This window comes from Arthrobacter sp. B0427-1-12 (genome assembly GCF_059092905.1).
Genome location: NZ_JBNHIC010000026.1, coordinates 1 through 57,671 on the forward strand (window position 1 = coordinate 1; position 57,671 = coordinate 57,671).

Below are 57,671 nucleotides of genomic sequence, written 5' to 3' on the forward strand. Positions count from 1 at the left end.
CCCCCCCCCCCCCCCCCCCCCCCCCCCCCCCCCCCCCCCCCCCCCCCCCCCCCCCCCCCCCCCCCCCCCCCCCCCCCCCCCCCCCCCCCCCCCCCCCTCCCTCTCCTCCCCCCCCCCCCCCCCCGCCGCCGTTGGCTGGAGCTTTCGAAGCCGCCTGCTGTTTCCGGTTCCTGCCAGCCGGGCTGGACACCACCGGGCTGGACACCACCGGGGTGCTGCCCGGCGCGGCGGTTTGCCGCCGGGCGGTCTGGTCGCCGGGGCGCTGGGGGACCCCACGGATCGGTCATCGTCGCTGTCCTTCCAACAGTGCGCAGGTTGCAGGCACGGTGCACGCAGTCCGCGCGGGTCCGGGCTGCATCAGAAGCTTTCCAGGAGCTGGGCGAAGATGCCGAACATCCCCAGCACCAGCGGGACCGACGCCAGGATGGCCAGGCCTTCCAGCCGGTTCGCGAGCAGGCGGAACCGTGCGGCGGTATGGTCGGGCAGTTCGACCGTCAGGGAGACGGCAAAGCATACGGCGACCGCCAGCACGAGCACCCCGGTCAGCCAGGTCAACTCCGGAGCAAAGCGCATGGCAGCCAGTGCGAGGCTGACCAGTCCGACGGCGGCCGCCGCGTAGAGTGCCATCCGCTGGACCGCGAGGGGAAAGGAGCGGGCGCGCAGCGCCGCCGCCAGGATGAGCACGAGCAGCAGCGGAACGCTCCAGACCTGGGTTGCGGTGTCCCCGCCGATGAGCCAGAGCCCCAAGGCGACCGACGCGGCGGTCAGCACGGTGCCCAGGGTCAGGCTGCGGTGCGCGGCGCTGATGGCGTGCAGCGCGTCGGTGCGGCGAATCGTTCCACCTTGGGCGCGCTGGTCATCCAAGGTGGCAAGTCCGGAGGCCGACAGCGCAGTCTGGGGCATCAGGCCGAGGACCAGGACACTGATGAGGGCGGCCACGGCAGCGGTCCGTACCGCATCGCCGGTCAGCAGCCCGGCGGCCAGCCACACTGCGGTCAGCAGGGCAAGTGTTCCGGCGGCGCTGAACAGGGAACGGGGCCGGCGGGACACCAGTCCGACGGCGGCCAGCGCCACCACCGTCAGCACGGCGGCGTAGAGTGCCCGGTACCCGGCTGAAGCCGGGAGATGCAGGACCCCGCCGATGCCTGCCAGCCACCCCGCGGCGAGCAGCGCCGGACCGATGGCAGTAGTGCGCGGCGGCCTGCCGAGGGCTGCCCCGGAGGCGAGCAGAACGGCGGCAGCGGCCAGCAGGATCCACCAGGCATGGTCCGGCGCGAACCGCGTCAGCAGGATTTCCGCGCCGCCCCAGATGCCGGCGGCAGCGAAAGCAGCGGCAGTGATGTCCCGGAAGCGCCGGTTCCAGCGGCCGGGGACGTCCTCGGATTCCTCCACGACGATGTCGGTCACGTCATAGACAACGGCGGCCGGCGGCGCCTCAGACGCGTTGCACAGCCGCAGCGCAGTGCCGTCGAGGATTCCCGCCGCCTCCAGGGATGCCCTGGCATCCAGCTGGCCGCCGTCGGGAGTCACCACCACCTTGGCTGCTACATCGTCCTGCGGCTGGTCCTCCAGCAGGTTGAGGATCTGCGGAACCAGCCCTCCGACAGGCTGGTCGGAGGGGAGCAGCAGGTCCAGGTGCCGGCTTGAGCCGATCAGGGTCACCCGGGTGAAAGCTTGGGCCATAGGGAGATCAGGCTCCTGTCCTGGACGGAAGGTCGAACCCCGCTCCGGCGAGCGGAACGGAATGCCGGTAATCGGCGGAATGCTCATAGGCTGCAGAAGCGGAGCGGTTCCGTTCTTCCTGTTCCCGGCGCTGGTCCTCGAGCAGATTGCTGACAAAGGAGTAGCCGACGCAGATCGCCGCAATGAGCGCAGCCACCGCAACGCTGAACAAAAACATTTTTACACTGTCCATCCAGCGCCGCTCATTCGGGTTCTCCCCGTACAGCAGGGCAGTGGTGAGCCGGTTCCGGCGGACCGACACGGACTCAATGAGCTGATTGTCATAGTCGCTCGCCACGAGGGTCCTCTACTCCTGTCCGCCAATTGGGCCAGTCAATCCGGCCAGTCAATTCAGCTAATCGCTTTACTTATACTTACATCATCCAGCGGACGTTTGAGCTTCGGCGCAACCAAGGATGGGGAGTTCTCCCCATGCCGCTCGGTTGACCGGCTTCCCGGGCCTGGGCTTGGATTGAATTACCCGGGAACCGTTCAGCCGGGATTCCGATCAGGTTTCGAGGCCAAATGTTCTCACAGCTGGCCCAATGAGGGCACCGCGAGGTGCCAAGAGGTGGATACACATGAAGTTCGATATGGGTTCGCAAACACTGTCCAACCTGACGCAGCAGACCGGGACGGCCAATGAAGATCTTGGCCAGCTGGTCCGCAGTCTCGTGGATGCCGTCACCCCGCTTGAAGGCAAGTTCAACGGCCAGGGCCGCGTGAAGTTCGACGAGTTCAAGCACCGGGCCGACGAAATCGCCAACGAGCTCAACGGCTCCCTGGCCGCCATCCTGCAGGGCCAGAGCGAAATGGACACGGCCTTCCACACCGGGGACCAGGAGTCCGCCGACAACGCCGCCCAGCAGCAGGGCTCCGCAAACTTCGACGCCGCCCGCTTCAGCTCCTCGCGCTGACATTTCCTGCTCCGCAGCTTTTTTCTTCCCCCAATCTCCGTAACTACCGCTGCTTTTTTGCGTCCGCAGCGCTGAAAGGATTTTTCCCATGTCCCAGGACCGTATTTCCTACGACACCGATACCTCCGGCTCCGTCCAGGGCGAGATCCAGTCGATCGTCGGCCGGCTCGAATCGCTCATCGGCCAGCGCGAGAAGGACGTCAATGCCGCGATGGCCGACTTCCAGGCCGACGGTGTTTCCGAGGACTACCAGGCCGTCGAAATGCGCTTCAAGAACGCCGCCAATGAGACCCGCAACATCATCCGGCTGGTCAAGGAGACGCTCAACCTCAACGACCAGACCGCGTCCAGCGCCGGTGCCCGGGCCAGGAGCGCCGTCCAGAACATCGGTTAGCGGGAACGGCCGACCATGTCGTTCGATATTTCGACAGGCGCCGTGATCGGTGTCCTCAACGAGGTCAATCCCAAGCTGGAGGGCTACGAGAAGCTCTTCACGACGTTCTCCACCGAGCTGGAAGCACTCGCCACGGCCTGCAAGGCCGAACCCATCGGTGCGGAACTCGCGTCCCTGGCCGTCGAGACCCTGCAGCCCGCCATGACCAACATAGCGGGACGGACCGGTAATGCGGTCAGCGCTGTCAACAACGTGGTGACCATCCTGACCTCGGCGGACCAGGCGATGTCCGATACCGCACGGGAATCGGCCGCCAAAGCAGCCCAGGAGAAGGCGGACGACGCGCCGGCCCTGCCGCCGGCGTCGGACCCGAACAAACCCCAGCCGATGTAGCCGTCCCCACCGACACCCACCAGCAGCTCCCGCAGCCACCCGCCCCAGCATCCTGAAGGTTCTGAAGCATGAGCATCGACATTGCCAAGTTCGAGGAAGTCCTTCCCGACCCCGAGGCCATCCGCGGCGCGATGGGCAAGCTGAAGGGAACGGCGGAGTCAGTGGAGACCGCCGCGTCCGATTCGGCGGCCTCCTGGGCCAAGCTCAACAATCCGGCCGTCTACAAGGCGCCGGGGCAGGAAATCGTCTTTGGCGCCTTCCAGCCGGTGACCACCGCAGCCGATGACCTGGAGACGGACATCGGAACCGTGGGCACCGCCGTCGGAAACTATGCGGATGCCGTCCAGGGGCTGAAGGACCGGCTGGTCCAGGTGAAGGCCGACTACGCGGCCTTCCAGAGTGCCATTGCCGGCCGGTCCCGTGACGACTGGGACGACGACGAAGGCCTGGTCGGGCAGGAGCAGGGCATCATCGGGGCCCTGGACCAGCTCTACGCGGACCTGCAGAGCGCCCAGCGGGACTGTGCCAACAGCATCAGCGGCATCTACGGCGGACCGAAGTATGTGCTGACGACGGAGGAAGGCCCGAAGGCCGGCGAGATCGCCTACGGGTACACGAAGGAGCAGCTGGACGCGGCCGCAGTCGAAGGCCATGTGCCGTGGGGACAGCCCACCGAATGGGATAAGCCCTGGTACAAGGACGTTGTGGACGGCGTCGTGTCCTTCGGCAAGGGGTTCTGGAGCGGCATCACCGGCACTGTGACCGGACTGGGCAACATGCTCGGCTTCGGCGGCTGGGAGACCTTCAAGGCCACCTGGACCGGACTCGGCAAGCTCGCCGTCAACGTCGCCATCGTGACCAGCCCGGCCGCGCAGGTGGTGCTGCGCGCCACCGGCAACGGCCACATTGCGGACAAGGCGGGGGAGGAGCTGCTGGCGGTCGGCAAGGCCGCGATCCACTGGGACGACTGGCAGCGGGACCCGGCCTACGCCGCCGGCGCCACGACGTTCGACCTGGCCAGCATCCTGCTGACCGCTGGCGGCGGTGCGGTGGCCAAGACCGGCTCGGTGGCGGGCAAGATCACCACCGTCGCCAATGCCGGCGGCAAGGCCGCGACGGTGCTCAATGCCACCGGAATTGCCAAGGCGGCCAGTTTCTCCGGCAAGATCATCGACCTGGGACAGGCCCTGAAGATCAATACGGTCAACATCGCGGCCAATACCGGCCGGACCGTCATCGGCAAGGTCGGGAACGTCGTCGACAATGCCAACAACTACCTCATTAACGCTGGCCGGAATGCCGCCGACAATCTGGCGGCGCTGGGGGACAACCTGTTCCCGCAGCCGGCCATGGCCGGCGTGCCGGGCGGCGGCTCTTCGGCCGGCGGGAACCGTATGGCGGCCATGGCCTTCACACCGGAGGGGCCGTCGTCGCGCCCGGGCGGAACGGCATCCGGCACGCCGGCTGCCAGCGCTCCGGACACCAGCGTGCCGGACACCAGCGTGCCGGCGGCACGGCCCGGTACAGGTACGACGGCGGATGCACCGGTGGGGCGAACAGCCCCGGCAGGCACGACGCCGGCCCAGGCTCCCGCGGGACGTCCGGCTGCCGCAGCTCCCGACGCAGAGGCGACGCCTCGAGGCTGGCAGGCCAACCATCCCGGCGAAGCCCCGGACGACTACGCCCACCGCGGCGATAACAGCGGTGACCCGCTCAAGGATCCCAACGACATTCCGGGCTCCGGAGCGGAACCGGACCCGGACTACGGCAGGCCGCGTGAGGACGCAGGCGCCTTCGAACCAAAGCATGATCTCCCCGATTCGCGGAACGAAGCAACGGACAACCTGCGCCTGGACCAGGATCCGGAGCACCGTTTCGGCCGGGATGAGAACGGCAACTGGCTCGACGAGGAGGGCTACGCCAGCCGTTACGTCCAGGAGGACGGCTCGTTCCGGTACCCGTCGAACGCCGGCGGTGTCGAGGGGTCGTTCGTGAGCTACGACGACCCGCAGAGGTTCATCGAGGACCACGGCGCGCAGTTGGACCGGATCGGTCACGATTACGGTGACTACCTGGCCCGCGAAGGTACCCCGTGGGAAATGCGTGCCCTGCCGCTGGACACCCTGGGCAGTGACAAGAACCTTCGGCACTTCGAGATCAATCCCAATGGCACACTGCCTGAGGGATACCGGATCGAGGTCTCCGAGATCGACTCCGGTTTCGGCCAGCCGGGTGGCGGAACGCAGGTGCGCATCCTGGACGCCAACGGTGAGGCCGTCAGCCCGCATAGGCTGCTCAACGAGATGGACGAATCCGGCCGTCCGTTGCATGGAGATTTCTTCCGGGAAGCCCCGCGGACAATTGGCAAGTCGGACCCTCTCTACCCTCGGGATCCGAAGGCGCCGTTTGCCAGCATGGAGGTAGACGGCAAGATCGTTCCCCGGGCCCTGGAACCGAACAGCAGGTACTTCATCGAGGGCCGCGGGACCTTCCACACCCACGATCACGGTGAGATCTACCAGGTAGAGGCCGAATCCGGGCGCAAGCGCATGCCTGCATCAGCCGAGGCGCCGGCCCAGAAAGCCACCTGGAATCCGGAGCTGAACAACCCGTCACCCAACATGACGTACCTTGTGGACGGGAACCTGACTTTCCGGACCGACCATCTGGGGCGCACGACGTCTCTCCGGGCAGAGGATATCCAGTTCCATGAGAAGTCAGAGGCTGATGCCCGGCGTCACGGTTCGAACCAATCGGCGTCCGGCAAGCTGGGCGGATCGAACTTCGACGGCGGCCACCTCCTGGCCGCGATGTTCGGCGGACCGGGGGAGAAACTCAACCTGGTTCCCCAGCTGAACATCCAGAACCGCAACTTTGGGCTTGGCGATCTGACTCCCGGCCAGCGGGCGAGGCAGACCGGCAACGACAAGACGTGGTACGACCTCGAGACAGAGGTGAGAAGCATTCTTAATGGATCCGGCGGAACTCCCCCTAAAGTAACGTGGGAGGCGCGCCCGGTGTACTCGTCGGTCGGACCAGTGCCGGACCTGATCGACCTCCGGATACAGATCGGCAACAGGAAGTTGGAGTATTCCTTCGACAACTAGGAAGCCGTGCCAACGCGCGGCAGGTAGCGAGCGAGCGGATAAATGGATTTAGAGACACACGTCAAGGACTGGAATACCCAGGCATTCGGCCCCTCCGGTACATGCCTGGACTGCGAGGAAGTGCGCATTGACGTCAGCCGGTACTCCGCGGCGCAGAAGATCGTGGCGGAATACCTGAAGAACGGCGAATGGACCTCGTTCTTCACTGATGAGAAATTCGAAATACCAAGGGGCATTTTCAAAGAGGCGAAGCTGGCGGCTTACGTCAAGGGTCGCGGTACGTGGATCTTCCTGCGCGTTGTCCTTCGGCCCGATGCAGCCCCCACAGTCGAGGAACTGTTCGACCGGGAGATCGTCGGCAGCGGTCCACTGGAGCATCCTGCTTCCGCGGCGCAGCTGGTCGGGGAGCTCGCGGTGTTTCCCCGGACCCGGGAGAACATTCCGGACTGGATGATCCAGACGATTGAAGCCGCTGGCGAGCCGGTGCCGGTCCTGGACCCTGAGACGGACATGGTGGTCATGGGGGATGAGTCCTGGCCGTACGAGGAACCCTTTCTCTAGGCCGGGCGTGAAACAGATCGGCAACGACAGGACCTGGACGCCTATAGCTGAATCTGAGCTGTCCGCGGAAGTCGAGGACTGGCAGAACCAATTGTTCGGCTCCGATGGAAGCTGCCGGCGTTGTCCCGAAGTGCGGGTCATCACTTTGTTCGGCACTTCGCAGAAGCTTGCGGCCTATTGGTTCGATGGTGCCGACTGGAAGTCATTGTCCATCTTCGAAGCATTCGACTTCGATCCGGATGTTCTGGAGTCTGCAAAGCTCGCTTCCTATGCCCAGGGCAGAGGGGCATGCGTGTTCGTACAGGTGACGCTGCGGAAGGACAACAAGCCGGTGATTGCTTTCAGGTTTGACGAGGAAATCGTCAGTTCGCATGCTTTGGCTGCGAAAGCCACTGCTGCTCAGCTCATGGCCGAACTTGCCCGGTTCCCCCGGACCAGTGACAACATTCCGGACTGGATGGTCCAGACCATCGAAGCAGCCGGCGAGCCCGTTCCGGTCCTGGACCTTGAAACCGACACCGTAGTCATGGGCTGGGAAAGCCGGCCGTATGAGGAACCCTATCTCTAGGCTCACAAGTGCCGAACCGCCCACGATGACCCCAACCTCCGGAGGAACGCCTTGACCGACCAGCCGACCATCCTTCGCCAGCAGGAACTGACGGGGTCCCTGGCCCAGTGGCTTATGGACACCGTCAATACGCAGCCCGGATGGGACCAGCTCAGGCTGGACCTGAAGCCTGTCGGTCCCCGGTGGTTCCTGCGGGTCACGGAACACCGCAGCGGGCTGCAGGCCGGCAACGCCGGCGAACTGGACCCACGCGCTTCGGCGTTTAACGACGCCCAGGAGCTGCGGCAGGCCTCCTACAGCTATCCGGGCGGAACCTGGTTCGACGCCTCGGTCATTGTGTCCGCCTCCGGCTGGCCGCAGCCCCGGTATTCACTGGATGCCCGGTTCAATTTCGATGACGAACCGCAGCCCTGGAGCGAGACCGAACCGGAGCTGACTGATGAGCTGCTTACGGCGGATCTGGAGCGCTTCCCGCGTTCGGCGGAGGCCACACCGGGCTGGATCGCGGCGCGCATCGGGCTCCCGGTGGGCGGCCCGACCGGGGCGTCCGCCGCCGTAGCGCAGGAGGCCGCCGCAGCGTCGGCCGGCCCGGCCGAGCCTCCGGTGCTGCACAGCGGTGTCCTGACCGTCCGCGTCGACCGTGACGCCGTCAGCGTGCCCGGCAGTCCCCGGCACCAGCGCCGGCAGTTCGAACTGGACCGGAACGCCTCGCTGCAGGATGTCCTCGAGTATGTCGGCCTGCCGCTGATGTTCACCGAAGGCCAGGGCCGGTGGACCGTGGTCGCGGAAGGTGACGGCGGCACGGAGCGGATTGCCGCCGTCGTCAGCCAGGGAACGCCGGAACCGCGACAGCAGCCGCCCGCCCGCATCGAGTGGGTCACCGATGCGGCGCCCGCCGACCTCCTCAAAGCTGACGGCGCGCTCTACCTGACGTACCGCAGCACGCCGGGACCGGCGGACGAGGTCACGGCCGCCGCGCAGCGCGGCCAGCTGTGGGAGCCGGCAAAGAGTCATGGTCCCGTGGACAACGCGGCGCTGCGGGCTGCGATCGGCATATTCGCCGCCGCGCCCGGACAGGAAGCTTTCCTCAACGTGCTGCGCCAGGCCATGGCGGGCGAGCTCCTGCTGGACGTCACCGGATCGGGACCGGATGCGGCAGCAGGCAGACTCGCCGTCACCACGGCGGCCACGCCCGACGGCGGCACCGCCCTGGTTGCCTTCACCCGCCAGGAGGAACTGGGCAGATTCCGCGCGAATGCCGGCACCCCCGGCGAGAACGTCCAGTCCCTGGCGCAGCCTGCGGTCGGCGTCCTGGACTTTTTCCTGCGCGACGAACGCTACGGCGCCTTGTACCTCGATCCCGCGGGTCCGGTCTGTGCGCTGGCCCGCCGCGATGTCCAGTTCGCCCTCGCCTCGCCCCACCACGACCGGCTGAAGAACCTGCTGGCGGAGCAGCCGTCCCAGCAGCAGCTGTTCATGGCGCTGTGCGGCGAAGGCCAGCAGCAACTGCTGCTGGCCGAACGGACGGTGAATGGCCGGCCGCAGCCGGTGGTGGTCCCCGGCGAGGGCGAGCGTCCGGCGCCGGTCCTGCTGGCCTTCACCTCGGCGGCCGAGGTGGCCGCCTACGATTCCTCGCTGGGCTTCCGCCCGTTCGACGCCGGCTGGATCCTGAAGTTCGTCGTGGACCAGGGCATCGGCGGCCTGCGGATCAATCCGGCCGGCCCGTCGGCGACGATGAGCGGTTATCAGCTCTGGCACATCCTGGGCAATCCTGAGCGTCAGGAGGCTCCGGCTCCGGAGGAGGAACTGGAACGGGTCTTTGGCCGCGAGAGCGAGTTCGCGCGGATCATCGGGGAGCTGGGCGGCAGCCGACCGGTCCGCAAGGAGAACCGGGTGGAATTCTCCGCGGTCGACATGCGTTTTGGGATCCAGCTCACCGACGGCGGCTACGAGCTCCGGTCCGGGGAACGTGCCGTCGGATACAACTTCCCGCCCTCTGCTGTCTTCAGCCATGCCGAGGACGCCGCCCGCCAGCTGCTGGCCGATGTCGGAGAGATTGCACGGCACATCCGCGGGGGGAGCCGGCTCTTCGGCGATGTCCGTCCGGCTGCAGACTTCGCGGCGGGGCGGGATCAGGGCCGGGAGACGCTGACCTGGCAGGTAGCCGGCGGCAGCCGCCGAGCGTCCTTCCGGTCGGTCAACGGGGCAGGGCTGTTCTCGCGGTTTGCGACGGCGACCCTGGGACAGATCCGGGATGCCATCCTCTCCGGGCACGGAGTGCTGGACTTCACAACGGACGTGTCCGGGAGGCCCGCCCCGGAAGCGGTCGCGGAGGAACCGGCAGTGCGGGAACGCGCCGTGCAGGAACCGGCCGCCGCACGGCAGCCTGCGGCCGGCGCCGTGGCGGTGCCCGGGGAAGGCGCAACTATCGGCGAACTGGTCCGGTCCTTCGTGGCCGGCTGTGAGTCAATCCTCGGCGCCGACACGGTACGGCTGAACCCGCCCGCCGCTGCCGACGCATTGGAGGCGTGGGTCGCGGAACTGGGGGAAAGCTTCTCCCGTCAGCTGCGCGAACTCTACGAAACGGCCGACGGACAGGCCGAGTGGCCGTCGTCGTTCCTGTTCGGCGAGGCCCGGTTCCTGCCGCTCGCCGAAGTCACGGGACTGAACCGCGTGCTGGAACGCAACTTCCGGCTAAGCCGCTACGGCAACGTGCGCGATCCGCTGGATCCGGAGGATCCCGCGCTGCAGCCGGTGCAGTTTGATGTGAAGTGGATTCCGTTCGCGCGCACCGGCGGCGGAGAGGTGCTGGCCGTTGACACCAACCCCGGTCCGGCAGGGCAGTACGGGCAGATTATCCGGGCCAACGGTCCGGCCGGTTCTTATCCCGAGGTGGTGGCATCCAGCCTGGTGGACCTGCTGCGCGGGAACCTGATGATGCTGGCGGACGGCGAGTTCATCGTTACCTCCGCCGGAGCCGGCGATCTGGAGTCACCGGAGGAGCTCGACGGCCCGGTCATCGACGACGCCGGCGAACCCCGGTTCGTCATCATGGTCGAGGAAGGGGCCGACGGCACGGACTTCCTGCCCCGCCGGTAGCGCGCATCACGCCTGCCGGCTGACCGAAAACGCTGGCGTGCTAAGGCAAGATAGGACTGTGGCAACCAAGGACCAGATCAGCGACCAGTTAAGCAGCGAAAAAGTCGAACTTCCCGAAGACCAGCTCCCGGGCGAGGCCCTGAAGGCGGAGTACGAGCAGCTGGTGGATGAGGTCCGCCGGCACCGCTTCGCCTACTACAGCGAAGACGCGCCGCTGATCTCCGATGCCGAGTACGACCAGCTGTACCGGCAGCTCGAGAAGATCGAGGCGCTGCATCCGGAACTGGTGGCCAACGATTCGCCCACCCAGGACGTCGGCGGCGAAGTGTCCGCAGCCTTCACGCCCGTGCAGCATCTGCAGCGGATGTACAGCCTGGAGGATGTGTTCTCCATCGAGGAGCTGGACGCGTGGGTGGCGCGGGCGACGGCGTCTGCCGCACAGGTCGCGCCGCAGGCCCCGCTGCGCTGGCTGACGGAACTGAAGATCGACGGCCTGGCCGTCAACCTGCTCTACCGCGACGGCGCCCTGGTCCGCGCCGCTACCCGCGGCGACGGCCACACGGGGGAGGACATCACGCACAACGCCCTCACTATCGCGGACATTCCGCGCCGGCTGTCCGGGGACAATGTTCCGGCGGAGGTGGAAATCCGCGGCGAGGTGTTCATCCCGTCCAAGGCGTTCGCGGCCCTGAACGAGTCGCTGGTGGAGGCCGGCAAAGCGCCGTTCGCCAATCCCCGGAACGCGGCGGCCGGTTCGCTGCGCCAGAAGGACCCCAAACTGACGGCGCAGCGGCCGCTGAGCATGTATGTGCACGGCATCGGGGCCCGGGAGGGCCTGCAGGCCGCGAGCCAATCCGAAACGTACGAACTGCTCAAGGACTGGGGACTGCCCACTTCGCCGTACTTCAAGGTGTTGGCCACCTATGAGGAGGTGCTGGAGTTCATTGCGCACTACGGGGACCACCGGCACGACCTGCTGCATGAGATCGACGGCATTGTGGTCAAGGTGGATGATTTTGCCCTGCAGCGGGCGCTGGGCCACACCTCCCGGGTGCCGCGCTGGGCCGTGGCCTACAAGTACCCGCCGGAGGAAGTGAACACCAAGCTGCTGGACATCCAGGTCAACGTCGGGCGCACCGGCCGGGTGACCCCCTTCGGCGTTATGACGCCGGTGAAGGTGGCCGGCTCCACCGTGGAGATGGCCACCCTGCACAACCAGGACGTCGTCAAGGCCAAGGGCGTGCTGATCGGGGACACCGTGGTGCTGCGCAAGGCCGGGGACGTGATCCCGGAAATAGTGGGCCCCGTCGTTGCACTCCGCGACGGCACGGAACGGGAATTCATGATGCCCACCCATTGCCCGTCCTGCGGCATGGAACTGGCGCCGGCCAAGGAAGGGGACGTGGACATCCGTTGCCCCAATGGCAGGTCCTGCCCCTCCCAGCTGCGCGAGCGGGTGTTCCACCTGGCCGGGCGCGGCGCGTTCGACATCGAGGCCCTCGGCTGGGAGGCGGCGATTGCGCTGACCCAGCCGGCCGAACCGGAGGTGCCGCCGCTGACCACCGAGGCGGACGTCTTTAACCTCACCAAGGAGCAGCTGGCGGACGTCCGGATTGCCCGGGAGAAGAAGGTCAAGGGTGTTGCCACCGGCGAGACGGAGCTGGTCCCGTACTTCTACACCAAGGGCACGCCCAAGAAGCCCTCGGTCCCCACCGCGAACACCAACAAGCTCTTCGAGGAACTGGAGAAGGCCAAGTCCCAGCCGCTGTGGCGGGTCCTGGTGGCGCTGTCCATCCGGCATGTCGGTCCGACGGCATCGCGTGCCCTGGCCACCGCCTTCGGTTCCATGGACGCCATCCGGGCCGCTTCGGAAGAGCAGCTGGCGGAGGTTGACGGCGTCGGCCCCACCATCGCCGCCGCCCTCATCGAATGGTTCGCGGTGGACTGGCACCGCGAGATCGTGGACCGGTGGGCCGCCGCCGGCGTGCGGATGGCCGACGAGGTGGACCATGGCACCCCGCGTACCCTGGAGGGGCTGACGGTCGTGGTTACCGGAACGCTGCCGAATTTCAGCCGGGACGAGGCCAAGGAAGCCATTATCACCCGCGGCGGCAAAGCGTCCGGATCGGTCTCGAAGAAAACCGACTACGTGGTGGCCGGAGAAAATGCCGGCTCCAAACTCGACAAGGCAGAGCAGCTGGGCCTGCGGATCCTGGATGAAGACGGATTCCGGAAGCTCCTGGCGGAAGGAAGCGCATGAGCGACGAACCCACTGAACCCCAGGCGGACACCGGGCTGGCCGCCGAACTGCTGCATGTCGCGAAGCAGGCCGCCGAGGCTGGTGCCGAGGTCCTGATCAAGCGCGATGCCGCCATCCTGGAGGCCTCCAACAAGAGCGCCGACGGCGACTGGGTCACCGCGTTCGACATTGCCGCCGAACAGGCGATCCGCCGCGTCATCAGCCAGTCCCGGCCGCACGACGCCATCACCGGGGAGGAATTCGGCACTACGGTACCGGCGGGTGCCTCCGGTATCCGCTGGGCCATTGATCCGCTGGACGGCACCACCAACTTCATCCGCAACATCGTCTACTACGCCACCTCGGTGGCCGTGGTGGACAGCGGCGGCGAATGGCTGGCCGGCGTCGTCAACGCACCCGCGCTGGGGCGGGTCTACTGGGCGCACCGCGGCGGCGGAGCCTGGCTCGAAGAGCACGCCCGGGACGGGCACACGACACTGCGCCGGCTCTCCGGACCGGTCCCCGGACGGAAGGGCCGGCTGCTGGGCACCGGATTCTCCTATGACCGGCTGACCCGCCGGCAGCAGGTCGGCGCACTGCTGCCGCTGATGAAGGGCTTCGCGGATGTGCGGCGGATCGGTTCCGCAGCCCTGGACCTTTGCATGGTGGCGGACGGGACACTGGACGTCTATGCCGAACGCGGCCTGAACGAACACGACTGGGCGGCCGGGGCGCTCATCGCCGAAGAAGCCGGGGCCTGGGTGCACCGGCCGAACCTGACATCGGCGCTGGAGGGCGGGCCGACGGAACCCGAACGTTTGGCGGCCGTCACGGCCGCGGGATTGGCGGCGGAGACGCAGACTTTCGGGCTCGTCCCGCCGTGGACCTGAACCGGTGGATCTGAACCCGGGGGACAGCATGAACGGTGTGGAACAGCAGCTGGCAGGCAGGTTTTGGGCGGCGGTCGGCGGCGATCCCGCCCGCGTGGAGGCCATGGAGGCACGCGGAACGGGCGTCCTGCCCTCGGCCTTCGCCGTGTCGGAGCTGGCCTGCGCGGCGATCGGTACCGCCGGCCTGGCTGTCAGTGAATTGCTCCGCCCGGGCAGCCGGGTGACAGTGGACCGGGGGCTTTCGTCGCTGTGGTTCGGTGCGTCCTTCCGGCCGGTGGGCTGGGAGCTGCCGCCGGTCTGGGATTCGATCGCGGGCGATTATCCCTGCGCCGACGGCTGGATCCGGCTGCACACGAACGCCCGGCACCACAAGGCGGCGGCGCTGCGAGTCCTGGGCGCGCCGGAGGAGCGGGAAGCGGTGGCGGCCGCGGTAGCCGGCTGGGCGGGCGAGGACCTGGAGCAGGCGATCGTGGATGCCGGCGGATGCGCCGCCCGGATGCGCACCGCTGATGAATGGCGGGAGCATCCCCAGGGCAAGGCCGTCCTGCAGGAGCCGCTGATCCACTGGGACCTCCGGGACGCCAAACACCCGGAGCAGCGCCCGGCCCTTCCGGCCAGCGCCGCCCGACCGCTGGCCGGGCTGAAGGTGCTTGACCTCACCCGGGTGATCGCAGGCCCCGCGGCGACCAGGTTCCTCGCCGGACTGGGTGCCGCCGTGCTGAGGATCGATCCGTCCTCCTGGCAGGAACCGGGGCTGGAGCAGGAGATGACCCTGGGCAAGCGCTGTGCCTTCCTTGACCTGAAATCCCCACGCGGGGCGGCCACTGTGCGCGGACTGCTGGCCAAGGCCGATGTGCTGGTGCACGGCTACCGGCCGGGAGCGCTGACCGGACTCGGACTCGGGGGCGCTGACCTGAGGACGATGAAGCCGGACCTGATCGTTGCGGGCCTCGATGCCTACGGTTTTTCCGGGCCGTGGGCGGGCCGCCGCGGCTTCGACTCCCTGGTGCAGATGAGCAGCGGGATTGCCCACGCCGGCATGGGTCATTTCGGCTCCGGCCGGCCGCGTCCGCTCCCGGTCCAGGCACTCGACCATGCCGCCGGCTACCTGCTGGCCGCCGCCGTCGTTCGGGCCGTGGACCTCAGGCGCCAGGGAACCATTGCGGCAGCGCGGGTCTCCCTGGCGCGCACCGCCGTCGAACTGCTGGCCACCGGACCGTCGGGGAACGGTCCGGAGCCGTCCGCCCAGGCCTACGCCGGTGTGCCGGAGGATACCGCGTGGGGAAGCGGCAGGCGGCTTCCGGCGCCGCTGGACATCGCGGGCGTTAGGATTTCCTGGGACCGGCCGGCGTCACCGCTCGGCTCTTCCGGCCCCGAATGGGCTGTCCCGGACTGGCCCGCTCCGTAGCCCGCCTCCCCGCCCCGACGATCGACAGGATTTCCACCCCCATGAGCATCACCATCCGTGCGGCCACCGAGGCAGATTACGACGACGTCCGGCGGATCACCCGCGACGCGTACCTGCACGGCGGGCACGCAGCGGAAGGCGATGCCTACCTGGCCATGCTGGAGAATGTGGAGCACCGCGCCGCGCATGCGCTGGTGTGGGTGGCCGAGGTCGACGGTAGGGTGGCCGGTTCGGCGGCACTGACCTTTCCCGGGCAGAAATATTCGGACATCGCTGTCGACGGCGAGCTCGAGTTCCGGATGCTGGCCGTCGATCCGGCGGTCCAGCGGGGCGGGATCGGCCGGGCGATCGTCGAGGCGATCGTGGACTACGCCCGCTCCCTGGACGGGGTCGACGCGGTGAGCCTGACCAGCGGGGCGGACATGACCCGTGCGCATCGGCTGTATGAGTCGCTGGGCTTCCGCAGGGTGCCCGAACGGGACTGGCTCGTCCCCGGCACGGACATTCGGCTGTGGGTTTTCCGACTGGCATTATAGCTGCTTGTCAAGGTTTTCCTAGCCCAATTTGAGGTATTGGATACCCCCAAAATTGGGGGTTTTCGCGGCCTTGATTCAGGGGGGCGCTTTTGGTGAACGCCGTCGCGGGGAAGTAAAACGTCATGCTAGCCGGTGGGGGGCTTTCCGGGCAGGGGCCGGCCGCGGAGGGTTCAGGTCCAGGATTGATCAGGGGCGCTGCAGCGGCGGCACCTACATGGCCATCCACGACATGCGCATGTCCATCCCTGGGGTATCCCGGATGAACTGCTGAGCGTGCACGCCGGGGAGGGCGGTCAGCCATGACAAGTTTTTTGGTGCGATGGAGCCTGCAGTTCCGCCTGCTGGTGCTGGCCATAGCCGCCGGAATCATCGCCATGGGAATTGTGCTTCTGCCGGATTCCCCGGTGGATGCCCTTCCGGAGTTTGCGCCCGCACACGTCGAGATCCAGACCGAGGCTCTGGGCCTGTCCGCCGTCGAAGTCGAACAGCTGATCACCTCCCCGATGGAAGTCGACCTGCTCAACGGCGTGGCCTTCGTGGATGAGATCAGGTCCGAATCCGTCCCCGGACTGTCCTCCGTTGAACTGGTCTTCGAGCCCGGCACCGACCTGCTGCGGGCCCGCCAGCTCGTGGCCGAGCGGCTGACCATGGCGCACGCGCTGCCCAATGTGTCGACGCCGCCCATCCTGATGCAGCCGCTGTCCTCAACCAGCCGGATCATGATGGTCCGGCTGTCCTCCACCGAAATCCCGCTGATCGACATGTCCGTCCTGGCCCGCTGGAACATCAAGCCGCGGCTGATGGGCGTTCCGGGAGTGGCGAACGTTTCCATCTGGGGCCAGCGGGAACAGCAGATGCAGGTCCAGATCGATCCGGGGGTGCTGCAGGAGCGGGGCGTCACGCTCAGCCAGGTTATCCAGACCACGGGCAACGCCGTCTGGGTGTCTCCGCTGACCTTCCTCAAAGCGTCGACACCGGGCACCGGCGGCTTCCTTGAGACAGGGAACCAGCGGATCGGCATTCAGCATGTCCTGCCGATTACCTCCCCGACCGACCTGGCCCAGGTCAGCGTCGAAGGAGTGACCGGTGACCCGCTGGTCCTGGGTGACGTCGCGACTGTCGTGGAGGATCACCAGCCCCTGATCGGCGATGCCGTGGGTCAGGAGGATCCGGCCTTGCTGCTGGTCATCGAGAAGTTCCCCGAAGCCAACACGCTGGAGGTGACGGAGGAGCTGGAGGAGGCCCTGGCCGACCTGCGGCCGGGCCTGACTGGTATCGAGATCGACCATACGGTCTATCTGCCGGCGGCGGCGATCGGGGATTCGGTGCGCAGCCTGGGGATCGGCCTGCTGGTCAGCCTGCTGCTGGCCGCCGGGCTGCTGGGCCTGGTCTTCCGGTCCTGGCGGATCGCGTTCATCGGCCTGCTGGTCATTGCGGTTTCCGCCATCGGGGCCGTGCTGGTGCTGTACGCGCTGGGGGTCGTGCTGAACACCATGGTCTTCGCCGGCCTGGTGCTGGCGCTCGCGGTCATCGTCGGAGACGTTGTGGCGGATCTGCACGGTCTTCAGCGCCTTCAGGGCCGCCGGGCGGCACACGCCGATGCGGAGGCACCGCCGTCGAAGGCCGAACTCATCGGCCGGACACTCCAGGACACCCGGTATTCCATCCTGTTCGCGGCGCTGATCATGGCGCTGGCAGTCATGCCGGTCTTGTTCCTGGCCGGGGTGGACGGCGCGCTGTTCCGTCCGCTGGTCCTGTCCTACCTGCTGGCCCTGGCGGTGGCGATGCTGGCCGCCTGGACCCTCACGCCCGCGCTGGCCGCAACGCTGCTCACCGCCGGGACCGTCGGGGCTGCACCGAGGTTCGCGGGCAAGCTGCGCCGCCGCCACCGGCGGATTCTGGATACGGCTGCCGCGCGGAGCAAATGGACCATCGCGGCGGCCGCGGTGGTGGCAGTGGCCGGTGCGGCGGCGATCCCGATGCTGGCTGCGGGACAGCCGGCGGTGCCCGCAACGCAGGGACGGACGCTGCTGATCCAGTGGGACTCCATGCCGGGCACGGCCAACGAGGAGATGGGCCGGATCAGCGACAACGCGAGCCGCGAGCTTCGCGCCCTGCCTGGTGTCGTCAATGTCGGCGGGCATGTCGGACGTGCCATCACCTCGGATGAAATCACCGGCGACGTGAGTTCGGCCGAGCTGTGGGTGACCATGGCCGAGGATGCCGATTATGACGCCGTCACGGCAGCCGTGACTGAGATCGTCAGCGGCTATCCCGGTGTGGACGGCAGCGTCCTGACCTACGGACAGGACCGGCTCCTCGAGGAACGGAGCCGGACCCAGCACGACTTCCTGGTCCGCATCTACGGTATTGACCTGGACGTCCTGCGCGAGCAGGCCGAGCAAGTGCGCCAGGTGATGGCGCGGACCCAGGGCGTGGCCACCCCGCGCCTGGACCTGCCGCCCGAGCAGCCGATCGCCGAAATCGAAGTGGATCTGGCGGCCGCAGAAGCAGCCGGAATCAAGCCGGGCGATGTCAGGCGTTCGGCCGCGGCGCTGCTGCAGGGCATTGAAGTCGGCTTCCTCTTTGAGCAGCAGAAGGTCTTCCAAGTGGTCGTCAAGGGCGTTCCGGCAACCCGGAACAGCCTCACCAGTGTGGCGGAACTGCTGATTGACACTCCGGATGGCGGACATGTGCGGCTCGGCGAGGTTGCCGACGTCAGGATCGCGCCCAGCCAGACCGTCATCAGGCACGACGACACCTCCCGCTACATCGATGTCGTGGCGGATCTTGACGGGCGGTCCGTGGGAGCTGTCGCCGCCGATGTACGGGCGGAACTGGCGCAGCTGGACTTCCCGCTCGAATACCACGCGCAGGTCCCCGAACGGTTCGAGGCGGAGCAGGATGCTGTGCGGCTGGTCTGGGCCCTTGCCGCGGCTGCCGTCATCGGCATCGTGATCCTGCTCCAGACTGCACTGGGCACCTGGCGGTTGGCCGCAGCGGTGACCCTGGCGCTGCCGCTGGCGCTGGCCGGCGGCGTACTGGGGGCACTGCTCAGCAGCGGGATCGGCTCGCAGTTGACCCTGATCGGGTTCGGGGCCGTGCTGGGCATCGCGGCACGCGACAGCATCCTGCTGGTGCGGCGCGCCCAGGGCAGGGATGCCCAGGGCAGGGATGCCCAGGGCAGGGATGCCCAGGTTCCGGGCGGCGGGTCCGATGCCGGCCGGTCGCCGTCGTCGTCCATCCTGCAGGCAGCGTGTGAACGGCTGCTGCCCACCGCTTCCACCACGCTGATGACCGCTGCGCTGCTGCTGCCGCTGGTGCTGTTCGGCGGGGCGCTCGGCAGGGACGTCATCCTCCCGCTGGCCGCCGTTGTCTGGGGTGGCCTGGTGGCGTCGGCGGTGCTGACGCTGATCGTCCTGCCCGTCGTCCTGCTCCTGATCGGCGTGGAGGTCCGGGATGACGAGATGAAACCGGAACGGGTGACGGCCGCGACGGGCCGCCAGGAGGGGTGGAAGCCATGAGCACAGCACATCGCACGGGCCGCAGGCCGCATCCCTTTGCGGCGGCGGTGCTGGCCGCCCTCGTGCTCGCCGGTGCCGCCGCGTGCGGCGGGGCGCCGGCGGACGCCACCCGCACCAATTTTCCGGCAACCCTTGAGGAAATCGAGGGCCAGGAAGTCAGCCGTATTACCGTCACGGAACGGGGCGCCGAACGGCTCGGACTGATGACCGCAACCATCGAGCCGGCCGGCGGAGGCCTGCGGATACCGTACGCGGCGCTGTTGTACGACGCCGGCGGCCGGACCTGGGTGTACACCAATCCGGAGCCGCTGGTCTTCGTCCGCGCACCGGTGACCGTGGAACGCATCGATGGTGATGCCGTGATGCTGTCGGCAGGCCCGGCGGCCGGCACGGTCATCGTCACGCAGGGCGCAGCCGAACTGTTCGGAGCGGAACTGGATACGGCGAACTAGGCCAATGCAGGAACCGGGGCAATCGCGATGCGCAGGATAATCGGCTTCAGCCTGAAATTCCGGGCGATGGTCGTCGCCCTGGCCTGCGGCCTCATGGTCCTGGGAACCGTCCAGGTCAGCAGCGCCTCGGTCGACGTCTTTCCGGAGTTCGCGCCGCCGCGCGTCGAAATCCAGACCCAGTGCGTGGGCCTGACGGCATCGGAGGTGGAGCAGCTGGTGACCGTTCCGCTGGAGGAGGCGCTGAACGGCGTCGAGGGTCTGGATGAGATGCGTTCAAAGTCCGTCTCCCAGCTGTCGTCGATCCAGCTGATCTTTGAACCCGGCACGGATCTGCTGACGGCCCGCCAGCTGGTCTCGGAACGGGTTGCCGCTGTCACCCCCACGCTGCCGAGCTGGGCCGCGCCGCCGCTGATGCTGCAGCCGCTGTCCTCGACCAGCCGGGTCATGAAGATCGGCCTGTCCTCGGACGAACACTCGCTGATCGACCTGTCGATGCTTGCCTACTACAAAATCCGGGCGCACATTCTGGCCGTGCCGGGCGTGGCCAATGTTGCCGTGTGGGGACAGCGGAAGGAGACGCTGCAGCTCCAGGTCGATCCCGAACGGATGCAGGCCCGCAATGTCTCCCTCGACGAGGTCCTGGCAGTCACCAACGACGCGCTCGACGTCGGCCTGTTGGCCTATTCGCCGGGAACAATGGTTGGCACCGGCGGCTTCATCGAGACCCCGAACCAGCGGATGGGCATCCAGCATGTCCTGCCCATTGCCACGCCGGAGGACCTGGCCCAGGTCACCATCGGGGAGCGGGACGGCGCGCCGCTGAGGCTCGGCGACATCGGCGATGTCGTGATCGACCACGTGCCGCTGATCGGCGATGCCGTGATCAACGACGGCGAAGGCCTGATGCTGATCGTGGAGAAGCTTCCCTGGGGCAACACGCTGGAAGTGACGCACGGCGTGGAGGAAGCCATGCAGCAGATCGCAACGGCGCTGGACGGCGTCGAAGTTGACACTGCGATCTTCCGTCCGGCCACCTTCATTGAACAGTCCATCGACAACCTCAGCCTGGCCCTGCTGCTGGGCGTCGTACTGGTGATCATGGTGCTGGGTGCCTTCCTGTTCCAGTGGCGGACGGCCCTGATCAGCATGATCGCCATCCCGCTGTCCTTGATCGCCGCCGGCGTGGTCATCATCATGTCCGGCAGCACCGTGAACACCATGATCCTCGCGGGGCTGGTGATCGCAGTCGGGGTGGTGGTTGATGACGCGATCATCGATATCGAGAACATCGTCCGCAGGCTGCGTCAGAACCGCGCCCAGGGCAGTACCCGGTCCACCGCCTCCGTGGTGCTGGAAGCCTCGGTGGAAGTCCGCGGTCCCATCGTCTACGCCACACTGATCATTGTGGCCGCGGCAGTTCCCATCTTCTTCCTCGAAGGACTCACCGGCGCGTTTTTCCGGCCGCTGGCCACCTCCTACACGCTGGCGGTGTTCGCATCGATGCTCGTGGCTCTGACGGTTACCCCCGCGCTGGCGCTCATCCTGCTGCGCAAGGCGCCGCTGGACCCGAAGGAACCCCCGCTGGTCCGCTTCCTCAAGCGGAGCTACCACACGGCACTGTCCCGGATCATCCGCCGGCCGGCACCGGGCTACCTGACCTTCGCCGTCGTGACGCTGGCCGGCGTCCTGGTGCTGCCCGTGCTCGGCCAGGCGCTGCTGCCGTCCTTCAAGGAACGGGACTTCCTGATGCACTGGGTCACCCAGCCGGGCACGTCGGTGGTGGAGGAGGTCCGGATCAGCAAACGTGCCTGCCGGGAGCTGCTGGCGGTGCCCGGAGTGCTGAACTGCGGCTCGCACATCGGCCAGGCGGTGGCCTCGGACGAAGTCGTCGGTGTCAATTTCGGTGAGAACTGGGTCAGCGTGGATCCGGCGGTTGATTACGACCAGACCCTGGCCGCCATCCAGGCGGTGGTCGACGGCTATCCCGGCATCCACCGCGATGTGCAGACGTACCTGAAGGAACGGATCCGGGAGGTGCTCACCGGTACAGGCGACGCCATCGTCGTCCGGCTCTACGGGCCCGACCTGGAGGTCCTGCGCGACCTGGCTGACGACGTGGAGGAAGTCTTTGCCGGAATCGAAGACGCTGCCGAGGAGCATATCTCCCTGTCGGTGGACGTCCCCCAGATCAATGTGGAAGTGGACCTGACGGCAGCCCAGCAGTACGGGCTGAAACCCGGCGATGTGCGCCGGGCCGCCGCCGCGATGATGGCCGGTATCGAAGTGGGCGATCTGTGGCGCGAGGGCAAGGTCTACGACGTGATTGTCTGGAGCCCGAAGGAAACCCGTTCCAATGTGACGAGTGTCGAAAACATGCCGCTCGACACGCCCTCTGGCCAGCGGATCCGGATGGCGGATGTCGCCTCCATTGCGGTCCAGCCGACGCCGAACGAAATCGACCGGAACGACAATTCGCGCCGCATCGATGTCAGCGCCAATACCGACGAGGACGGGGACCTGGGCGCGGTCGTAGCGGAACTGGAGGAGGGGCTCGAGGCGATCGACTTCCCCACTGGATACCGCGCGGAAATCCTGGGCGAGTACGCGGAGCGCCAGGAAGCAGCGCAGCGGCTGCTGATCGCCGCCGGCGCCGCGGTCGTGGTGATCTTCCTGCTGCTGCAGGCCTCATTCGGCAGTTGGCGGCTGGCGACGCTGATTCTCCTGACGCTGCCGGTAGCCCTGGTCGGCGGCGTGCTTGCCGCGTACTTCACCGGCGGTGTGCTGTCGCTGGGGTCCATCGTTGGGTTCCTGACCGTCATGGGCATTGCCGCGCGCAACGGCATCCTGCTGATCAACCACTGCCAGCACCTGGAGAAGTATGAGAGCGAAACGTTCGGTCCGGCGCTGGTGCTGCGCGGGGCAGGGGAGCGGCTCTCGCCGATCCTCATGACCACCCTGGCCACCGGTCTGGCACTGGTGCCGCTGGTCATCATGGGCAACATTCCGGGGCATGAGATCGAACATCCGATGGCGGTGGTCATCCTCGGCGGCCTGGCCACCTCCACGCTGCTGAACCTGTTCGTGGTGCCGTCCCTGTACCTGCGTTTCGCCAAGCCGAAGGACCGGTCCCAGGATCCTCTGGCGCGGTGGCGCCGCGGCGGGCAGGCCGCGGTGCTGCCACCGCATTAGAATGGCAGGGAAACCTTATCCATTTGCAGGGGAGATTCATGACTGTCATCAGTCGTGAGCAAGTCGCGCACCTGGCGCGGCTGGCTCACATTGAGATGAGTGCGGAAGAGCTGGACAAACTGGCCGGCGAACTGGATGTCATCGTCGATTCGATCAAATCCGTCAGCGAAGTGGCCGGAGACGATGTGCCCGCCACCTCGCATCCGATCCCGTTGACCAATGTGTTCCGCGAGGACGTGGTGGGGGAGACGCTGACGGCCGAACAGTCGCTGTCCAACGCCCCCGACTCGGCGGACTCCCGCTTCAAGGTCCCTGCAATCCTGGATGAGGAGTAAACGCCGGACATGTCCCATTCTGAACTGATTACCAATACCGCCGCCCAGCTGGCCGAGAAACTGGCCGCCAAGGAAGTGTCCGCCGTCGAGGTCACCCGCGCGCACCTGGACCGGATCGCGGAAGTGGACGGGCAGATCAATGCCTTCCTGCACGTGAACACCGGGGAGGCGCTCGCCGTCGCCGCGGAGGTGGACAAGGCCCGCGCCGCCGGCGGAACGGAAGCCGGGGAACTGCACCCGCTGGCGGGCGTGCCGATCGCGATCAAGGACCTGATCGTTACCATCGGCCAGCCGACCACCGCGGGCTCGAAGATGCTCGAGGGCTGGATGAGCCCCTACGACGCGACCGTGATCAAGAAGATCCGCGCGGCGAAGATGCCCATGCTGGGCAAGACCAACCTGGACGAGTTCGCAATGGGCTCCTCCACCGAGCATTCCGCCTACGGCCCCACCCGCAACCCCTGGGACCTGGACCGCATTCCCGGCGGTTCGGGCGGCGGCTCCGCGGCCGCCGTCGCCGCTTTTGAAGCGCCGCTGGCGCTGGGCACGGATACCGGCGGTTCCATCCGCCAGCCCGCCGCCGTCACCGGTTCGGTGGGGGTCAAGCCGACCTACGGCGGCGTCTCCCGCTACGGCGCCATCGCGATGGCGTCCTCGCTGGACCAGATCGGCCCGGTATCCCGCACCGTGCTGGATTCCGCGCTGCTGCACGAGGTGATCGGCGGCCACGATCCGGCCGATTCCACCTCGCTGCCCGACCCGGTCGGCGGGCTGGTGGAGGCCGCGAAATCGGGCAGCGTCAAGGGCATGCGCATCGGCGTCATCAAGGAACTGCAGGGCGAAGGCTACCAGGCCGGTGTCCTGGCCCGCTTCCATGAATCACTGGACCTGCTGCGGGATGCGGGCGCTGAGATCGTGGAGGTCTCCTGCCCCAACTTCAAGTACGCGCTGGGTGCGTACTACCTGATCATGCCGTCGGAGGCCTCGTCCAACCTGGCCAAGTTCGACGGCGTCCGGTACGGTCACCGGGTCATGCCGGCTGACGGTCCAGTCACCATTGAACGCGTCATGGGTGCCACCCGCGCCGCCGGTTTCGGCGACGAGGTCAAGCGCCGCATTATCCTGGGCACCTACGCGCTGTCCGCCGGCTACTACGACGCCTACTACGGCTCGGCCCAGAAGGTGCGCACGCTGATCCAGCGTGACTTCGATGCTGCCTTCGCCCGGACTGATGTGCTGATTTCGCCGACCTCGCCGGTGACGGCATTCCGGCTCGGTGAAAAGCTGGACGATCCGCTGGCGATGTACCTGAACGACGTCGCCACCATCCCCGCGAACATGGCCGGCGTGCCGGGCCTGTCCCTGCCCGGCGGCCTGGCCGAGGAGGACGGGCTGCCGGTCGGCATCCAGCTGCTGGCCCCGGCCCGGGAGGATGCACGGCTGTACCGTGCCGGCGCCGTCCTGGAACGGCTGCTGGAAGAAAAGTGGGGCGGGCCGCTGCTCGCCCAGGCGCCCGCCCTCGCAGGCGCCGGCCTGAATGCACACGAAGGAGCGAAGTAATGTCTGTCCAGACTCAGGACGAGATCCTGTCCTTCGAAGAGGCCATGGAGAAGTACGATCCGGTACTTGGCTTCGAGGTCCATGTCGAGCTGAACACCAAGACGAAGATGTTCTCCGCCGCGCCGAATGTCTTCGGCGACGAGCCGAACACCAACGTCACCCCGGTGGACCTGGGCCTGCCGGGCGTGCTGCCGGTGGTCAACAAGACCGCGGTGGAATCGTCCATCAAGATCGGCCTGGCCCTGAACTGCCAGATCGCCGAGTACTGCCGCTTCGCCCGGAAGAACTACTTCTACCCGGATACGCCCAAGAACTTCCAGACCTCGCAGTACGACGAGCCGATCGCCCACGACGGCTGGATCGACATCGAGCTGGAGGACGGCACGGTGTTCCGCGTGGAGATCGAGCGCGCCCACATGGAAGAGGACGCCGGCAAGCTGACCCACATGGGCGGGGCCACCGGCCGCATCCAGGGCGCGGACTTCTCCCTGGTGGACTACAACCGCGCCGGCATCCCGCTGGTGGAGATCGTGACCAAGCCGATCGAGGGCGCCGGTGCGCGCGCTCCCGAATTGGCCAAGGCCTATGTTGCCGCCATCCGCGAGATCGTGAAGAACCTGGGCGTCTCCGATGCACGCATGGAACGCGGCAATGTCCGCTGCGATGCCAACGTCTCCCTGCGCCCGCACGGCCAGGAAAAGTTCGGCATCCGGTCCGAAACCAAGAACGTGAACTCGCTGCGCGCCGTCGAACATGCCGTACGGTACGAGATCCAGCGCCACGCCGCGGTGCTGGACTCCGGCCAGGCCGTAACGCAGGAAACCCGGCACTGGCACGAGGACACCCGCACCACCACCGCGGGCCGGCCCAAGTCCGATGCGGACGACTACCGGTACTTCCCGGAGCCGGACCTGGTACCCGTGGTCACCACCCCGGAGTGGATCGAGGAACTGCGCGCCCAGCTGCCCGAGCCGCCCGCGGAGCGCCGCAAGCGCCTGAAGGAAGCCTGGGGCTACTCCGACGCCGAGTTCCGCGACGTGGTCAACGCCGGGGTGATGGACGCGATCGAGGAGACCATCGCCGCCGGTGCCACGCCCGCCGTCGCCCGGAAGTGGTGGATGGGTGAGATTTCCCGCCTGGCCAAGCAGTCCGACGTCGATCCCGTGGATCTGGGTGCCACGCCGGCGATGATCATCGAGCTCAACTCGCTGATCGAGTCCGGGAAGATTAATGACAAGCTGGCCCGCAAGGTGCTCGAGTACGTCCTGGCCGGCGAGGGTTCGCCGGCTGAGGTCGTGGAGAAGCACGGCATGGCCGTGGTGTCCGACGACGGCGCCCTCCTTGAGGCGGTCGACGCGGCGCTGGCCGCGCAGCCGGATGTCGCGGACAAGATCCGCGGCGGCAAGGTCCAAGCGGTCGGTGCGATCGTGGGCGGCGTCATGAAGGCAACCCGCGGCCAGGCCGACGCCGGCCGCGTGCGCGAGCTGATCCTGGAGCGCCTCGGCGTCCAGGGCTAAGTGAAACCCAACGGGGCCCCGCACTTTTGGTGCGGGGCCCCGTTCTTTGTTCGCTTTGAGTAATGTTTCGAGCCCTGCGTAATGTTTCGATAAGTTCGTTGCATATGATGCACGCCACATCTAGACTCGTGACCGCGGTTTGAGCTTTTTATCAAACGTCGACTCCGGTATTACGGATGACTGCCGCAGACAGAAAATCATCGAAGATGACCCAGGGGGACAAATATGGCCGGCCAGTTCGAAATTTTCCAGGACCACAACGCCGAGTACAAGTTTCGGCTGACAGCCGATGACGGCGCCGAGATCGCAGTGTCCGGTGCCTACGACCACAAGGCTGCCGCGGTCAAGGCCATCTTTGCCGTCCGCGAGCACGCCGCTTCGGGTCTGGTCGTCGACCTGTCTGCCTGACCCGCTCCGCAACGGAGCCAGGGTTTTTCCGCCGGCCGCGCCTCATTGGATGAGGTGCGGCCGGCGGACCTTTTCCGGGAGCCGCTCGACTCCGTAAGGTGGCGGGTATGAAGGCGCTGTTCAAGTCCGGGCCGCATGCGGGCTTCGACCTGGTGGACCGTCCCGAACCGGAGCCCCGTGACGCCGAGGTCAAGATCAGGGTCCTGGCCACCGGAATCTGCGGCACCGACCTGCATATCCGGGACTGGGATGCCTGGGCGCAGCACGCCGTCACAGCGCCGCTGGTCCCCGGCCACGAGTTCTACGGCGAGGTCGTGGCGGTCGGTTCCGGGGTCCATGATGTGCGGGTGGGGGACCGGGTGTCCGGGGAAGGCCATATTGTCTGCGGGATCTGCCGCAACTGCCGCGCGGGCCGGCGCCAGATGTGCATCCGTACGGTGAGCGTCGGCGTTCAGCGGGACGGAGCCTTCGCCGAATACATTGTCATCCCGGAAAGCAATGCCTGGGTGCACCATGAAAGCGTCACCCCTGAGCTGGGTGCAATTTTTGACCCCTTCGGCAACGCTGTCCACACCGCCCTGATGTTTCCGGTCGTGGGCGAGGATGTGCTTATCACCGGTGCCGGGCCAATCGGACTGATGGCGGCCGCCGTCGCGCGTTTTGCCGGTGCACGGTTCATCGTGGTGACGGATGTGAGCGAACCGCGGCTGGAACTGGCCCGGCATATGGGCGTGGACATGGCCCTGAATGTCTCCGAGCACAGCATCCGCGAGTCCCAGCGGCAGCTGGGACTGCGAGAGGGCTTCGATGTCGGCATGGAGATGTCCGGCCGGCCGACCGCCCTGCCGGAGATGATCCGCAATATGAACCACGGCGGCCGAATTGCCCTGCTGGGCCTGCCGACGACGCCGATCGACATCGACTGGTCCACGGTGGTCACCCACATGCTCACGCTCAAGGGGGTCTACGGACGGGAGATGTTCGAGACGTGGAACGCTATGAGCGCCATGCTGCAGTCCAGCCGCTGGCTGCATGATGCGGTGTCCAGCGTCATCACGGACAGCCTTCCCGCTGCCGACTGGCAGCGCGGCTTCGCCGTGGCCAGCGAAGGCAGCGGCGGCAAGGTTGTGCTGGACTGGACACAGATCTGATCGCGGGAGTCAGGAGGAACGGCATGTTCACCATCAGGGACGAGCTGCGGCATGAACTCGACGGGATCCGCGGCGCCGGCCTGTTCAAGGCCGAACGGCACATCGATTCCCCGCAGTCCAGCCACATCAGGGCCGGCAGCCTGGGCGCGGAAGCCCGCGAGGTGCTGAACTTCTGCGCGAACAACTATCTGGGCCTGGCGGATGATTCTCGGATGATCGCCGCCGCCAAGCAGGCGCTGGATGAGCGCGGCTTCGGCATGTCCTCGGTACGGTTCATCTGCGGAACCCAGGACAAGCACCTGGAACTGGAGGCTCGGGTGTCGGAGTTCCTCGGCACCGAGGACACCATCCTATTTTCCTCCTGTTTCGACGCCAACGGCGGGGTCTTCGAGCCGCTGTTCGGCGAGGAGGATGCGATCATCTCCGACGAACTGAACCACGCCTCGATCATCGACGGCATCCGGCTGAGCAAGGCCGCCCGCTACCGGTACCGGAACCGGGACATGGCGGACCTGGCCGCCCAGCTGCAGGCGGCGTCCGGTGCCCGCCGCCGGATCGTCGTGACCGACGGTGTCTTCTCCATGGACGGCTACTTGGCGCCGCTGCGGGAGATCTGCGGCCTCGCCGAGCAGCATCATGCCCTGGTCATGGTGGACGATTCGCATGCCGTCGGATTCATGGGCCCCACCGGCGCCGGGACTCCGGAGCACGCCGGCGTGTCGGACCGGGTGGACATCTACACCGGTACCTTCGGCAAGGCGCTGGGCGGGGCCTCCGGCGGCTACGTCGCCGGCCGGGCGGAGATCGTGGCACTGCTGCGGCAGCGGGCGCGGCCGTACCTGTTCTCCAACAGCGTGGCCCCGGCGATCGTGGCCGCGACCCTGCAAGCCTTGGAACTGGTCCAAGGCAGCGGCAGCCTCAGGGATACCCTGCGGGCCAATGCCGCGCACTTCCGCGAGCGCATGGCCGAGGAGGGCTTCGACTTGCTGCCGGGCGAGCACCCGATTGTTCCGGTCATGTTCGGCGACGCGGTGCTGGCCGGAAAAATGGCCCAGCGGATGCTGGAGCACGGCGTGTACGTGACGGCGTTCAGCTACCCGGTGGTGCCCCGGGGCAAGGCACGCATCCGGGTCCAGCTCTCCGCCGCGCACAGCCCGGAGGACATCGAAACCTGCGTCCGGGCCTTCGCAGCCGCCCGCGAGGAATTGGCCGGGGACCGACTCAGCGCGCCGTGAGCGCGTCCACGACGAACGCGTAGTCCCAGGCAACGTCCTTCCACTTTTCGTAGCGGCCGCTGGGTCCGCCGTGCCCGCCGTCCATTTCCGTCTTCAGCACGATCGGCTTCGAACCGGTGGACACCTCGCGCAGCCTGGCCACCCACTTGGCCGGCTCCACATACAGCACGCGGGTGTCGTTCAGGCTGGTCACCGCGGCAATCGCCGGATAGGCGACCGGGCGGACATTCTCGTACGGGGAATAGGACTTCATGTAGTGGTAGACCTCCGGATCCGTGATCGGATTGCCCCACTCCTCCCATTCGAGCGCAGACAGCGGCAGGTCCGGATCGAGGATGGTGGTCAGCGCATCGACGAACGGCACCTGCGCCACGATGGCACGGTACTTTTCCGGCGCCAGGTTCGCCACCGCACCCATCAGCAGGCCGCCGGCACTGCCGCCCATCGCGGCAATGCGCGTCGGATCCGCCCAGCCGGAGGCAGCGATATGGACCGTGGCGTCCACGAAGTCCGTGAAGGTGTTCTTCTTGTACAGTTTCTTGCCGTTCTCGTACCAGTGCCGGCCCATCTCGCCGCCGCCGCGGATGTGCGCGATGACGAAGATGATCCCGCGGTCCAGCACGGACAGGCGGGCGATCGAGAACCCCGGATCCATGCTGACCTCGTAGGAGCCGTAGGCATACTGGAGCACCGGATTGGTGCCGTCCCGCTTCAGGTCCGCGCGCCGGATGATCGAGAGCGGGATCCTGGTCCCGTCCGCAGCGACAGCCCAGTCGCGCTCCGCAACGTACCGGCCGGCGTCGTACCCGCCCAGCACAGGAGTCTCCTTCCGCAGGTGCAGTGCCGCCCGCTCCGCCGGTTCCCCGGCGGCCGCCGGGAAGTAATCGTAGACCCGCGGCGGAGTGACGAAGGAGGTGTAGGACAGGCGCAGCACCGGCGCCTCGAACTCGGCGGCGCTGACGTGGCAGGTATAGAGCTGTTCGTCGAAGGCGGGTTCGACGGCGGCCGCCCCGGCTGCGCGCGCTGCGTCGCCTTCTGCCGCCTCCAGCGCCGCCAGCGGGATGATCTGGACGCGCTCGGTGGTGTCCTTGCGCAGCGAGACGACCAGATGGGTGCTGGTGATGCCGGCGCCGTTGATGCGCACCTCGGCGTTGTGCGGAATCACCGTGGTCCAGTGCTGCTCCGCCAGCGGCTTGCCGGCGTCGGACACGTCCATCAGGCTGACCATGGAATTGACGGCGTCCCGGTTGTGCACCAGGACCAGCTTGTCGACGCCGGCCAGCGTCACCGGCTCGGCTTCATACAGGATGCGCTCGTCCCGACTGATGATGGTCTGCAGTTCCGCGTCCGGCCGCCGCAGGTCCAGCAGCCGCAGCTCGCTGTACTCGGAGCAGCCGCTGCCGATCACCAGGTAGTTCCGGTTGCTGGAGACGTCGAAGCCCACCCACATGCCCGGGTCGTCTTCGGTGAATACCACTGTGTCCTCGGCGATCTGGGTTCCGAGCGTGTGGCGGCGGACCTGGTAGGGCCGCCAGCTCTCATCCACCACGGTGTAGAAGATGGACCGGCCGTCGGGGGAGAAGGCGCCGCCGTAGAACACATCCGGGATCGTGTCGGACAGCAGCTCGGCGGTGCGCAGGTCCTTCACGTACTGGGTGAACCGTTCGTCGCCGGTGTTGTCCACCGAGTACGTCAGGAAATCGCCGTCCTCCGAGACGGAGAAACCGCCCAGCGCGAAGAACGGTTTGCCTTCGGCCTCCGCGTTGCAGTCAAGCAGCACGATTTCGCCCGGAACCGGGGTTGAAGGGTCGACGGCGGGCGGGGTCCAGTCCGCGGCGATGTCACCGGTGTCCTGCGCCGCGGTGCGGCAGTAGATGGGGTACTGGCTGCCCTCTACGGTGCGGCTGTAATACCACCAGGCGCCCTTGCGCCCCGGGACCGACAGGTCCGTTTCCTGGGTGCGGTTCTTGATCTCATTGAAGATGTCCGTGCGCAGCTGTTCCTGGTGCTGCGTCAGGGCTTCCGTGTAGAAGTTTTCCGCCTTGAGGTGCTCGATGACCTCCGGGTTGTCCTTGTCCCGCAGCCACTCGTAGTGGTCCACGAACTCGTCCCCGTGGTGGGTGCGGGTCTGCGGTACCTTGCGGGCAACAGGAGGCTGGGCTGAGGCAGGGTCGGTAGAGCTCATGGGCTCCATCCTACGGCTGTCATCCGTGCGGCGGTGGACGTTGCAGGTCCCTCAGTCGTTCCGTTCGGCCTGGTGCTGGGCTCCGGTTCCGCCGACTTCCCGGGGCAGCTCGAGGACCGGGACCAGGACCAAGTCCTGGATCTTCCAGTCCAGGTCGATGCACTTGGACCGGGCCTGCGCCAGGACCTGCAGCGACGGCATCGCGCCGTCGCGGGGTACGACGAAGGATTCGATGTGGAAAACGTGGCCCTCGTCGCGGACCCGCGATCCGGCGTCGTGCACCCACGGGAGCCCACGCAGGTACTCGTCGAGTTCGGCGATCAGCGGGTGTGGTTCAGAATCGTCGAAGGTGGTGGCCCGGGCATCCATCAGGTCCCTGATGGCCCCGCCCATGTTCTTCACGCCGTCGCGCAGGATGCTGCCGGCGATAAAAAGGGCGGCGGCAGCATCGGTCCACCAGAGCCCGATTCCGATGCCGGCGACGCCGACGATGGCTCCGATGGCGGTCATCCAGTCCGCCTTGTTCATGTCCGCGTCCGCGTACAGCACCTTGTCGTGGATTTCCTTCGCAAGCTTCAACTTGATCCGGCCCAGGATCACCGGCGGCACGGAGGTGATGGCCATGACAAGCATCATGAGCCAGCCTAGCCAGAAGGTCTGCCCGAACAGTTGGACCGAGCCAATGGGCGGATGTTCACCCCGCAGCAGCGTGAGCGCGGATTCAACCACCAGGACGGCACCCATGACCAGCAAGGCGACACCGGCGACCAGGTGGGCGACGCCAATCGAACGGTGGTAGCCGTACGGGTGGGCAGTCGTGGGCGCCTTGCTGACGATCTTGACCGCCAGGAGGAAGGCGATCGGGGGAGCGATTGAGAGCATGTCCTCGATCCACGCCGCACGCATGGCTTGGGAATTGCCCAATACCAGGAACACCAGTGTGGCGGTGACTGCCAGCGTCCCGATGCTGATCCACTCGATGCGGATGGCGCGCTTGAGGACCTTGGCCTGCTGGTCCGTCAACTCAGTGCGACCGAACCTGCGCGTCATGGCTGTACCTCCTGTTCCAGCAGGAACCGTTCGAGTGCCAGGAGGAAGGCGTTCTCACCCATCCGGGCCGCCATCACCAACTTCTCCTGCTTTCCGGCTTCGTTTTCGGCTTCGGCGTACGGTTTGGTGATGGCCGCCTTGTCCGTCCATGGGGACTTTGACGTCAGCCCACCGATCACCAGGTCCAGCTCGCCGCGGCGCAGCTCCTCCATGAGGGATTCCTCCCCGCCGCCGGACCACTCAATCCGGGCGCCAATGGATTCTGCGAAGTCCTCGACCAGGTCCACTTCGATCCCGCTGGGCGGTGCATTGTCATTGAGCTCGGTCCATGGTTCGTTGGGGGAGACGCCCACCCGCATGATCCCGCCGCGGACGCGTTCCAGCGTGCCCTCGGGATCAGCAGGGATGCTGATTCCACAGCCCGCCAGGACCATCAGGACGGCAAATGCGGCAATTCCTGCTAACAGTCTTCCGGTGTAGACCCTCATGCCCTGACCATAACCATGCTTGCCAATCGGTGAAAGCCGCGTTTACTGGATTGGATGGAAACCGTATCGACGCTCCTTGACTCGATCGCCGGCATTGGCCGTGATCCGGTTCGCGGCGGCTACTCACGGCCGGTGTTTTCCGCTGCGGAACTGCAGCTGCGCAGCTGGTTCACCGAGCAGGCCCAACGGCGCGGGCTGGCGGTGGAATCGGACCGGAACGGGATCTTGTGGGCCTGGTGGGGTGAACCGCAGGAGGGCGCGCTGGTGACCGGCAGCCATCTGGATTCGGTGCCCGGCGGCGGCGCCTACGACGGCCCGCTTGGCATTGCCGGCGCGCTGGCCGCGGTGGACGTGCTCCGCGGCCGTGGAGTTGAGCCGCGGCGGCCGCTGGCCATCGCCGTCTTTCCCGAGGAGGAGGGTTCCCGTTTCGGCGTCGCCTGCCTGGGAACGCGCCTGCTGACCGGCGCCATTGATCCGGACAAGGCCCGCAGGCTGAAGGACGCCGACGGAAACACCTTCGCGGACGTCTGCGCCGCCAACGGGATCGACCCCGGCCGCCTTGGCCCGGATCCGGACAACCTGCGCCGGATCGGAGACTTCGTCGAGCTCCATCTGGAACAGGGCCGGGGCCTTGCCGACCTGGGACATCCCGTGGCCGTCGGCTCCTCGATCCTCGCCCATGGACGCTGGAAACTGTCCGTGGCCGGACAGGGCAACCATGCCGGCACGACACTGATGGCGGACCGGACGGATCCCATGGTTGCCGCCGCCCATATGGTGCTGGCCGTCCAGAAAGCGGCGCGGGCGCAGCGGGATGCCCGTGCGACGGTCGGGCGCCTGCAGCCTGTGCCGGGCGGGACGAATGCCATCCCATCGCGGGTCGATCTCTGGCTGGACGTGCGCCATCCCGTGGATGAGGTGATGGCCGCCGTCGTCGAAAAAATCCACGGCCAGGCACAGAAGATCGCGGCCTTCGAAGGATGCACAGTGACGCTGACGGAGGAATCGTTCAGCCCGGCGGTGCAGTTCGACCGCCACCTGCAGCGGCAGCTGGTGCAGTCGCTGCCCGGCGCGCCGGTCCTGGCCACCGGTGCGGGGCACGATGCCGGAATCCTGTCCGCCGTCGTGCCTGCCGGGATGCTGTTCGTCCGCAACCCGACGGGGATCTCGCATTCGCCCGAAGAGTTCGTGGAGCCCGCAGACGCCGATGCCGGCGCCGTGGCGTTGGCCGACGTCATCGAGGATCTGGTGTGACGGCGGCGGTTCGGCTGCCCGCTGCCGTCAACGCGCATTCGCACGCGTTCCACCGGCTCCTGCGCGGCCGGACCCAGGACCAAACCGGCAGTTTCTGGGCCTGGCGGGAGCGGATGTACGCGGCCGCCCGGTCGCTGGAGCCGGAGAGCTATGAGCGTCTGGCGACCGCTGTTTTCGCCGAGATGGTGGTGTCCGGTTTCAGCGCAGTCGGGGAATTCCACTATCTCCACCACCGGCCCGACGGCAGCCCGTATCCCGGCCACGGCATGGAATTGTCCTTGGCACGTGCGGCCCGGAAGGCCGGAATCCGGCTGGTGCTGCTGGATGCCTGCTATCTGGAGGGCGGGATCGGACAGCCGCTGAATGCAACGCAGCGCCGGTTTTCCGACGGCGGTGTGCGCGCCTGGCTGCGCAGGCTGGCGGACCTGCGGTCCGCCGTCGCGCAACAGTTCGATTCGGAATGGGTGCGCGTGGGCGCTGCGGTCCACTCCGTCCGGGCCGTCGTCCCCGCGGACCTGGCAGTCATTGCCGCGGAGCTGGACCCGGACATCCCACTGCACATCCACCTGTCCGAACAGCCGGTGGAAAATGCGCAGTGCCGGGCAGTCTATGGCCTGGGTCCTACGGAACTGCTGCACCGCAGCGGGCTGCTCACCGCCCGGCTGTCCGCAATCCATGCGACCCATCTGGACCCGCGGGAAATTGAGCTGCTGGGCGCCGCCGGCTGCTCTGTTGTTCTGTGTCCCACCACGGAGGCCGACCTCGCCGACGGGATAGGCCCCGGCGTCGAGCTTGCCGCCGCCGGAGCCGCCCTGGCGCTGGGAACGGACCAGCACGCCGTCGTTGATCCCTGGCTGGAAATGCGGGCGCTGGAGCACGGGGAGCGCCTGCGCAGCGGCATCCGCGGCCGTTTCACGCCGCAGCAGCTGCTGGAGGCAGCCACGGCCGGCGGCAGGCGCAGCCTCGGCCTGGACCAGCCTGGCCTGGACCAGCCTGGACTGGACCAGTCTGGGCTGGACCAGTCTGGGCTGGACCAGTCTGGGCTGGACCCCCTTGCCGGAAGCCCGTGTCCGGACGACTGGATGGAAATCCGCACGGACACAGTCCGCACCGCCGGCGCGGCCCCGGAGCAGCTGCCGCTGGTGGCGACCGCCGCCGACGTTGCCGCGGTCTCCATCGGCGGCAGGATCGTGGCCCGCAACGGCATTCATGAGACCCTGGGCGACCCGGCGGACCTGTTGCGGGATGCGATCGGAGCACTGCGGCCGCCTGGCCAGTGCAGGTAAGCGATCGCTGCAGTCAAGCAGCAGGCAAGATAGTACGCATGCACAGTGATCAGCCGTCATCATCCACGGGATCGTCCATCGGGGCCCGGCAGCTGGAGCGGCCCCGCAGCCTGGCCGGGCTGCGGGCGGAGGTCCTCATTGTCCTGGGGCTTTCGCTGGGACAGTCGGCCGTCTACGCAGTGGTCAACCTGCTGGACAAGCTCACCCAGGGTCCGCTGTCCGGACAGACCACCACGCTCAACCCCGGCCTGAACGACCGCCAGTACTTCGACCTGACCTACCAGCTGCTGGACATCGTCTTTACGTTGGTGCCGGTGGCCCTGGTGCTGTTCCTCATGACGGAGCCGGGCCGGTCCGCGTTCCGGCGGATCGGCTTTACCTTTGCGCGGCCGGCGGTGGACTTCGGGCTGGGTTTCGGGCTGGCGGCGGTGATCGGAGCGGGCACGCTGGGCGTCTATGCCGCCGGCCGCGCACTCGGGTTGACGACGGCGATCGTGCCCACCGCACTGGACACCTACTGGTGGACCCTGCCGGTGCTGATCCTGTCGGCGCTGCGCCACGCCGTGCTGGAGGAGGTCATCGTGGTGGCCTACCTCTTCGACCGCTTCGGCAGGTTCGGCTGGGCGGTGCCGACGACCGTCGTCGTCAGCGCGCTGATCCGTGGCAGCTACCACCTCTACCAGGGGTTCGGCCCGTTCATCGGCAATGTCCTGATGGGCCTCATTTTCGGCTATGCCTACTTAAAGACGAAGCGCGTGATACCACTGGTCGTGGCCCACGCGCTCCTCGATATCGCCGGCTTCGTTGGCTATGCCCTCTTCGGTCCGGCGATCGGCATCGGCAGCTAAATCGTCACCAAGCCGTTGGCCGTGTCAAACGTGACGGAAACAATGCCGGGCGTGCCGTTCGGCGCGATCCAGTCCACCTTCACGTCGTCCAGCGGATGCTCCACCGGGGTGCCCAGCCATTCGGTCACCCGTTCGGCCGAGCCGGCGATCGTCATCGATGCCAACCGCACCGTGGCCGGGAAGGCGTTGGACGGGTGCAGGGAAGGATCGCTTTCCCACTTGACCATGAACGGAACCTGCGGGTCCGCGATCAGGCCCTTGATGCCGATCTGCTGCCAGAGCAGCTCGCGGCCGTCCGGGAACTTGCGGTTGCCGGGGACGGCGTTGCGGCCCAGGCGCTTTTCGAACGGGGCCAGGTCGTCAACGGCGACGCACCAGCCCATCCAGCCGCCGCCCGCTTCGGAGCGCGCACGCACGGCCTGGCCGAAGGGAGCCTTGTCGGACACGGGATGGTCCAGTACCTCGAGGACGTCGAGGTACTGCCCGTTGGTGAGCGAGAAAATCATGTTCCGGGTACCGAAACGGGGATGGATTCCGCCCTTGACGGGCTTGATGCCGAGCTGGTCGGCGATGCGGTCGGCGGTGGCCGCCAGACCGTCAGGTTCACAGGCATAAGAAACATGGTCCAGGCGCATACGGACATATTTGCACTTTGTGATCTGGCTCTCGACTAAGGCGAGCCTAAGTGAATCGTTCCCGTCGCCTGGAGGAATCTTTTGTTACGCGCGTCCGAAATGTAGCGTGCGCTGCTGCAGGTTCACATCGCGTCACATTGTTGCGGACCGTCGGGCTCCCTCAGGACACTGGATCCAGGTCATGAGTGCCAGCAAATAAGCCCCGGCTTGCTGGCCGGCAACCCTCCAACCGCGGTGGGGTGCCCCGGGTGAAGACCAGGCGGGTATCACAAGATACGCCGCAAGCGCGGGCCTCACACCCACCTGGCACAGCCAGCTGGATACATGCGGCCCAAAACGGAAAGGGACGCTATGTCCAATAAATGGTCATTCGAAACGCGCCAGATCCACATTGGCCAGGAGCCGGACTCCGCCACGGGGGCGCGGGCCTTGCCGATCTACCAGACCACGTCCTTTGTCTTTCCGAGTGCGGAGAGTGCGGCCAACCGCTTCGCCCTGGCCGAACTGGCGCCGATCTACACCCGCATCGGCAATCCCACGACTGAAGCGGTGGAAACGCGGATCGCGGACCTCGAAGGCGGCGTAGGTGCCCTGCTGCTGTCCTCCGGGCAGGCCGCAGCGTCCTTCGCGATCCTGAACGTCGCCGAAGCGGGCGACCATATCGTGGCCAGCCCCAGCCTCTACGGCGGAACCCAGAACCTGTTCAAGCACACCCTGAAGAAGCTCGGCGTCGAGACGACGTTCGTTTCCGATCCGGACAACCTGGACGAATGGCGGGCTGCGGTCCGCCCGAATACCAAGGCCTTCTTCGGCGAGGTGGTCTCCAACCCGCGGCAGGACGTGCTGGACCTTGAAGGCATCAGCGCAATTGCCCACGAGGCAGGCGTGCCGCTGATCGTGGACAATACCCTGGCCACGCCGTACCTGATCCGGCCGATCGAGTGGGGTGCCGACGTCGTGGTCCATTCGGCGACCAAGTACCTGGGCGGCCACGGCACCTCCATTGCCGGCGTCATCGTCGATTCGGGCCGGTTCAACTACGGTGCCGATCCGGAGAGGTTCCCCGGTTTCAACACCCCGGATGAGAGCTACAACGGCCTGGTCTATGCCCGCGACCTGGGGGAGGGCAGCCCGCTGGGCGCCAACCTGTCCTACATCCTGAAGGCGCGCGTCCAGCTGCTGCGCGACCTGGGATCGGCGGTCTCGCCGTTCAATGCCTTCCTGATTGCCCAGGGCCTGGAAACACTGAGCCTGCGGGTCGAACGGCATGTGTCCAACGCCAAGCAGGTTGCCGAGTGGCTGCAGAAACACGACGCCGTCGAGTCGGTTGCGTATGCCGGCCTGCCTTCCAGCCCGTGGTACGAGCGGGGGCTCAAGTACGGTCCGAAGGGCACCGGCGCGATCGTGTCCTTCAACATCGCCGGCGGCGTGGAGGCCGGCAAGCGGTTCGTGGATGCGCTGGAGCTGCATTCGCATGTGGCTAATGTTGGAGATGTGCGGTCGCTGGTCATCCATCCGGCGTCCACGACCCACAGCCAGCTGACCGAAGCCGAACAGCTTGCCGCGGGAGTCACTCCCGGGCTGGTGCGGCTGGCGGTCGGAATCGAACACATCGACGATATCCTTGCTGATTTGGATGCAGGATTTAGGGCGGCAAAACAAGCGTGACAGCAGTGCAACCACAGGAACGTACAACCGTAGCGAATACCGTGTTCCGCGGCGGACCTGGGACGGAAGCTCCGTCCCGGGTTTTGCCGTATCCGCAGGAGGCGCAGCCGGCGGCTGAGCCGGAACGCACCATTGACCCCGCCGGCCTGCGGCGCGTCCCGGACGGGACGCTCCTGACCGCCTCCATTGGCGAATTCCAGCTGGAGACCGGCGGCTACCTGCCGGAGGTGGAGCTGGCCTATGAAACCTGGGGCACCCTCAACGAGGATGCTTCCAACGCAGTGCTTATCGAGCATGCGCTGACCGGCAGCTCGCACGTGGCTCAGGGCGAGGCGGAGGAGGCCGGCTGGTGGGACGTGCTTGTCGGCCCCGGAAAGACGGTGGATACGGATCGCTACTTCGTGGTCTCGGTCAACATGCTCGGCGGCTGCTACGGCTCCACCGGTCCCGCTTCCGCGGATCCGGAGGGCCGGCCCTGGGGGTCACGCTTCCCGTTCGTGACCATCCGCGATTCCGTGCGGGCGGAGGCCCTGCTGGCCGACCAGCTGGGCATCCCGCGCTGGCGCGCGGTGATCGGAGGGTCGATGGGCGGCGCCCGTGCGCTTGAATGGGGTGTGACCTTCCCGGACCGGGTGGAGCACTGCGGCGTCATCGCCTGCGGCGCGGCCAGCACCGCGGAGCAGATCGCGTTCGCACAGGCTCAGGTCCTGGCCATCCGGCAGGACCGGCACTTCGCCGGCGGCGACTACTACGGCGGCGAGCCGCCGGTGGAGGGGCTGGGCCTGGCCCGCCGCATCGCCCACATCACCTACCGCACGGAAGAGGAGCTGGGCATGCGCTTCGGACGCAATGCCCAGGGCGACGAGGCACCGCTCGGCGCCCAACGCTCGGCCGAGCGTGGCCGCTACGGGGTTGAAAGCTATCTGGACCACCAGGCCAGGAAGCTGGCGCACCGCTTCGATGCGAACAGCTACATCGTGCTCACCGAGGCGCTGATGAGCCATGACGTGACCCGCGGCCGTGGTTCGCTGCAGGAGGCGGTGGCCGGAGCGACCGCGGAATTCTTCATCGCCGCCGTGGCCTCGGACCGGCTCTACTTCCCATCCCAGTCGGAGGAACTGGCTGCCGCCCTGCCCGGCGATGTCCCCGTGCACATCATCGAGGCGCCGATCGGCCATGACGGCTTCCTGACCGAGATCCACCAGCTGGGCGACGAGCTCGAGCGGGCCATGTTCCCCCGCGCCTGAGCAGGTCAGGATCGTTTTTGGCCAGGACCGTCGCCGCCAGGGTGGTAATTGTTGAAGCTTCAACTAGGGTTGTGGAACAATGGACGGCATGACTGAAACCGCATCCTGGCAACCCACCACCATCTGGTCCAAGCCCGAGTCCGAACGTGCCGGCACTCCGCTGCTGGTCATGTTCCACGGCTACGGCGCCAACGAGCAGGACCTCATGGGCATCGCTTCGCAGCTGCCCGAGGAATTCACCGTCGTGTCCGTCCGTGCCCCGCAGCCCATGGGGCCCGGCTTCACCTGGTTCCCCCTGGTCCATGATCCGGAGTTCTCGCTGGAGAAGGTCAAGAAGACGGTCGGCGACGTCTGGCACTGGCTCGACGGCGTCCGCGGCATCCACAGCAGCGTCACACTGCTCGGCTTTTCCATGGGCATGGCCGTGGCCACCAGCCTGCTGCGCCACCGGCCCGGCGACTTTGCCGCCGTTGTCGGCCTTTCCGGCTTTGCCATGGACGCCCAGGGGGACAGCTGGTTCAATGACGCCGCAGTGAAGGAAAACAAGATCCCCGTCTTCTGGGGCCGCGACCAGGAGGACACGGTCATTACGCCGGACAAGGTCGAGTACACGCATAGCTGGCTGACCAGCCATACCAAGCTGACCAAGGTCCTCTACGCAGGCATGTGGCACGGGATCAGCGCCCAGGAACTGGCGCATGTGAAGGAATTCCTGACCCTGACCGTACTGGCTCCGGCAAAGTAGCCCTATCCCGCAGCCTTCGGCGGCCGGCACCTTGTTCGTGCCAGCGCCGGAGGCCGCGGAGTGTCAGTTCCACGCTGTCAGTCGGGCGGAGCGTCAGTCGTGCGCCGGTACGATGCGTACTGTCGTTCCGGCGACCGTAACAGTGTCCCCGAGGTGCAGTTTGCGCCCCCGGCGGGCCTCCACCTCGCCGTTTACTTGCACATTCCCACTTTCGATGTATTCTTTGGCTTCAATGCCGTCTTCCGCCAGATTGGCCAGCTTGAGAAGCTGACCCAAGCGGATCACCTCGTCGCGGATGGGGATGTCCTCAATGCCAGATTCATTCATAAAGCCATGATGCCTGAATCCACCCGGGTCGCCGAAGGACAGGCCGCGCGGCAGGTCAGGCAGATCCCGGCCGCGGTCGGGATCTGCCTGGCGGTGCTGACCGGCCTGCTGATGCCGCTGCAGGCGAGGATCAACAGCGCATTATCGGATCGCACCGAGGACGGGATCCTTGCTGCCCTGGTGAGTTTCGGCGTGGGACTGATCGTCATGGCCGTGGCCACCGCGGCGGTGCCGGCGGGCCGGAAAGGCCTGGGCGAAATCGGGCCGGCCCTTAGGGCCAGGCGGTTTCCGGCCTGGTACATGGCCGCGGGTGTGTTCGGTGCCTTCTATGTCCTGACCCAAACTCTTACGGTCGGGACCATCGGCGTGGCGCTGTTCACCGTCGCGGTTGTGGCCGGGCGGACGATCAGCGGCCTGCTCATCGACCGGACAGGATTTGGCTCCGCAAGCCCGCGGCCGCTGAATGTGCAGCGTCTGCTGGGCGGCTGGCTCGCCATCATGGCTGTGCTGTGGGCCATCTCCCCGGAGCTCGAGCAGGGCGTGGACCTGACCGTCCTCATGGCCACCATCGTCTTTCCCTTGGTGGCGGGTTTCCTGCTGAGCTTCCAGCAGGCCATGAACGGCAGTGCCGCCGTCGGCTATGGCACCCCGCTGACCGCGACCCTGGTCAATTTCGCGGCCGGCGCGGCGGCGCTCCTGCTGGCATGGCTGGTCAAGCTGGGTATCACCGGGTTCGGTGAATCCCTGCCGGCCGAGCCGTGGTACTACGTCGGCGGCGCCCTGGGTTGCCTCTTCGTGGGCCTGGCTACTGTGCTGGTCCGCCACATCGGGGTCCTGCTGATGGGACTGGGCCTGGTCTCCGGACAGCTGTTCGGGTCGCTGCTGATGGATCTGCTGTTCCCCGTGGAGAATGCGCATGTCGACTTCGCATCGGTCGCCGGCGCCGTGGCGACCCTTGCCGCTGTCGTCATCGCCGTCCTGCCCTGGCACCCGCGGCGCCACGGCAGGAACGGCAAGCGGAAGCAAAGAAGAGAGCAGGTCGGGCGTTCCGTTTTCTAGGCCGGACTTTGTTCCGGCGGTCCGGCAGGTAGGCTTGCCCTAAGCGGACCGCACCCAGCGGCCTTGTATTTCTTTGGAGTCACCACTATGGCAGCAGCTAAATCCAATCTGGACCCGATCATCTCTCTCGCGAAGCGCCGCGGCTTCGTCTTCCAGGCCGGTGAGATCTACGGTGGTTCGCGTTCCGCTTGGGATTACGGGCCGCTGGGCGTGGAGCTGAAGGAAAACGTCAAGCGCCAGTGGTGGCAGTCCATGGTCCGCGGCCGCGAGGACGTAGTAGGCCTGGACTCGTCCGTGATCCTGCCCCGCCAGGTGTGGGAAGCCTCCGGCCACGTCGAGGTCTTCAGCGACCCGCTGGTCGAGTGCCTCAGCTGCCACAAGCGCTTCCGTGCGGACCACCTCGAGGAGGAATACGAGGAGAAGAAAGGCCGCGCCGCCGAGAACGGCCTGGCCGATATCGCCTGCGCCAACTGCGGCACCAAGGGCCAGTGGACCGAACCGCAGGAATTCTCCGGCCTGCTGCGGACCTATCTGGGCCCGGTGGCCAACGAGGAAGGCCTGCACTACCTCCGCCCCGAGACCGCCCAGGGCATCTTCGTGAACTTCAACAACGTGCTGACCACCTCCCGCAAGAAGCCGCCGTTCGGCATCGGCCAGATCGGCAAATCCTTCCGCAACGAGATCACACCCGGAAACTTCATCTTCCGCACCCGTGAGTTCGAGCAGATGGAAATGGAGTACTTCGTCGAGCCCGGCACCGACGAAGAGTGGCACAAGTACTGGATCGATACCCGCCTGAAGTGGTACACGGATCTGGGCATCAAGCCGGAAAACCTGCGCCTGTTCGAGCACCCCCTGGACAAGCTGAGCCACTATTCCAAGGGCACCACGGACATCGAATACCGCTTCGGGTTCCAAGGCTCCGAATGGGGCGAGCTGGAGGGCATCGCCAACCGGACGGACTTCGACCTGACCACGCATGCCAAGCACTCGGGCACCGACCTGAGCTACTTCAATCAGGCGACCGACGAGCGCTACGTTCCGTACGTCATCGAACCGGCCGCCGGCCTCACTCGCTCTTTCATGGCGTTCCTTGTTGATGCCTACGCCGAGGACGAAGCCCCCAATACCAAGGGCGGCGTGGACAAGCGCACCGTGCTCAAGCTTGACCCGCGGCTGGCTCCGGTCAAGGCCGCGGTGCTGCCGCTGAGCCGGAACGAGGCCCTCTCGCCGAAGGCCAAGGACCTGGGCGCACAGCTGCGCCGGAACTGGAACATCGATTTCGACGATGCTGGCGCGATCGGCCGCCGCTACCGCCGCCAGGACGAAATCGGCACCCCGTTCTGCATCACGGTGGACTTCGACACCCTTGAGGACCAGGCCGTCACGATCCGTGAGCGGGACACCATGGCGCAGGAACGTGTGGGCCTGGACAAGGTAGAGGGGTACCTTGCCGCGAAGCTCATCGGCGCCTAGCAGCATGACGAATGTGACGTACCGGCCGTGGCGTGAAGGCGACGACCTGGCGCTGCTGGAAATCTGGGGCGATGCCGAGCGCTCCGCCGATGACCGGGCCCTGTTCCGCGAAGCATCCGACAATCCCTTCGTCCGCACCATCGTGGCGGAGGATTCGGGCATTCCGGTGGCGGCCGGCGTCGTCAGCGAAGCCAGCGTCCACCCGGAGCGGCTCTGGGCATACGTCGAGGTGGCCAAGGACCACCGGAACTTTGGCATCGGCTCCACACTGCTGACCATGCTTCGCCATGAGCTCGAGGGGGCCCGCGAGTCCAGGCCCGGGTTGGTGACCAAATTGCGGAGCAAGGTCATACCCGGTTCCGATGGCGCGCACTTTGCCGCGAGCGTCGGGCTGCAGCCGATCCAGCGGTCCCGGATCGTCCGGGTGGAACCCGGCGCCCTGCAGGTCAGCGGGCTGACTGAGGAAAGCGAGGCACAGGTTGAAGATCTGGCCACCGGTTCCGTCGAGCTGACGCGCGCCCTGTGGGACTTCTACCGTGCAGTGCACCAGTGGGATCCGCCGGCGGAGCTGGGGCTGGGCAAGGTCAACCAGTTGTTCCTCGGCGAAGCGGCAGGGGCCCATGGCGCTGTTGTGCTGCGCATCGGCGGCAGTATCCAGGCGTTTGCCATTAGCTACGAGCGGCATTCCCAGGAGGCCCCGGCCGACGTGCTCTTCGGCTATGCCCCGGAGGCAGCGGATGTGCGCTCCTCCATCGCGAAGCTGCTGGCGCTTCTGGTGCACCAGTACCCGGTGGAGATCGAACTGGATGACTCGATGACGGAACTTGTGGCGGTGGTGGAGCCTCTGCTTGAGGCAGGGACGGCGTCCGTCATACGCGAATCCCTGGTGGTCAGCGACTGAGAGTACCGCCCCCGTGGTTGAGGGAGGCCCGCCAGGGCCGAGTTGAAACCCGGGGATCTCCTGCCGGCGGCGATCTACCGGAGAAACCGCCGCCCGGCGGGAAACCGGACCACGGAGAACCATGCTCCGGAAACGCGGCGCGACGAACCACCCCCGCCGTTCTGACCGGGGAGCATCACGTATCGGCCTTCGGAGAGCGGACCGTCACGGTCCACCTCGAAACAGCCTCATCCGGGTTTAGTTGTGGCTCCTGCTGTGATAACAATCACCGGCGGTCCTGATTCCCCGTGATTCGGCCGTCCTGTGGCCTTGCTGCGCTGTCAGGTGCCGCGGCAGTGTCTAGTCTTATGAAGGGCATTGACATCAGGGCGTCGACCCAAAGACGAAGGGCGGATTCGTGGGCCACAGCCATTCCCATGCCGTAGAAGAGGCCACGCAAACACCGGCCATGATCGCTGCCCGGCGCCGGGCCAACCTGTTGCTGACGGCCATCCTGGTGCCGGTAGCGGTGCTGACACTGGTGGGGTTGGTGCTGCTGTGGCCTTCGGGCGACCGCAGCGGCGTGACCATCGCAGACCCGTATGCCACGGCTGAGGGCGTGACCTTCGATACCGGCCAGGTGCAGCGGGTAGGCATCGAGGACTGTCCATCGTCGGTTGCCACCGTCGCTGCCGGCGGACAGTCACAGCAATGCCAGGTCGCTTTCACCATGCCAGATGCAGGCGGTTCGGTGATTCCGGTTGAGGTGACGCCGGAGATCGCCCAGGTCAACGCCGTCGAAGCCGGCGACACGATCCGCTACCTCAACCTCGAGCAGGTCATTCAAGGCAACGCCGCCTCCCTGTATGTGTTCGTTGATTTTGTCCGCACTGCCCCGATCGCCCTGCTCGCGGTGTTGTACGCCGTCGTCGTTGTTGCCGTTGCCCGCTGGCGCGGCCTGCGGGCGATGATCGGACTGCTCGGCGCCTACGTCGTCATGGCCCAGTTCATGCTGCCCGGGCTGGTGGAAGGTAAACCGCCGCTGCTGCTGGGGCTGGTGGGTTCGGCCGTGATCATGTTCGGTGTGCTCTACTTCGCCCATGGCTTTTCCTCGCGGACCTCGACGGCGCTGCTGGGCACGCTCTTCGGACTGGGAGTGACGGCGCTGCTCGGCGCGTGGGCCACGGACGCAGCGTTCCTGACCGGCGTGGGAGACGACAATTCCTACCAGCTCATCAATGCCTCCGACAGTATCTCCATCTCCGGCATCATCATGTGCGGGCTGATCATCTCCGGACTCGGTGTACTCAATGACGTGACCATCACCCAGTCCTCGGCGGTCTGGGAACTGTATGAACTCGCGCCCAACACCACCGCCCGGCGCTTGTTCTCCGGCGCCATGCGCATCGGGCGCGACCACATCGCCTCCACGGTCTACACCATCGCGTTTGCCTACGCCGGCGCCGCCCTGCCGGTGCTGCTGCTCGTGTCCCTGTACGAGCGCCCGCTGATCGACACGCTCACCAGCGGTGAACTCGCCGAGGAAATCGTGCGCACCTTGGTCGGTTCGGTCGGGCTGGTCCTCGCCATTCCCATGACGACGGCGGTGGCCGTCCTGGTGGTCAAAGCGGTGGGCTCGCGCAACCTGGTAAGGGTGGCGCCGGGAACCGCCGGTGCACAGGCCATCGAGGAAGTGCTGGGCACCGAAGCGGCAACAGGCACCGAACCGGCGCCGGAAAGCCGCAGGGCGCGCCGGGACCGGGAGAACCAGGAGTGGGAGAACCAGGACCGGGAGAGCCGGGACCCGGAACACCGGTGATGACGAATCATCCACAGGCCAAAAGCTCAATTTGCCTTGTCTTGAGAGAATAGATGGGTGACTGTTACATCCGCTCTTTCTCCCGCCAGGACGACGACGGGGATGCCGCCTGAGACGAGGCTGGAGCTTCCGCCGCTTCAACTGGGGCCGCTGACCATTGACACGCCGGTGATCCTGGCGCCGATGGCCGGCATCACCAACACCGCCTTCCGCCGGCTGTGCCGCGAATACGGCGGTGGTCTGTACGTCTCCGAAATGGTGACCTCGCGGGCTTTGGTCGAGCGCACGCCGGAATCCATGCGCCTGATCAAGCATGACGAGGACGAGAAGATCCGTTCCGTCCAGCTGTACGGCGTGGACCCGGTCACGGTCGGCGCAGCCGTCCGCATGCTGGTGGAGGAAGACCGCGCGGACCATATCGACCTGAACTTCGGCTGCCCGGTGGCCAAGGTCACCCGCCGCGGCGGCGGGTCCGCCCTGCCGTGGAAGCTGGATCTGTTCACCGCCATCGTCCGGACGGCGGTCAGGGAAGCGGCCAAGGCCAACATCCCGCTGACTATCAAAATGCGCAAGGGGATCGACGACGACCACCTCACGTACCTCGACGCCGGCCGCATCGCCCGCGACAGCGGAGCCGCCGCCGTCGCACTCCACGGCCGGACGACGTCGCAGTTCTACTCAGGCCAGGCCGACTGGGATGCGATCGCGCGCCTGCGCGAGGAACTGCCGGACGTGCCGGTGCTGGGCAACGGGGACATCTGGTCCGCCGAGGACGCCATCCGCATGGTGCAGCAGACCGGCGTCGACGGCGTCGTGATCGGCCGGGGCTGCCAGGGCCGGCCGTGGCTGTTCGGCGACCTGCAGGCCGCCTTCGAAGGCAGTGACCGGCGGTTCCGCCCGGGGTTGGCGAAGGTCGCGGAGACGTTCTACCGGCACGCCGAACTGCTCGTGGACAATTTCGAAGACGAGGGCAAGGCGCTGCGGGACATCCGCAAGCATGTGGCCTGGTATTTCAAGGGCTACACCGTCGGGGGCGAACTGCGCGCCCGGCTCGCCCAGGTTCCCACGCTGGAAGTGCTCCGGGAACTGCTGGACCAGCTGGACCGGGACGCCCCGTATCCGGGCCCGGACGCGGAGGGCCCGCGCGGCCGCGCCGGCAGCGCCAAGCGCGTTGCCCTGCCGGACGGCTGGCTCGAGGAGCGCTGCCTCAACAGCGAGCAGCAGGCCCAGATTTCCGCAGCCGAACTCGACGTGTCAGGTGGCTAAGAGGACATGACCAGCACGCAGTCACCCCAGCCCTCCGGCTATACGGAATTCGACCAGGAGCGCTGGGTCACCGAACCGCCCAAGAGCACCTACCGGACCCACTTCGAACGCGACCGCGCCCGGGTGCTGCATTCGTCTGCGCTCCGCCGGCTCGGAGCCAAGACCCAGGTGGTGTCCCCGGACACGGATGACTTTGTCCGCACCCGCCTCACCCACAGCCTCGAAGTGGCCCAGGTGGGCCGCGAACTGGGCCGGCTCCTGGGCTGCGACCCGGATATCGTGGACGCCGCCTGCTTGTCCCACGACCTGGGCCACCCGCCCTTCGGCCACAACGGCGAAGCCGCGCTCAACGAGCTGGCGCACAGCATCGGCGGCTTTGAAGGCAACGCCCAGACGCTGCGGCTGCTGACCCGGCTGGAGCCCAAGATCATGGCCGTGGACGGCACTCCCGCCGGGCTGAACCTGACCCGCGCCAGCCTGGACGCCGCCTGCAAGTACCCGTGGACGGCGGCCAAGGCGCCGGTCATCCACGGCCACCGCACCAGTAAATTCGGTGCGTATGAGGACGACCTGCCGGTCTTCAACTGGCTGCGCCAGGGCGCGCCGGAGGGCAGGTCCTGCGTCGAAGCGCAGGTCATGGATCTGGCGGACGACATTTCCTATTCCGTGCACGACGTCGAGGACGCCATCGTCGCCGGCCATTTCCAGCTGCGCTGGATGGAGCATCCGGACCACCGCAGCCGTGTCATCGGCTACACCCAGCAGTGGTACCTGCCGCACAGCGATGCGGCAGCCGTGGAGGCGGCCTTGGCCCGCCTGGAAGCCACCGCAGTGTGGGTCCCGGAGCACGACGGGAGCCGCCGGTCGATGGCCGCGCTGAAGGACATGACCAGCCAGCTGATTGGTCGCTTCTGCCAGAGCGCGCTGGAAACCACCCGCCACATTTACGGGCCGGATCCGCTGACGCGGTACCGCGCCGAGGTGGTGGTGCCGGAGGAGACGGTCATGGAGATTGCGGTGATGAAGGGCCTGGCCACTACCTTCGTGATGACCAGCGACCTCCGCCAGCCGCTGTACGAGCGGCAGCGCCAGCTCCTCGGGGAGCTCGTGAACCAGTTGGCGGCTACGGGGGACCGGCACCTGGAGCCCACCTTCGCGGCGGACTGGCGGGATGCGGACGACGACGGTGCCCGCCTCCGCGTGGTCATCGACCAGGTCGCCTCGCTCACCGATGCCTCCGCCATAGCAATGCACGGCCGGGTGGCCGGGACCGCCCGGGCGCTGTGGTGACGGGGATGACGCTGTGCAGATGGAGATGACGCTGTGGCTGGCCTGATCAAGCGGGAGGACATCGACGAGGTCCGCCAGCGCACTGACATCAAGGAGATCGTCGACGGTTACGTGACCCTGAAGTCCGCCGGTATCGGCTCCTTCAAGGGCCTGTGCCCGTTCCACGATGAGCGTTCGCCGTCCTTCCACGTCCGCCCGCAGATGGGCTTCTACCACTGCTTCGGCTGCGGTGAGAGCGGTGACGTCATCTCCTTTGTGCAGAAGATGGACCACACCTCCTTCAGCGAAACGGTGGAGAAGCTGGCCGCCCGCATCGGCTTCGAACTCCACTACGAGGACGGCGGCAGCGGGCCGCGGCGCGAGGATGTCGGCAAGCGTCAGCGCCTGCTGGACGCGCACAAGATCGCCGCCGAGTATTTCCGCGACCAGCTGATGACCCCTGGCGCGGTGAAGGGGCAGCAGTTCCTGGACGCCCGCGGTTTCGGCCCCTCCGCGGCTGCACATTTCGGCGTCGGCTTCGCCCCGCAGGGCTGGGACGGACTGCTCAAGCACCTGCGCGGCCGCGGCTTCCGCGACGACGAACTCAGGAACACGGGCATGTTCTCCGAGGGCCAGCGCGGCATCTACGACCGCTTCCGCGGACGCCTCATCTGGCCCATCCGGGACATCACCGGTGACACGGTCGGCTTCGGCGCGCGCAAGCTCTTCGAGGACGATCCCGGCCCCAAATACCTCAACACCCCGGAGACCACGCTCTACAAGAAGTCTCAGGTCCTCTACGGGATTGACCTGGCCAAGCGGGACATCGCCAAGGGGCGCCAACTGGTTGTCGTCGAAGGCTATACCGACGTCATGGCCTGCCACCTGGCCGGCATTACGACGGCGGTGGCCACCTGCGGCACTGCCTTCGGTACCGACCACGTCAAGATCGCCCGCCGGCTGTTGTCCGACGACGGCACCGGCGGAGAGGTCATCTTCACCTTCGACGGCGATGAAGCGGGGCAGAAGGCTGCGCTGCGGGCATTCCAGGAGGACCAGCGGTTCATCGCCCAGACTTTCGTTGCGGTCGAACCCACCGGCGCGGACCCGTGCGACCTGCGGCAGACCAGGGGCGACGATGCCGTCCGCGAGCTCATCGCCTCGCGCCGCCCGCTCTTTGAATTCGCGATCAAGGCGACGCTGAAGAAGTACGACCTGGACACGGTCGAGGGCCGGGTCCAGGCGCTGCGCGCCTCCGCGCCGGTGGTCGCGCAGATCCGCGACTCGGCCATGCGCCCGGCCTACAGCAGGGAACTGGCGGGCTGGCTGGGGATGGACGTCGACGACGTCACGCGCGCCGTCGCGGCTGCGACCAAGCGTGCGCACGCCACGGAAGGGCATGGCAGGGACGCGCACGCCAAGGCCGGACATTCCCGGGATCCGCATTCCAAGGGCGCGCACGACGGCGACGCCCGGCGAGAGCGGCAGGACCACCGGAACCATGGCCGGCAGGAACACCATGAATCACGCGCCCGCGACGCACACGGCCACGAAGCGCACCAAAGCGAGCCGGCGCCGTCGTTCGCCCGGCCGGATCCGCGCGACCCGATGGCACGGATGGAGCGGGAGGCGCTGGAAGTCGTGCTGCAGCAGCCGGGCCTGCTCACCGCCGACCGGTGGGACAGCTTCCGGACCGCAGCATTCACCGTGCCGCTCTATGCGATGGTGCACCGGGCCATCCTGTCGGCCGGGGCTGCCGGGGCAACGCCGGCGCAGTGGGTCGAGCACGTCCGGCAGGCAGTGCCGGAGGACCTGCGGTCCATCGTCAGCGAACTGGCCGTGACGCCGCTGCCCGCGCGGGACGCCGACGCCCTGTTCCTGTACTGCAGGGACATCCTTGACCGGCTGTCCGAACTGCAGATCACCCATCTGAAGTCGGAGAAGCTGGGGCAGCTTCAGCGCCTGGACCCGGCGGCGGACCCGGCCCTGTTCCAGCAGCTCAACCGCGAGCTGATGGAACTGGAAATGCAGCGGCGGGCGCTGCGCCGCGCGGAGTGAGCCTAGCCGGGACCAGCGCTGACTCGGCAGTGCCGCTCGGCCGATTTTGTACGGCGCTGGACCTTCTAGTAAGCTTGTATCCGTTGCTTTCCCCCGTAGCTCAATTGGCAGAGCATTCGACTGTTAATCGAAGGGTTACTGGTTCGAGTCCAGTCGGGGGAGCGAAAAGGCCTTCGACCTGCGGAAACCCCGTGGGGAGAAGGCCTTGGTTTTGCCGCCGGGTCCGTCCCTCATCACTGAAAAGGACGGAATCCGGCGGAATGTGGTGAATGACGGATCTTCCTGTAAAGTTGATTCGTTGCTTTCCCCCGTAGCTCAATTGGCAGAGCATTCGACTGTTAATCGAAGGGTTACTGGTTCGAGTCCAGTCGGGGGAGCGAAATGAGCCCCGGTCCAGCGTCAACCGCTGGACCGGGGCTTTCCTGTTTGTCCGGGCGGGCTGCCCGGCCCCTTGGCCGCGCCTCTAGGGACGCGGGTAGGCCTCGCTGAACCGGTACAGGCCCCAGGTGTGGCCCACGTAGGGGACTTCCACCAGCCCGTGGGTCCTGGGAATGTCCGGCCCGTAGATCCGGGGCAGGTGCTCTTCCACGAAACTGCGGCCCCGTTCCAGCCGGTTCAGCCCCTGGGAATCGGCGGCGCAGGAGGTGTCCAGGTCGGCGTCGCGGACGGTGTCTGCCGTGCCGAGCAGGTACATGACCCGCTTGGCCGCCAGTTGCTGGCGGTGCTCCTCCCGGGTCGAGGCCTGCATGTAGGAATTCGCCTTGTTCAGGCCGTACTTGTAATCGTTGTAGCTTCCGGAGCACTGCGCATACGGGTAGGGCCGGTTGCTGTCCAGGTACAGGTAGGACCCGGCGTTCGCCGGAACCACAAGGTCCACGTTCCGGGCCTTGCTGCCCGAGGCCCAGCGGGACGTGAACTGCCCTCCGGCGCTGTGGCCTGTGACGACCACCCGTTCCAGGTTCGGATACGTGTCGTCATCGAGCAGGGCCAGCAGCCGGTCAACCACCGCGAAGGAGGATATGCCGCTGGGGTCGAGCGAATTGTCGCTGTGCTTCCAGCCGTCGTCATCCCAGTGCATCTGGCCGTCCGGGAGGTCCTCCGGTGCCAGGAAATGCGGCGCGATCACCAGCGTCGACCGGATGGAGCCGTGCAGGCTGGCCGCTGCTTCGGTCAAACTGGCATAGGACCGTGCGTTCCGTCCGTTCCCGTGGACGACGATGACGGCCGTGCGCACCGCTGAGTTCGGTTCGCCGATGACGCCGTTGCCGGCATAGGCCAGCGGAACGGGGCCGATGAGATCGGTGGTCCGTTCCACGGTCTGGGTAGTCAGCGGCGTGTCAGGCGGCGCCGCCTGGGCCGGAACTGCAGGTGGAACAGCCAGCAGCAAGGCCAGCGCCAGGGCCGCCGTGCACAGGGCAGCGACGATCCGGGGGTATCCGGGCATAGGTGCAGATCCTGATTCTGTTGGTGGGGGAAGCGCACTGGAAAGCCGTGCGGCAGGCAGGACAAAACAAAGGCCATCCGCGGCGGCGGATGACCTGTCATTGTCGGGTGGCCCGTTCGGGGGCCGGAAGCGCCCTCCATTATTGCAGTGCCCTGCCGCGCACCCGGACATCAGTGGTAGGTTCGAGATGCAGATCACAGGCAGCAGGCCGGGCGTGAACGCGGGCAAGGCCGCTGCGAAGGGCATGTATTTGGCTGAAAGGATCGGACGATGGACTCGAACAACTCCCGGCTCGACACCGGACTGCTGCTGCTTCGTTTGGGCATCGGAGGCACCCTTGCCGCCCACGGCGCACAGAAACTCTTTGGCTGGTTCGGTGGGCACGGTCCCAAAGGAACCGGCCAGTTCTTTGAAAGCATCGGCTTCAATCCCGGCCATCCCAGCGCTGTGGCAGCAGGTGTGGGTGAGACAGCCGGCGGCGCTTTGCTGGCGCTGGGGCTTGCGACGCCGGCAGCCGGCGCTGCCGCGGCCAGCACCATGGCGGGGGCGGCTGCCATCCATAAGCCCCAGGGCTTCTTCAACACCGAGGGCGGACTGGAGTATCCGGCAATGCTGGGCCTGGCTTCCGCGGCACTGGGCGTCGCCGGTCCCGGCCGCTACTCGCTGGACCACCTGACCGGAAATGTGCTCAACAAGCCGTGGATGATGACGCTGGCCATGCTTGGCGGAGCGGCCGCCATTACGGCGGTGCTGCTGAACCGCCAATTGCCTGAGCCGGCTCCGGCGGACACGGCCGCCGGCGGCGCGGAGCCGGCGGACAGCGGTGAGGAAACGGAACAGGACGAAGCGCAGCTGACGGCCCACCCTTCGTAGGCTGCAGGAATACCTGCAGGGAATGGGGCATGCGCTGTTGGTGTTGCACCCCAATGTGAGCGACAACAGCGCAGCCCCCACCCTGTTCAGCCCCTTCGAGCTTAAGTCCCTCCGCCTGCGGAACCGGTTCGCCATGGCGCCGATGACCCGGGAGTTTTCGCCCGACGGGGTCCCCGGAGCCGACGTGGCCCGCTACTACGCACGCCGGGCTGCTGGCGGCGTGGGCCTGATCATTACCGAAGGAACCTACATCCGCGACGCCGCCGCCGGGCCCAGTCTGAGGGTGCCGCGGTTCTACGGTGAGCGCAGCCTCGAAGGCTGGCGCACCGTTGTCGACGCTGTCCACGCAGAGGGAGGCGCCATCATTCCCCAGCTGTGGCACACAGGCGCCGCCCGCGGCAGCCGCCCGAAGTTCAACCCGGACGTACTCTCCAGCAGCCCCTCCGGGCTGGACCTCTCCGGGCAGCCGCTGGGACGCGAGCTGACCACGGCGGATCTTGACGGCCTGATCGCGGATTTCACCCAGGCCGCCGTCGAGGCCAAGCGGGTGGGGTTCGACGGCGTCGAACTGCATGGTGCCCACGGTTACCTGCTGGACCAGTTCCTGTGGGAAAGGACGAACCTGCGCCGCGACGGTTTCGGCGGGTCCGCGGCGGCCCGGACCCGTTTCCCCGTGGAGGTGGTCAAAGCGATCCGGTCGGCGGTCGGTGAGGACTTCGCCATCGTCTACCGCTTCTCCCAGTGGAAGGGCGGACACTACGATGTCCGCCTGGCCAATACGCCGCAGGAACTGGAGGAGATCCTGCGGCTGCTGGTGGATGCCGGCGTCGACATACTGCACGCGTCCACCCGACGGTACTGGCTGCCGGCGTTCGAGGACGTCCAAGGCCCGGACGCGGTCCTGGGCCTGGCCGGATGGGCCCGAAAACTGACAGACGCGCCCACCATCACGGTTGGCTCCGTGGGACTGAGCAACGTGTTCCAGAACGCCTGGACGCCGGGTGCGTCCTCCGAGACGCGCGACATCGGGCCCCTGATTGAGCAGTTCGACCGCGGCGAGTTCGACCTGGTTGCCGTCGGCCGCGCGCTGCTGTCCGACCCGGAATGGGTGAACAAGACAGCGGCAGGCCGGACGCACGAACTGGTGCCCTTCAGCGTCAAGCACCGGGAGCGGCTGAGCTAGACACCGGTCCGCATCCTCATCGCGTCACAAAGAATCCGGTGAGTTGCGCTCAGGGGATCGCTGTGACTAGATAGTCACACTCCTTGATCCCGCTTACGGCCTTCCAGCCCGCCATCCGCGCGCATGAGCCGGAGCGCTTTCCCGCCAGCGGCACGACATCCTGTTGCCCTGCCCCAATGGCCGCGGTATCCGCACCTGCCCGGATGCCGCCTTGCCCTTTCGATTTTTTGTGACGCCGAAAACAGGAGATATTCGATGACCGCAACTACAGCTACCCAGGCACCCGCACAGAGCATCACGGAAGAAGAAATCTTCCGGGCCCATGAGGGCGGCAAGCTTTCAGTCCAAGGCTCGATGCCGCTGGACTCCATCCGCGCCCTGTCCATTGCCTACACCCCGGGCGTCGCCCAGGTCAGCCGCGCCATCGCAGCCGACCCTCAGATGGCCAGGACCCACACCTGGACCAACCGCCTGGTTGCCGTCGTCAGCGACGGGACCGCGGTCCTGGGCCTGGGCAACATCGGCGCCCGGGCCTCCCTGCCGGTGATGGAGGGCAAGTCCGCGCTGTTCAAGGCCTTCGGCGACCTTGACTCCATTCCGCTGGTCCTGGACACGACCGATGTCGACGAGATTATCGAAACCCTGGTCCGCCTGCGCCCCAGCTTCGGCGCGGTGAACCTGGAGGACATTTCCGCGCCGCGCTGCTTTGAGCTCGAACAGCGGCTGATCGAAGCGCTGGACTGCCCGGTGATGCATGATGACCAGCACGGCACCGCCGTCGTGCTGCTGGCGGCACTGCAGGGTGCGGCCGCCGTCGTCGGCAAGAACCTGCCGGAACTGCGCGTGGTGATCTCCGGCGCCGGAGCCGCCGGTGTCGCGTGCGCCAATATCCTGCTGGAGGCAGGCATCCCGGATGTGGTGGTGCTGGATTCCAAGGGCATCATCTCCGCGGACCGCACCGATCTGAACGGGATCAAGTCGGAGCTCGCACGGCGGACGAATCCGCGCGGGATCTCCGGCGGCGTCGCCGAAGCCCTGGACGGGGCGAACGTGTTCGTCGGCGTCTCCTCCGCGAAGCTGCCGGAGGAACTGCTGGCAAAGATGGCGCCGGAGGGCATTGTCTTCGCCCTGTCCAACCCGGACCCGGAAGTTCACCCGGAAACTGCAGCGCAGTATGCCGCCGTGGTGGCCACCGGACGCAGCGACTTCCCGAACCAGATCAACAACGTGCTGGCCTTCCCGGGGATCTTCCGCGGTGCGCTGGACAGCGGTGCCAAGCGGATCACACCGGCCATGAAGGTCGCCGCGGCGAATGCGATCTTCGCGCTGGTCAAGGACGAGGTCCGTGCCGACTACATCGTTCCGAGCCCGCTGGATCCGCGGGTCGCGCCTGCCGTGGCCGAGGCGGTCGGCGCCGCGTGGGAGGCCGGCACGGCGGAGTAACCCGAACAGCGCAGGGCCGACGTCGGACACCCGACGCCGGCCCTCTTGCTGCTGTTCCGTGTGCCCTATTCCTTGGGGCGCCTGCCGGGATTCACTCGGTACAGCAGGAGGCCGACGACGACGGCCCCCAGGACCGCGCCGAACAGCGCATGTCCGACGAAGCGCCCAACGAAAAGGCCGACGACGGCGCCCAGCACGGCTCCAACGAACAGCCCGCGTCTGTTGCGGCTGGCGCCGCCGGGCCTCCTGTTGCCGTTCACAGCTGCTCCGATCATGGAAATGGACAATTTCTCCGTCCGCACCCGTCCGGAGGATTCGCTTCCTGTTGGCCTGCGGAAGCAGCCAGGACATTTTGTATTGGTGCGAACAATGGTACGAAGGATACTGTCGACGGATGATGGGGAACCGTCAATGGTAGTTTAGGAACAGTTTTACGAGGTACAACCTACAGGCGGACGGAGGCGGCCCCATGACCAGCTCGGCTAGCACTCGCGGGACTCGAACACCAGGAACTTCTTCCATGATGGGGCTCGCCAGGGTTCTCGGTCGGCTGACCCCGCGCCAGATCAGCGACGAGGTTGCCCTGGCGCTGGAGGAGATGAAGCGCAAGGGTGTCCAGGCCGGCATTGCCGCGGGCTTCTTCGCCGTCGCGCTGGCTTTCATCGCCTTCCTGGCCGTCGCGCTGATCGTGGCGGCCATCATGGGTTTCGCCACGCTGATGTCGCCGTGGCTGGCAGCGCTGCTGGTCGCCGGCATCTTCCTGGTGATCGCGCTCATCGGGGCGCTGATCGGGCTGTCCCGGTTCAAGAAGGCCATGCCGCTGGTGCCGGAGAGCGCCATCCGCGGTGTGAAGTATGACATCGGCGTCCTGAAGGAAGGCCGCAGCTTCAACCCGGCCACGCTGGACGTGAAGAAGGAGAAACCCAAGCCGGAGGAGAAGAAGGCGGCCGAGCACAAGGAGCCGGCACCGTCCATCGGTGAACTGCAGAAGCGCTCCGAGCTGCGCCGCCTGCACCTGGCGGACGCCCGCGACGGCCTTGGCCGCAAGCTCGACGTCAGGACCCAGGCCAGCAGCTTGGTCCGTGACGCGAAGTCCGGCGCGGCCCATGCCGCCGACAGCATCAAGACCAGGTTCCCCTCCTCGCAGCGGGGCGGGGAGGCGGGCAGCGGTGATGCCGTGCAGACGCTGAAGGACCGCTGGGTTCCCCTGACCGTCCTGGCGATTTCCCTGGGCACCATCGCCGTTCTGCTCCGCAGGCTGCTGCAGAAATAGACCTGAAACAACCGTGAGACTGATCAACTCTGGGGCGCGTTCCGGCCGGGAACCACGGGAGCTGGACACATTCTGGACGGTTCCCAACCTGATAACGATCTTCCGGTTCCTGGGCGTACCGCTGTTCGTCTGGCTGATCGTCACGCGGGACTACCTGGCCGCCGTCGTCGTGCTTGCCGTGGTCGGTTCCACGGACTGGGTGGACGGCTATGTTGCCCGGCGCTTCAATCAGGTGTCGAAGATCGGCAAGTGGCTGGATCCGATGGCGGACCGCCTCATGCTGATCGTCGTCGCGGTGACCTTTGTGGCGTCCGGCATTGCGCCGCTGTGGCTGGTCCTGGCGATCGTCATCCCCGATGCGATCCTGCTGGTCAATTCACTGATCCTCTTCCATGGCAGCCCAGACCTGCCGGTCAGCGCGGTGGGCAAGGTGCGCACCGCCATCCTGCTGGTCGGCGCCCCGCTGCTGCTGCTGAGCCGGGTGGAGGGGTTCGACGGCGGCGGCGTGGAACTTGCTGCCAACATCATCCTGGCCATCGGCTGCGTCGGACACCTTGTGGCGTTCTGCGACTACATGGTGGCTTCCTATCGCAAGCATCGCCTCGAAAAAGGCGATGCCGGTGACCGGTAGCCCCGCCGTCCGGGAGGCTTGCCTGTGGTCTGGATAGCCGTCCTGTGCGCCCTGCTGGG

The 57,671-nt window shown here is 66.8% G+C and carries 48 protein-coding genes, 2 tRNA genes and 1 riboswitch (1 of these 51 running past the window's edge); of the genes, 41 read left to right on the plus strand and 9 right to left on the minus strand.

All coding sequences use genetic code 11. The features are described 5' to 3' along the window. Positions 1-357: 357 nt before the first annotated feature. Positions 358-1,683, minus strand: coding sequence for a type VII secretion integral membrane protein EccD (eccD, locus tag AC5RWU_RS15270; protein ID WP_494028856.1), 1,326 nt, complete (start codon positions 1,681-1,683; stop codon positions 358-360). A gap of 7 nt (positions 1,684-1,690) precedes the next feature. Then, a complete protein-coding gene (locus AC5RWU_RS15275) occupies positions 1,691-2,020 on the minus strand; it encodes a hypothetical protein (RefSeq protein WP_494028855.1) in 330 nt (109 codons plus the stop codon). Positions 2,021-2,315: 295 nt separating this feature from the next. On the opposite strand from AC5RWU_RS15275, the gene AC5RWU_RS15280 reads away from it, so the two are divergent. The 20 genes from AC5RWU_RS15280 to AC5RWU_RS15375 all read left to right on the plus strand — a co-directional run bounded on the left by AC5RWU_RS15280 (position 2,316) and on the right by AC5RWU_RS15375 (position 29,205). Beyond that, on the plus strand, positions 2,316-2,639 hold the full coding sequence (locus AC5RWU_RS15280; protein WP_494037054.1) for a hypothetical protein: 324 nt from the start codon (positions 2,316-2,318) through the stop codon (positions 2,637-2,639). An 88-nt stretch (positions 2,640-2,727) separates the two neighbouring features. Beyond that, positions 2,728-3,033, plus strand: coding sequence for a pore-forming ESAT-6 family protein (locus tag AC5RWU_RS15285; protein ID WP_494028853.1), 306 nt, complete (start codon positions 2,728-2,730; stop codon positions 3,031-3,033). A 15-nt stretch (positions 3,034-3,048) separates the two neighbouring features. Next, complete coding sequence (locus AC5RWU_RS15290; RefSeq protein WP_494028852.1) at positions 3,049-3,426, plus strand: DUF6507 family protein; 378 nt, start codon at positions 3,049-3,051, stop codon at positions 3,424-3,426. A 68-nt stretch (positions 3,427-3,494) separates the two neighbouring features. Then, on the plus strand, positions 3,495-6,533 hold the full coding sequence (locus tag AC5RWU_RS15295) for a DNA/RNA non-specific endonuclease (protein WP_494028851.1): 3,039 nt from the start codon (positions 3,495-3,497) through the stop codon (positions 6,531-6,533). 42 nt (positions 6,534-6,575) lie between these two features. After that, complete coding sequence (locus tag AC5RWU_RS15300) at positions 6,576-7,094, plus strand: hypothetical protein (RefSeq protein ID WP_494028850.1); 519 nt, start codon at positions 6,576-6,578, stop codon at positions 7,092-7,094. Beyond that, positions 7,060-7,662 carry a hypothetical protein gene (locus AC5RWU_RS15305; RefSeq protein WP_494037055.1) on the plus strand — a complete coding sequence of 201 codons (603 nt, stop codon included), beginning with the start codon at positions 7,060-7,062 and terminating at the stop codon, positions 7,660-7,662. The genes AC5RWU_RS15300 and AC5RWU_RS15305 overlap by 35 nt, the downstream gene beginning before the upstream one ends. 51 nt (positions 7,663-7,713) lie before the next feature. Continuing rightward, positions 7,714-10,761, plus strand: a complete 3,048-nt coding sequence (locus AC5RWU_RS15310; protein WP_494028848.1) for an SseB family protein — start codon at positions 7,714-7,716, stop codon at positions 10,759-10,761. A gap of 76 nt (positions 10,762-10,837) precedes the next feature. Further along, complete coding sequence (gene ligA / locus AC5RWU_RS15315; protein WP_494028906.1) at positions 10,838-13,021, plus strand: NAD-dependent DNA ligase LigA; 2,184 nt, start codon at positions 10,838-10,840, stop codon at positions 13,019-13,021. Then, a complete protein-coding gene (locus AC5RWU_RS15320; RefSeq protein ID WP_494028847.1) occupies positions 13,018-13,890 on the plus strand; it encodes an inositol monophosphatase family protein in 873 nt (290 codons plus the stop codon). The genes ligA and AC5RWU_RS15320 overlap by 4 nt, the downstream gene beginning before the upstream one ends. A gap of 4 nt (positions 13,891-13,894) precedes the next feature. Further along, on the plus strand, positions 13,895-15,298 hold the full coding sequence (locus AC5RWU_RS15325; protein WP_494037056.1) for a CoA transferase: 1,404 nt from the start codon (positions 13,895-13,897) through the stop codon (positions 15,296-15,298). 41 nt (positions 15,299-15,339) lie between these two features. Next, positions 15,340-15,834: a GNAT family N-acetyltransferase gene (locus AC5RWU_RS15330; protein ID WP_494028845.1), complete on the plus strand. Its 495-nt coding sequence runs from the start codon at positions 15,340-15,342 to the stop codon at positions 15,832-15,834. A 299-nt stretch (positions 15,835-16,133) separates the two neighbouring features. Beyond that, positions 16,134-19,358, plus strand: coding sequence for an efflux RND transporter permease subunit (locus AC5RWU_RS15335; protein ID WP_494028844.1), 3,225 nt, complete (start codon positions 16,134-16,136; stop codon positions 19,356-19,358). Continuing rightward, the gene (locus AC5RWU_RS15340; RefSeq protein ID WP_494028843.1) at positions 19,355-19,810 is read left to right on the plus strand and encodes a hypothetical protein; all 456 of its coding nucleotides are present in this window, start codon (positions 19,355-19,357) and stop codon (positions 19,808-19,810) included. The genes AC5RWU_RS15335 and AC5RWU_RS15340 overlap by 4 nt, the downstream gene beginning before the upstream one ends. 27 nt (positions 19,811-19,837) lie before the next feature. Beyond that, entirely contained in the window at positions 19,838-22,999 is a 3,162-nt protein-coding gene (locus AC5RWU_RS15345) for an efflux RND transporter permease subunit (RefSeq protein ID WP_494028842.1), read from the plus strand. Between the two features lie 38 nt (positions 23,000-23,037). Beyond that, positions 23,038-23,334 carry an Asp-tRNA(Asn)/Glu-tRNA(Gln) amidotransferase subunit GatC gene (gatC, locus tag AC5RWU_RS15350; protein ID WP_494028841.1) on the plus strand — a complete coding sequence of 99 codons (297 nt, stop codon included), beginning with the start codon at positions 23,038-23,040 and terminating at the stop codon, positions 23,332-23,334. 9 nt (positions 23,335-23,343) lie between these two features. Beyond that, the gene (gene gatA / locus AC5RWU_RS15355; protein WP_494028840.1) at positions 23,344-24,894 is read left to right on the plus strand and encodes an Asp-tRNA(Asn)/Glu-tRNA(Gln) amidotransferase subunit GatA; all 1,551 of its coding nucleotides are present in this window, start codon (positions 23,344-23,346) and stop codon (positions 24,892-24,894) included. Then, the gene (gene gatB / locus AC5RWU_RS15360; protein ID WP_494028839.1) at positions 24,894-26,411 is read left to right on the plus strand and encodes an Asp-tRNA(Asn)/Glu-tRNA(Gln) amidotransferase subunit GatB; all 1,518 of its coding nucleotides are present in this window, start codon (positions 24,894-24,896) and stop codon (positions 26,409-26,411) included. Before gatA ends, gatB begins: the two co-directional genes overlap by 1 nt. 225 nt (positions 26,412-26,636) lie before the next feature. Next, the gene (locus AC5RWU_RS15365; protein WP_494028838.1) at positions 26,637-26,819 is read left to right on the plus strand and encodes a YegP family protein; all 183 of its coding nucleotides are present in this window, start codon (positions 26,637-26,639) and stop codon (positions 26,817-26,819) included. Positions 26,820-26,926: 107 nt separating this feature from the next. Then, on the plus strand, positions 26,927-27,970 hold the full coding sequence (tdh, locus tag AC5RWU_RS15370) for an L-threonine 3-dehydrogenase (protein WP_494028837.1): 1,044 nt from the start codon (positions 26,927-26,929) through the stop codon (positions 27,968-27,970). Between the two features lie 23 nt (positions 27,971-27,993). Beyond that, positions 27,994-29,205, plus strand: a complete 1,212-nt coding sequence (locus AC5RWU_RS15375) for a glycine C-acetyltransferase (protein ID WP_494028836.1) — start codon at positions 27,994-27,996, stop codon at positions 29,203-29,205. Here the strand turns inward: AC5RWU_RS15375 and AC5RWU_RS15380 are convergent. The 3 genes from AC5RWU_RS15380 to AC5RWU_RS15390 are packed head-to-tail and all read right to left on the minus strand — an operon-like array spanning position 29,192 to position 32,928. Further along, on the minus strand, positions 29,192-31,399 hold the full coding sequence (locus tag AC5RWU_RS15380) for a S9 family peptidase (protein ID WP_494028835.1): 2,208 nt from the start codon (positions 31,397-31,399) through the stop codon (positions 29,192-29,194). The genes AC5RWU_RS15375 and AC5RWU_RS15380 overlap by 14 nt on opposite strands. Positions 31,400-31,441: 42 nt before the next feature. Next, positions 31,442-32,440 (minus strand): cation diffusion facilitator family transporter, encoded by a 999-nt coding sequence (locus tag AC5RWU_RS15385; protein ID WP_494028834.1) that lies wholly within the window; start codon positions 32,438-32,440, stop codon positions 31,442-31,444. Then, positions 32,437-32,928: a transporter substrate-binding domain-containing protein gene (locus tag AC5RWU_RS15390; RefSeq protein WP_494028833.1), complete on the minus strand. Its 492-nt coding sequence runs from the start codon at positions 32,926-32,928 to the stop codon at positions 32,437-32,439. Before AC5RWU_RS15390 ends, AC5RWU_RS15385 begins: the two co-directional genes overlap by 4 nt. A 54-nt stretch (positions 32,929-32,982) precedes the next feature. On the opposite strand from AC5RWU_RS15390, the gene AC5RWU_RS15395 reads away from it, so the two are divergent. From AC5RWU_RS15395 to AC5RWU_RS15405, 3 genes are read left to right on the plus strand one after another with little or no spacing between them, the layout of a single operon-like run. Next, positions 32,983-34,182, plus strand: a complete 1,200-nt coding sequence (locus AC5RWU_RS15395; RefSeq protein WP_494028832.1) for an allantoate amidohydrolase — start codon at positions 32,983-32,985, stop codon at positions 34,180-34,182. Then, positions 34,179-35,468 carry a formimidoylglutamate deiminase gene (locus AC5RWU_RS15400; protein WP_494028831.1) on the plus strand — a complete coding sequence of 430 codons (1,290 nt, stop codon included), beginning with the start codon at positions 34,179-34,181 and terminating at the stop codon, positions 35,466-35,468. Before AC5RWU_RS15395 ends, AC5RWU_RS15400 begins: the two co-directional genes overlap by 4 nt. A gap of 38 nt (positions 35,469-35,506) precedes the next feature. Then, entirely contained in the window at positions 35,507-36,316 is an 810-nt protein-coding gene (locus AC5RWU_RS15405; protein WP_494028830.1) for a CPBP family intramembrane glutamic endopeptidase, read from the plus strand. Here the strand turns inward: AC5RWU_RS15405 and AC5RWU_RS15410 are convergent. Beyond that, positions 36,313-36,951, minus strand: a complete 639-nt coding sequence (locus tag AC5RWU_RS15410) for a VOC family protein (protein ID WP_494028829.1) — start codon at positions 36,949-36,951, stop codon at positions 36,313-36,315. The genes AC5RWU_RS15405 and AC5RWU_RS15410 overlap by 4 nt on opposite strands. Positions 36,952-37,128: 177 nt before the next feature. Then, a riboswitch (SAM riboswitch) is annotated at positions 37,129-37,244 on the plus strand. A gap of 58 nt (positions 37,245-37,302) precedes the next feature. Between AC5RWU_RS15410 and AC5RWU_RS15415 the strand changes: the two genes are divergently transcribed. The 3 genes from AC5RWU_RS15415 (at position 37,303) to AC5RWU_RS15425 (ending at position 40,611) form a co-directional block, all read left to right on the plus strand. After that, positions 37,303-38,619, plus strand: coding sequence for a bifunctional o-acetylhomoserine/o-acetylserine sulfhydrylase (locus tag AC5RWU_RS15415; protein ID WP_494028828.1), 1,317 nt, complete (start codon positions 37,303-37,305; stop codon positions 38,617-38,619). Between the two features lie 146 nt (positions 38,620-38,765). Next, the gene (gene metX, locus AC5RWU_RS15420; RefSeq protein ID WP_494028905.1) at positions 38,766-39,866 is read left to right on the plus strand and encodes a homoserine O-acetyltransferase MetX; all 1,101 of its coding nucleotides are present in this window, start codon (positions 38,766-38,768) and stop codon (positions 39,864-39,866) included. 88 nt (positions 39,867-39,954) lie between these two features. Continuing rightward, complete coding sequence (locus tag AC5RWU_RS15425) at positions 39,955-40,611, plus strand: alpha/beta hydrolase (RefSeq protein WP_494028827.1); 657 nt, start codon at positions 39,955-39,957, stop codon at positions 40,609-40,611. 93 nt (positions 40,612-40,704) lie between these two features. Here AC5RWU_RS15425 and AC5RWU_RS15430 read toward each other — a convergent pair whose 3' ends face one another. Continuing rightward, positions 40,705-40,938, minus strand: coding sequence for an RNA-binding S4 domain-containing protein (locus AC5RWU_RS15430; protein ID WP_494028826.1), 234 nt, complete (start codon positions 40,936-40,938; stop codon positions 40,705-40,707). 6 nt (positions 40,939-40,944) lie between these two features. Here AC5RWU_RS15430 and AC5RWU_RS15435 point away from each other — a divergent pair, with 6 nt between their 5' ends. The 9 genes from AC5RWU_RS15435 (at position 40,945) to AC5RWU_RS15475 (ending at position 51,142) form a co-directional block, all read left to right on the plus strand. After that, the gene (locus tag AC5RWU_RS15435; RefSeq protein WP_494037057.1) at positions 40,945-41,997 is read left to right on the plus strand and encodes a DMT family transporter; all 1,053 of its coding nucleotides are present in this window, start codon (positions 40,945-40,947) and stop codon (positions 41,995-41,997) included. A gap of 87 nt (positions 41,998-42,084) precedes the next feature. After that, positions 42,085-43,473 carry a glycine--tRNA ligase gene (locus AC5RWU_RS15440; protein WP_494028824.1) on the plus strand — a complete coding sequence of 463 codons (1,389 nt, stop codon included), beginning with the start codon at positions 42,085-42,087 and terminating at the stop codon, positions 43,471-43,473. A 4-nt stretch (positions 43,474-43,477) separates the two neighbouring features. After that, a complete protein-coding gene (locus AC5RWU_RS15445) occupies positions 43,478-44,374 on the plus strand; it encodes a GNAT family N-acetyltransferase (RefSeq protein ID WP_494028823.1) in 897 nt (298 codons plus the stop codon). 397 nt (positions 44,375-44,771) lie between these two features. Beyond that, complete coding sequence (locus AC5RWU_RS15450) at positions 44,772-46,172, plus strand: YibE/F family protein (RefSeq protein ID WP_494028822.1); 1,401 nt, start codon at positions 44,772-44,774, stop codon at positions 46,170-46,172. A 102-nt stretch (positions 46,173-46,274) separates the two neighbouring features. After that, on the plus strand, positions 46,275-47,438 hold the full coding sequence (gene dusB / locus AC5RWU_RS15455) for a tRNA dihydrouridine synthase DusB (protein ID WP_494028904.1): 1,164 nt from the start codon (positions 46,275-46,277) through the stop codon (positions 47,436-47,438). A gap of 6 nt (positions 47,439-47,444) precedes the next feature. Beyond that, complete coding sequence (locus AC5RWU_RS15460) at positions 47,445-48,728, plus strand: deoxyguanosinetriphosphate triphosphohydrolase (RefSeq protein WP_494028821.1); 1,284 nt, start codon at positions 47,445-47,447, stop codon at positions 48,726-48,728. 33 nt (positions 48,729-48,761) lie between these two features. Continuing rightward, positions 48,762-50,765 carry a DNA primase gene (gene dnaG / locus AC5RWU_RS15465; protein ID WP_494028820.1) on the plus strand — a complete coding sequence of 668 codons (2,004 nt, stop codon included), beginning with the start codon at positions 48,762-48,764 and terminating at the stop codon, positions 50,763-50,765. Positions 50,766-50,854: 89 nt separating this feature from the next. Beyond that, positions 50,855-50,927: transfer RNA gene (locus AC5RWU_RS15470), tRNA-Asn, on the plus strand. A gap of 142 nt (positions 50,928-51,069) precedes the next feature. After that, a tRNA-Asn gene (locus AC5RWU_RS15475) sits at positions 51,070-51,142 on the plus strand. Between the two features lie 86 nt (positions 51,143-51,228). Here AC5RWU_RS15475 and AC5RWU_RS15480 read toward each other — a convergent pair. Then, positions 51,229-52,209 carry a hypothetical protein gene (locus AC5RWU_RS15480; RefSeq protein WP_494028819.1) on the minus strand — a complete coding sequence of 327 codons (981 nt, stop codon included), beginning with the start codon at positions 52,207-52,209 and terminating at the stop codon, positions 51,229-51,231. A gap of 270 nt (positions 52,210-52,479) precedes the next feature. Here AC5RWU_RS15480 and AC5RWU_RS15485 point away from each other — a divergent pair, with 270 nt between their 5' ends. The 3 genes from AC5RWU_RS15485 (at position 52,480) to AC5RWU_RS15495 (ending at position 55,708) form a co-directional block, all read left to right on the plus strand. Continuing rightward, a complete protein-coding gene (locus AC5RWU_RS15485; RefSeq protein WP_494028818.1) occupies positions 52,480-53,082 on the plus strand; it encodes a DoxX family protein in 603 nt (200 codons plus the stop codon). 55 nt (positions 53,083-53,137) lie between these two features. Next, positions 53,138-54,265 carry an NADH:flavin oxidoreductase gene (locus tag AC5RWU_RS15490; RefSeq protein ID WP_494028817.1) on the plus strand — a complete coding sequence of 376 codons (1,128 nt, stop codon included), beginning with the start codon at positions 53,138-53,140 and terminating at the stop codon, positions 54,263-54,265. Positions 54,266-54,520: 255 nt separating this feature from the next. Further along, positions 54,521-55,708, plus strand: a complete 1,188-nt coding sequence (locus tag AC5RWU_RS15495) for an NAD(P)-dependent malic enzyme (protein ID WP_494028816.1) — start codon at positions 54,521-54,523, stop codon at positions 55,706-55,708. 65 nt (positions 55,709-55,773) lie between these two features. Here AC5RWU_RS15495 and AC5RWU_RS15500 read toward each other — a convergent pair whose 3' ends face one another. Further along, positions 55,774-55,968, minus strand: coding sequence for a hypothetical protein (locus AC5RWU_RS15500; RefSeq protein ID WP_494037058.1), 195 nt, complete (start codon positions 55,966-55,968; stop codon positions 55,774-55,776). Between the two features lie 260 nt (positions 55,969-56,228). Here AC5RWU_RS15500 and AC5RWU_RS15505 point away from each other — a divergent pair, with 260 nt between their 5' ends. The 3 genes in view from AC5RWU_RS15505 to AC5RWU_RS15515 are tightly spaced (at most 24 nt apart) and all read left to right on the plus strand, a layout consistent with a single transcriptional unit that may run on beyond the window. Beyond that, on the plus strand, positions 56,229-56,981 hold the full coding sequence (locus AC5RWU_RS15505; RefSeq protein WP_494028814.1) for a phage holin family protein: 753 nt from the start codon (positions 56,229-56,231) through the stop codon (positions 56,979-56,981). Between the two features lie 13 nt (positions 56,982-56,994). Further along, on the plus strand, positions 56,995-57,612 hold the full coding sequence (locus tag AC5RWU_RS15510; RefSeq protein WP_494028813.1) for a CDP-alcohol phosphatidyltransferase family protein: 618 nt from the start codon (positions 56,995-56,997) through the stop codon (positions 57,610-57,612). 24 nt (positions 57,613-57,636) lie between these two features. Further along, positions 57,637-57,671: the 5' portion of a DMT family transporter gene (locus AC5RWU_RS15515; protein ID WP_494028812.1), read on the plus strand. Its footprint extends 892 nt past the window's final position; only the first 35 of its 927 coding nucleotides appear in the window; it begins with the start codon at positions 57,637-57,639; its stop codon lies off the right edge, out of view.

What these genes read in the sequence shown, in the direction of transcription:
- eccD (WP_494028856.1), bottom strand. Translation starts at nt 1,683, where the DNA reads ATGGCCCAAGCTTTCACCCGGGTGACCCTGATCGGCTCAAGCCGGCAC.
- AC5RWU_RS15280 (WP_494037054.1), top strand. Translation starts at nt 2,316, where the DNA reads ATGGGTTCGCAAACACTGTCCAACCTGACGCAGCAGACCGGGACGGCC.
- AC5RWU_RS15285 (WP_494028853.1), top strand. Translation starts at nt 2,728, where the DNA reads ATGTCCCAGGACCGTATTTCCTACGACACCGATACCTCCGGCTCCGTC.
- AC5RWU_RS15290 (WP_494028852.1), top strand. Translation starts at nt 3,049, where the DNA reads ATGTCGTTCGATATTTCGACAGGCGCCGTGATCGGTGTCCTCAACGAG.
- AC5RWU_RS15295 (WP_494028851.1), top strand. Translation starts at nt 3,495, where the DNA reads ATGAGCATCGACATTGCCAAGTTCGAGGAAGTCCTTCCCGACCCCGAG.
- AC5RWU_RS15300 (WP_494028850.1), top strand. Translation starts at nt 6,576, where the DNA reads ATGGATTTAGAGACACACGTCAAGGACTGGAATACCCAGGCATTCGGC.
- AC5RWU_RS15305 (WP_494037055.1), top strand. Translation starts at nt 7,060, where the DNA reads ATGAGTCCTGGCCGTACGAGGAACCCTTTCTCTAGGCCGGGCGTGAAA.
- AC5RWU_RS15320 (WP_494028847.1), top strand. Translation starts at nt 13,018, where the DNA reads ATGAGCGACGAACCCACTGAACCCCAGGCGGACACCGGGCTGGCCGCC.
- AC5RWU_RS15330 (WP_494028845.1), top strand. Translation starts at nt 15,340, where the DNA reads ATGAGCATCACCATCCGTGCGGCCACCGAGGCAGATTACGACGACGTC.
- AC5RWU_RS15335 (WP_494028844.1), top strand. Translation starts at nt 16,134, where the DNA reads ATGACAAGTTTTTTGGTGCGATGGAGCCTGCAGTTCCGCCTGCTGGTG.
- AC5RWU_RS15340 (WP_494028843.1), top strand. Translation starts at nt 19,355, where the DNA reads ATGAGCACAGCACATCGCACGGGCCGCAGGCCGCATCCCTTTGCGGCG.
- AC5RWU_RS15345 (WP_494028842.1), top strand. Translation starts at nt 19,838, where the DNA reads ATGCGCAGGATAATCGGCTTCAGCCTGAAATTCCGGGCGATGGTCGTC.
- gatC (WP_494028841.1), top strand. Translation starts at nt 23,038, where the DNA reads ATGACTGTCATCAGTCGTGAGCAAGTCGCGCACCTGGCGCGGCTGGCT.
- gatA (WP_494028840.1), top strand. Translation starts at nt 23,344, where the DNA reads ATGTCCCATTCTGAACTGATTACCAATACCGCCGCCCAGCTGGCCGAG.
- gatB (WP_494028839.1), top strand. Translation starts at nt 24,894, where the DNA reads ATGTCTGTCCAGACTCAGGACGAGATCCTGTCCTTCGAAGAGGCCATG.
- AC5RWU_RS15365 (WP_494028838.1), top strand. Translation starts at nt 26,637, where the DNA reads ATGGCCGGCCAGTTCGAAATTTTCCAGGACCACAACGCCGAGTACAAG.
- tdh (WP_494028837.1), top strand. Translation starts at nt 26,927, where the DNA reads ATGAAGGCGCTGTTCAAGTCCGGGCCGCATGCGGGCTTCGACCTGGTG.
- AC5RWU_RS15375 (WP_494028836.1), top strand. Translation starts at nt 27,994, where the DNA reads ATGTTCACCATCAGGGACGAGCTGCGGCATGAACTCGACGGGATCCGC.
- AC5RWU_RS15380 (WP_494028835.1), bottom strand. Translation starts at nt 31,399, where the DNA reads ATGGAGCCCATGAGCTCTACCGACCCTGCCTCAGCCCAGCCTCCTGTT.
- AC5RWU_RS15385 (WP_494028834.1), bottom strand. Translation starts at nt 32,440, where the DNA reads ATGACGCGCAGGTTCGGTCGCACTGAGTTGACGGACCAGCAGGCCAAG.
- AC5RWU_RS15390 (WP_494028833.1), bottom strand. Translation starts at nt 32,928, where the DNA reads ATGAGGGTCTACACCGGAAGACTGTTAGCAGGAATTGCCGCATTTGCC.
- AC5RWU_RS15395 (WP_494028832.1), top strand. Translation starts at nt 32,983, where the DNA reads ATGGAAACCGTATCGACGCTCCTTGACTCGATCGCCGGCATTGGCCGT.
- AC5RWU_RS15405 (WP_494028830.1), top strand. Translation starts at nt 35,507, where the DNA reads ATGCACAGTGATCAGCCGTCATCATCCACGGGATCGTCCATCGGGGCC.
- AC5RWU_RS15410 (WP_494028829.1), bottom strand. Translation starts at nt 36,951, where the DNA reads ATGCGCCTGGACCATGTTTCTTATGCCTGTGAACCTGACGGTCTGGCG.
- AC5RWU_RS15415 (WP_494028828.1), top strand. Translation starts at nt 37,303, where the DNA reads ATGTCCAATAAATGGTCATTCGAAACGCGCCAGATCCACATTGGCCAG.
- AC5RWU_RS15425 (WP_494028827.1), top strand. Translation starts at nt 39,955, where the DNA reads ATGACTGAAACCGCATCCTGGCAACCCACCACCATCTGGTCCAAGCCC.
- AC5RWU_RS15430 (WP_494028826.1), bottom strand. Translation starts at nt 40,938, where the DNA reads ATGAATGAATCTGGCATTGAGGACATCCCCATCCGCGACGAGGTGATC.
- AC5RWU_RS15435 (WP_494037057.1), top strand. Translation starts at nt 40,945, where the DNA reads ATGATGCCTGAATCCACCCGGGTCGCCGAAGGACAGGCCGCGCGGCAG.
- AC5RWU_RS15440 (WP_494028824.1), top strand. Translation starts at nt 42,085, where the DNA reads ATGGCAGCAGCTAAATCCAATCTGGACCCGATCATCTCTCTCGCGAAG.
- AC5RWU_RS15445 (WP_494028823.1), top strand. Translation starts at nt 43,478, where the DNA reads ATGACGAATGTGACGTACCGGCCGTGGCGTGAAGGCGACGACCTGGCG.
- dusB (WP_494028904.1), top strand. Translation starts at nt 46,275, where the DNA reads ATGCCGCCTGAGACGAGGCTGGAGCTTCCGCCGCTTCAACTGGGGCCG.
- AC5RWU_RS15460 (WP_494028821.1), top strand. Translation starts at nt 47,445, where the DNA reads ATGACCAGCACGCAGTCACCCCAGCCCTCCGGCTATACGGAATTCGAC.
- AC5RWU_RS15480 (WP_494028819.1), bottom strand. Translation starts at nt 52,209, where the DNA reads ATGCCCGGATACCCCCGGATCGTCGCTGCCCTGTGCACGGCGGCCCTG.
- AC5RWU_RS15485 (WP_494028818.1), top strand. Translation starts at nt 52,480, where the DNA reads ATGGACTCGAACAACTCCCGGCTCGACACCGGACTGCTGCTGCTTCGT.
- AC5RWU_RS15495 (WP_494028816.1), top strand. Translation starts at nt 54,521, where the DNA reads ATGACCGCAACTACAGCTACCCAGGCACCCGCACAGAGCATCACGGAA.
- AC5RWU_RS15505 (WP_494028814.1), top strand. Translation starts at nt 56,229, where the DNA reads ATGATGGGGCTCGCCAGGGTTCTCGGTCGGCTGACCCCGCGCCAGATC.